45 protein-coding genes, 2 tRNA genes, 1 pseudogene and 2 other annotated features are annotated in these 48,279 nt (G+C 44.2%); of the genes and pseudogenes, 42 read left to right on the top strand and 6 right to left on the bottom strand.

Annotated features, from left to right (window positions below; genetic code table 11):
- Positions 1 to 36: 36 nt before the first annotated feature.
- Both DSBG_RS05190 and DSBG_RS05185 read right to left on the bottom strand, forming a co-directional pair.
- Positions 37 to 591: a Fe-S-containing hydro-lyase gene (locus DSBG_RS05190; protein ID WP_068963129.1), complete on the bottom strand. Its 555-nt coding sequence runs from the start codon at positions 589 to 591 to the stop codon at positions 37 to 39.
- Positions 591 to 1,448: a fumarate hydratase gene (locus DSBG_RS05185; RefSeq protein WP_068963128.1), complete on the bottom strand. Its 858-nt coding sequence runs from the start codon at positions 1,446 to 1,448 to the stop codon at positions 591 to 593. The genes DSBG_RS05190 and DSBG_RS05185 overlap by 1 nt, the downstream gene beginning before the upstream one ends.
- A 505-nt stretch (positions 1,449 to 1,953) precedes the next feature.
- Here DSBG_RS05185 and ystJ point away from each other — a divergent pair.
- Entirely contained in the window at positions 1,954 to 3,183 is a 1,230-nt protein-coding gene (gene ystJ, locus DSBG_RS05180) for an NADP-dependent malic enzyme (protein ID WP_068963127.1), read from the top strand.
- A gap of 260 nt (positions 3,184 to 3,443) precedes the next feature.
- Positions 3,444 to 4,652 carry a nickel pincer cofactor biosynthesis protein LarC gene (larC, locus tag DSBG_RS05175; RefSeq protein ID WP_068963126.1) on the top strand — a complete coding sequence of 403 codons (1,209 nt, stop codon included), beginning with the start codon at positions 3,444 to 3,446 and terminating at the stop codon, positions 4,650 to 4,652.
- Between the two features lie 68 nt (positions 4,653 to 4,720).
- On the opposite strand, the gene DSBG_RS05170 is transcribed toward larC, so the two are convergent.
- Positions 4,721 to 4,840, bottom strand: a complete 120-nt coding sequence (locus tag DSBG_RS05170; protein ID WP_009619887.1) for a DUF4023 domain-containing protein — start codon at positions 4,838 to 4,840, stop codon at positions 4,721 to 4,723.
- 325 nt (positions 4,841 to 5,165) lie between these two features.
- On the opposite strand from DSBG_RS05170, the gene DSBG_RS05165 reads away from it, so the two are divergent.
- From DSBG_RS05165 to DSBG_RS05130, 8 genes are all read left to right on the top strand, one after another.
- The gene (locus DSBG_RS05165; protein WP_207647217.1) at positions 5,166 to 5,516 is read left to right on the top strand and encodes a cupin domain-containing protein; all 351 of its coding nucleotides are present in this window, start codon (positions 5,166 to 5,168) and stop codon (positions 5,514 to 5,516) included.
- 276 nt (positions 5,517 to 5,792) lie between these two features.
- A complete protein-coding gene (locus tag DSBG_RS05160) occupies positions 5,793 to 7,112 on the top strand; it encodes a metallophosphoesterase family protein (protein WP_083236731.1) in 1,320 nt (439 codons plus the stop codon).
- Complete coding sequence (locus tag DSBG_RS05155) at positions 7,109 to 10,723, top strand: AAA family ATPase (protein ID WP_068963125.1); 3,615 nt, start codon at positions 7,109 to 7,111, stop codon at positions 10,721 to 10,723. Before DSBG_RS05160 ends, DSBG_RS05155 begins: the two co-directional genes overlap by 4 nt.
- 31 nt (positions 10,724 to 10,754) lie before the next feature.
- Positions 10,755 to 11,390: a tRNA-uridine aminocarboxypropyltransferase gene (locus DSBG_RS05150; RefSeq protein WP_068963124.1), complete on the top strand. Its 636-nt coding sequence runs from the start codon at positions 10,755 to 10,757 to the stop codon at positions 11,388 to 11,390.
- Positions 11,391 to 11,592: 202 nt separating this feature from the next.
- Complete coding sequence (locus DSBG_RS23950; protein WP_068963123.1) at positions 11,593 to 12,414, top strand: methyl-accepting chemotaxis protein; 822 nt, start codon at positions 11,593 to 11,595, stop codon at positions 12,412 to 12,414.
- 30 nt (positions 12,415 to 12,444) lie between these two features.
- Positions 12,445 to 13,356 (top strand): RluA family pseudouridine synthase, encoded by a 912-nt coding sequence (locus DSBG_RS05140; RefSeq protein WP_068963122.1) that lies wholly within the window; start codon positions 12,445 to 12,447, stop codon positions 13,354 to 13,356.
- A gap of 408 nt (positions 13,357 to 13,764) precedes the next feature.
- The gene (locus DSBG_RS05135; RefSeq protein ID WP_040412237.1) at positions 13,765 to 14,079 is read left to right on the top strand and encodes a nitrous oxide-stimulated promoter family protein; all 315 of its coding nucleotides are present in this window, start codon (positions 13,765 to 13,767) and stop codon (positions 14,077 to 14,079) included.
- Between the two features lie 62 nt (positions 14,080 to 14,141).
- Entirely contained in the window at positions 14,142 to 14,405 is a 264-nt protein-coding gene (locus DSBG_RS05130) for a MoaD-like domain-containing protein (protein ID WP_068963121.1), read from the top strand.
- A 23-nt stretch (positions 14,406 to 14,428) separates the two neighbouring features.
- On the opposite strand, the gene DSBG_RS05125 is transcribed toward DSBG_RS05130, so the two are convergent.
- A complete protein-coding gene (locus DSBG_RS05125) occupies positions 14,429 to 15,001 on the bottom strand; it encodes an NUDIX hydrolase (RefSeq protein WP_068963120.1) in 573 nt (190 codons plus the stop codon).
- 66 nt (positions 15,002 to 15,067) lie between these two features.
- Positions 15,068 to 16,285, bottom strand: a complete 1,218-nt coding sequence (locus DSBG_RS05120) for an MFS transporter (RefSeq protein ID WP_068963119.1) — start codon at positions 16,283 to 16,285, stop codon at positions 15,068 to 15,070.
- 184 nt (positions 16,286 to 16,469) lie between these two features.
- Here DSBG_RS05120 and rbr point away from each other — a divergent pair, with 184 nt between their 5' ends.
- The 9 genes from rbr (at position 16,470) to radA (ending at position 25,761) form a co-directional block, all read left to right on the top strand.
- Positions 16,470 to 17,057, top strand: coding sequence for a rubrerythrin (gene rbr / locus DSBG_RS05115; protein ID WP_068963118.1), 588 nt, complete (start codon positions 16,470 to 16,472; stop codon positions 17,055 to 17,057).
- Positions 17,058 to 17,263: 206 nt separating this feature from the next.
- Positions 17,264 to 18,451 carry a M24 family metallopeptidase gene (locus tag DSBG_RS05110; RefSeq protein ID WP_068963117.1) on the top strand — a complete coding sequence of 396 codons (1,188 nt, stop codon included), beginning with the start codon at positions 17,264 to 17,266 and terminating at the stop codon, positions 18,449 to 18,451.
- A gap of 97 nt (positions 18,452 to 18,548) precedes the next feature.
- Positions 18,549 to 18,977, top strand: coding sequence for a universal stress protein (locus tag DSBG_RS05105; protein WP_068963116.1), 429 nt, complete (start codon positions 18,549 to 18,551; stop codon positions 18,975 to 18,977).
- 223 nt (positions 18,978 to 19,200) lie between these two features.
- Positions 19,201 to 19,503: a hypothetical protein gene (locus tag DSBG_RS05100; RefSeq protein ID WP_068963115.1), complete on the top strand. Its 303-nt coding sequence runs from the start codon at positions 19,201 to 19,203 to the stop codon at positions 19,501 to 19,503.
- A gap of 197 nt (positions 19,504 to 19,700) precedes the next feature.
- Complete coding sequence (locus DSBG_RS05095) at positions 19,701 to 20,171, top strand: CtsR family transcriptional regulator (protein ID WP_068963114.1); 471 nt, start codon at positions 19,701 to 19,703, stop codon at positions 20,169 to 20,171.
- Positions 20,172 to 20,184: 13 nt separating this feature from the next.
- Entirely contained in the window at positions 20,185 to 20,700 is a 516-nt protein-coding gene (locus DSBG_RS05090) for a UvrB/UvrC motif-containing protein (RefSeq protein WP_068963113.1), read from the top strand.
- Positions 20,690 to 21,757 (top strand): protein arginine kinase, encoded by a 1,068-nt coding sequence (locus DSBG_RS05085; protein WP_068963112.1) that lies wholly within the window; start codon positions 20,690 to 20,692, stop codon positions 21,755 to 21,757. Before DSBG_RS05090 ends, DSBG_RS05085 begins: the two co-directional genes overlap by 11 nt.
- A gap of 61 nt (positions 21,758 to 21,818) precedes the next feature.
- Complete coding sequence (locus DSBG_RS05080; protein ID WP_068963111.1) at positions 21,819 to 24,260, top strand: ATP-dependent Clp protease ATP-binding subunit; 2,442 nt, start codon at positions 21,819 to 21,821, stop codon at positions 24,258 to 24,260.
- Between the two features lie 118 nt (positions 24,261 to 24,378).
- The gene (gene radA / locus DSBG_RS05075) at positions 24,379 to 25,761 is read left to right on the top strand and encodes a DNA repair protein RadA (protein WP_176716173.1); all 1,383 of its coding nucleotides are present in this window, start codon (positions 24,379 to 24,381) and stop codon (positions 25,759 to 25,761) included.
- 131 nt (positions 25,762 to 25,892) lie between these two features.
- Here the strand turns inward: radA and DSBG_RS05070 are convergent, their stop codons facing one another.
- Entirely contained in the window at positions 25,893 to 26,285 is a 393-nt protein-coding gene (locus tag DSBG_RS05070) for a nucleoside triphosphate pyrophosphohydrolase family protein (RefSeq protein ID WP_009617657.1), read from the bottom strand.
- Between the two features lie 183 nt (positions 26,286 to 26,468).
- Here DSBG_RS05070 and DSBG_RS05065 point away from each other — a divergent pair, with 183 nt between their 5' ends.
- From DSBG_RS05065 to DSBG_RS04955, 23 genes and pseudogenes are all read left to right on the top strand, one after another.
- The gene (locus DSBG_RS05065; RefSeq protein WP_009617655.1) at positions 26,469 to 26,951 is read left to right on the top strand and encodes a CarD family transcriptional regulator; all 483 of its coding nucleotides are present in this window, start codon (positions 26,469 to 26,471) and stop codon (positions 26,949 to 26,951) included.
- 203 nt (positions 26,952 to 27,154) lie between these two features.
- Positions 27,155 to 28,323, top strand: a pseudogene (locus tag DSBG_RS05060) (PIN/TRAM domain-containing protein).
- Positions 28,316 to 29,026, top strand: a complete 711-nt coding sequence (gene ispD / locus DSBG_RS05055; protein WP_068963109.1) for a 2-C-methyl-D-erythritol 4-phosphate cytidylyltransferase — start codon at positions 28,316 to 28,318, stop codon at positions 29,024 to 29,026. The pseudogene DSBG_RS05060 and the gene ispD overlap by 8 nt, the downstream one beginning before the upstream one ends.
- 230 nt (positions 29,027 to 29,256) lie before the next feature.
- Complete coding sequence (gene ispF / locus DSBG_RS05050; RefSeq protein WP_068963132.1) at positions 29,257 to 29,742, top strand: 2-C-methyl-D-erythritol 2,4-cyclodiphosphate synthase; 486 nt, start codon at positions 29,257 to 29,259, stop codon at positions 29,740 to 29,742.
- Between the two features lie 4 nt (positions 29,743 to 29,746).
- Entirely contained in the window at positions 29,747 to 31,210 is a 1,464-nt protein-coding gene (gene gltX, locus DSBG_RS05045; protein ID WP_068963108.1) for a glutamate--tRNA ligase, read from the top strand.
- Positions 31,211 to 31,321: 111 nt separating this feature from the next.
- Positions 31,322 to 31,539 (top strand) — a binding site (T-box leader).
- 76 nt (positions 31,540 to 31,615) lie between these two features.
- Positions 31,616 to 32,362 carry a serine O-acetyltransferase gene (gene cysE, locus DSBG_RS05040; protein WP_068963131.1) on the top strand — a complete coding sequence of 249 codons (747 nt, stop codon included), beginning with the start codon at positions 31,616 to 31,618 and terminating at the stop codon, positions 32,360 to 32,362.
- Positions 32,259 to 33,695 (top strand): cysteine--tRNA ligase, encoded by a 1,437-nt coding sequence (cysS, locus tag DSBG_RS05035; protein WP_068963107.1) that lies wholly within the window; start codon positions 32,259 to 32,261, stop codon positions 33,693 to 33,695. Before cysE ends, cysS begins: the two co-directional genes overlap by 104 nt.
- A 20-nt stretch (positions 33,696 to 33,715) precedes the next feature.
- Positions 33,716 to 34,120: a Mini-ribonuclease 3 gene (locus DSBG_RS05030; RefSeq protein WP_068963106.1), complete on the top strand. Its 405-nt coding sequence runs from the start codon at positions 33,716 to 33,718 to the stop codon at positions 34,118 to 34,120.
- 30 nt (positions 34,121 to 34,150) lie between these two features.
- The gene (thyX, locus tag DSBG_RS05025) at positions 34,151 to 34,828 is read left to right on the top strand and encodes an FAD-dependent thymidylate synthase (RefSeq protein ID WP_068963105.1); all 678 of its coding nucleotides are present in this window, start codon (positions 34,151 to 34,153) and stop codon (positions 34,826 to 34,828) included.
- Positions 34,825 to 35,586 carry a 23S rRNA (guanosine(2251)-2'-O)-methyltransferase RlmB gene (gene rlmB / locus DSBG_RS05020; RefSeq protein ID WP_176716172.1) on the top strand — a complete coding sequence of 254 codons (762 nt, stop codon included), beginning with the start codon at positions 34,825 to 34,827 and terminating at the stop codon, positions 35,584 to 35,586. Before thyX ends, rlmB begins: the two co-directional genes overlap by 4 nt.
- Positions 35,587 to 35,966: 380 nt before the next feature.
- Complete coding sequence (gene sigH / locus DSBG_RS05015; protein ID WP_040411757.1) at positions 35,967 to 36,617, top strand: RNA polymerase sporulation sigma factor SigH; 651 nt, start codon at positions 35,967 to 35,969, stop codon at positions 36,615 to 36,617.
- Positions 36,618 to 36,724: 107 nt separating this feature from the next.
- Positions 36,725 to 36,800: transfer RNA gene (locus DSBG_RS05010), tRNA-Thr, on the top strand.
- Positions 36,801 to 36,905: 105 nt separating this feature from the next.
- A tRNA-Met gene (locus DSBG_RS05005) sits at positions 36,906 to 36,980 on the top strand.
- A 135-nt stretch (positions 36,981 to 37,115) separates the two neighbouring features.
- The gene (rpmG, locus tag DSBG_RS05000) at positions 37,116 to 37,265 is read left to right on the top strand and encodes a 50S ribosomal protein L33 (RefSeq protein ID WP_009617633.1); all 150 of its coding nucleotides are present in this window, start codon (positions 37,116 to 37,118) and stop codon (positions 37,263 to 37,265) included.
- 69 nt (positions 37,266 to 37,334) lie between these two features.
- A complete protein-coding gene (gene secE, locus DSBG_RS04995; protein ID WP_068963103.1) occupies positions 37,335 to 37,556 on the top strand; it encodes a preprotein translocase subunit SecE in 222 nt (73 codons plus the stop codon).
- 43 nt (positions 37,557 to 37,599) lie between these two features.
- Entirely contained in the window at positions 37,600 to 38,127 is a 528-nt protein-coding gene (nusG, locus tag DSBG_RS04990; RefSeq protein ID WP_009617630.1) for a transcription termination/antitermination protein NusG, read from the top strand.
- A gap of 35 nt (positions 38,128 to 38,162) precedes the next feature.
- Positions 38,163 to 38,591: a 50S ribosomal protein L11 gene (gene rplK / locus DSBG_RS04985; protein ID WP_009617628.1), complete on the top strand. Its 429-nt coding sequence runs from the start codon at positions 38,163 to 38,165 to the stop codon at positions 38,589 to 38,591.
- Positions 38,592 to 38,641: 50 nt separating this feature from the next.
- Positions 38,642 to 39,334 (top strand): 50S ribosomal protein L1, encoded by a 693-nt coding sequence (rplA, locus tag DSBG_RS04980; protein WP_009617625.1) that lies wholly within the window; start codon positions 38,642 to 38,644, stop codon positions 39,332 to 39,334.
- Positions 39,335 to 39,381: 47 nt separating this feature from the next.
- Positions 39,382 to 39,514: a sequence feature (ribosomal protein L10 leader region), on the top strand.
- A gap of 249 nt (positions 39,515 to 39,763) precedes the next feature.
- Positions 39,764 to 40,291 carry a 50S ribosomal protein L10 gene (gene rplJ, locus DSBG_RS04975; RefSeq protein WP_068963102.1) on the top strand — a complete coding sequence of 176 codons (528 nt, stop codon included), beginning with the start codon at positions 39,764 to 39,766 and terminating at the stop codon, positions 40,289 to 40,291.
- Between the two features lie 48 nt (positions 40,292 to 40,339).
- Entirely contained in the window at positions 40,340 to 40,720 is a 381-nt protein-coding gene (gene rplL / locus DSBG_RS04970; protein ID WP_009617621.1) for a 50S ribosomal protein L7/L12, read from the top strand.
- 381 nt (positions 40,721 to 41,101) lie between these two features.
- The gene (gene rpoB / locus DSBG_RS04965; protein WP_068963101.1) at positions 41,102 to 44,494 is read left to right on the top strand and encodes a DNA-directed RNA polymerase subunit beta; all 3,393 of its coding nucleotides are present in this window, start codon (positions 41,102 to 41,104) and stop codon (positions 44,492 to 44,494) included.
- Positions 44,495 to 44,521: 27 nt separating this feature from the next.
- Entirely contained in the window at positions 44,522 to 47,956 is a 3,435-nt protein-coding gene (rpoC, locus tag DSBG_RS04960) for a DNA-directed RNA polymerase subunit beta' (protein ID WP_068963100.1), read from the top strand.
- Positions 47,957 to 48,021: 65 nt separating this feature from the next.
- Positions 48,022 to 48,273 (top strand): L7Ae/L30e/S12e/Gadd45 family ribosomal protein, encoded by a 252-nt coding sequence (locus tag DSBG_RS04955; protein ID WP_009617615.1) that lies wholly within the window; start codon positions 48,022 to 48,024, stop codon positions 48,271 to 48,273.
- Positions 48,274 to 48,279 lie beyond the last annotated feature (6 nt).

Below are 48,279 nucleotides of genomic sequence, written 5' to 3'. Positions count from 1 at the left end.
GAGAAGGACAAGGTGGATTAACGATGATGGATCTATCTACGCCCGATACTGTGCTTTCCCAATTTCGTAGAGATTGTTTCCACAGTGATCAATGATCACTATGGCCGGGAAATCCTTGACGACCAAACGTCGTACCGCTTCTGGTCCCAGTTCAGGATAGGCAATCACTTCAGCTAAAACAATGCGTTTAGCAATCAGGGCACCCGCTCCACCTATTGCACCAAAATAGACGGCACCGTGTTTTTTCATCGCTTCGATCACTTCTTGAGAACGAAGCCCTTTGCCAATCATTCCGGTCAGTCCTTCGGCAATCAAATCTGGTGAATAAGCATCCATCCGTCCGCTTGTCGTTGGCCCAGCCGAGCCAATTACTTGACCCTCTTTGGCAGGTGTCGGGCCAACAAAATAGATCATCTGATCCTTCATCATAAAAGGAAGGCCTTCACCTTGCCTCAGGGCCTCGACCATTTTTTTATGAGCTGCATCGCGCCCAGTATAAATCACGCCGCTTATCAAGACATTATCCCCCGCTTTAAGGACCGAAAGTTTCTCTTGGGTTAGGGGAGTTTCAATGCGTCTCACTTCGTTCATTAGATGGCCCTCCCTTGCAAGGTGATTTCCTTATGTCGAGTTGAATGACAGCCAATGTTTACGGCAACTGGCATTCCAGCAATATGTGTCGGATACACCTCTAAGTTAACAGCTAACGCAGTTGTCACACCGCCAAACCCTTGGGGGCCAATACCTAAACGATTAATGCGTTCCAATAACACTTTCTCGATCTCCGCCAGACGCACCTTTGGATTATGTTTTCCCACTTCGCGTAGTAAACTCTTTTTGGCTAGAAAAGTCGCCTTCTCCATTGTACCGCCAACTCCCACGCCAACAATAATCGGAGGACATGGGTTTCCACCTGCGCGATCGACTGTGTCTACGACAAACTGCATTGCACCCTCCAAGCCTTCAGACGGCTTACACATTTTTAAGCCTCCCATGTTTTCGCTGCCAAATCCTTTTGGAGCCACTACTAGATGCAGTGAATCGCCAGGGACAATATCATAGTGAATCACAGCGGGCGTGTTATCGCCCGTGTTGACACGTTCAAACGGATCGGCTACCACTGATTTGCGTAGATATCCTTGGTAATACCCTCGACGTACTCCTTCGTTAATAGCCTCGGTGAGGCCCCCGCCGACCACGTGCAAATCCTGACCTATTTCGACAAAAATAACCGCCATCCCAGTGTCCTGACACATTGGGACTCTTTCCTCGTGGGCTATTTGGGCATTCTCAATAAGTCGTTCTAACACTTCTTGACCTAACGGAGAACGCTCATCTTTTAATGCCCGATGAAACCCGGCCATGATGTCCGAACCCAGGTTATAATTTGCCTCCATACAAAGCCATTCAACCGCTGAAACGATTTCTTCAACAAGTAGTTTCTTCATCTTTGTACCCCCAATATATCTAATGGTAAAACATATAATCTCCAAGAAATCTAGGATGCACTGAGTGCGCCGGATTCCTTTAATATTAATCTTCGCCTCTTACTTTACATCGGGGCAATTCTTAAAGCAAGAGTATAATAGTTCATGTAATGAACTGATATTTCCGAAATATGAATCTTACCTTCTAGATTAAAGAAATGAGATTAAAGCTCAAAGAAATTCAAAGGATATTCATAGTAATTTCTAAAAAACTAATAGAATAAGTAGGGAATTTGAGGAATACTAGCGAATGCTCAATAACTAAACTATAATTTCAAAGTGATTCCAGAAAGGGGTAGGCGTAAAATACGCCGCCAATGGGGAGTTTTGCCCTAGATCGTTGGCTCCGAGAATTGCACAATAGCATAATGTCAAAGGGCTTGGTATAATACTAAGCCCTAGACTGTTCGTGAATTTGGACGGAAGCAAGTAAAAGAATAAGATGTTAAAAGGAGATTTAGATTATATGGGAACACTAAGAGACGATGCTTTAGCTCTTCACCGGGATAATATAGGCAAACTGGCAGTCAGTTGCAAAGTTCCGGTGCGTAATAGCCGGGATTTATCCTTGGCTTACTCTCCTGGAGTGGCTGAACCTTGCTTGGATATTCATAAGGATAAAGAATTAGCCTATGTGTATACGAATAAAGGTAACTTTGTGGCCATAGTTTCAAATGGTACAGCTGTTCTTGGTCTTGGAAACATCGGCGCGCTTGCCTCTATGCCTGTCATGGAAGGAAAATCTGTGCTTTTCAAGACATTTGCCGGAGTTGATGCGTTCCCAATTTGCTTAGACACCGAAGATATAGAAAAGGTAATTGAGACAGTAAAGCTTTTGGAACCTACTTTTGGCGGAATTAACTTAGAAGACATAAGTGCACCGGCATGCTTCGAGATTGAAGAACGCCTGAAGAGGGAAATGAGCATTCCAGTTTTCCATGATGACCAACACGGAACAGCCATCGTCGTTATGGCCGGAATGATCAACGCTCTCAAAGTTGTTGAAAAATCCATAGATAGTATTCGTGTTGTTACCAACGGCGCAGGCGCGGCTGGAGTGGCGATTATCAAATTGCTTATGAGCATGGGCGTTAAAGACGTGATTATGTGTGATACCAAGGGCGCGATCTATACCGGACGACCTGAAGGCATGAACAAATCGAAAAATGAAATCGCTAATATTACTAATCCTCAGGGGCTGGTTGGTTCTCTCGCAGACGCCTTAGTTGGTGCAGATGTCTTTATCGGTGTTTCTGCAGCCAATATGGTGACTCCTGAGATGGTCAAAGTTATGGCCAAAGACCCGATTATCTTTGCTATGGCGAACCCTGTGCCAGAAATTATGCCTGATCTAGCTAAAGAAGCTGGAGCGAAAGTTGTAGGCACTGGACGTTCAGATTTCCCAAATCAAGTCAATAACGTGTCAGCCTTTCCGGGTATTTTCCGTGGTGCTCTCGATGTGCGTGCCTCTCAAATCAATGAAGAAATGAAAATCGCTGCAGCTTATGCGATTGCGAGCTTGATTAGTGACGAGGAGCGTAATGCGAATTATGTCATTCCCAAGGCATTTGATCCTCGTGTTGCTCCGACTGTCGCCGCTGCGGTCGCTCAAGCTGCCATGGACAGTGGGGTAGCCCGGATAACCGTTGACCCTGAAGAAATCTCCAAGAAAGTATGGTCGATTCGTCCAGAGTAGTACTAAAATAAATAGGCACCAAAGTGATTGGCCAATTTTGCTAATCCCTTTGGGTTGTTAATACACATTCAGTGAATTTAAGAAGCAAATATAGAGAGAAATGCTCAATAATTATTCATTCTTATTGACTTAGAGTGAACTGGAAGTGGTAGTATTGGTCTAAATGGAGAGATTATCATATCTTATTGAAGGGAAATCCATTTTAAAATGATTAATTTTAAAGGATATTACCGAATTAAAGAAGCATGGAGAGAGATAAAATGAAAATCTTATATTATGATTGTTTTAGCGGAATTAGCGGAGATATGAATTTAGGGGCACTGGTAGATCTGGGTGTCGATGGAGAATATTTAATTAAAGAGCTTTCCGGGCTCCAATTGGATTCAGAGTATGAAATAAAAATTAAGAAAGATACCAAAAAGGGTATCACTGGAACGAAAGTGGATGTTATCCTTGGGCATCAAGAGCATAGTCACGATGAACATGATCATCATGTTCACGTCCATAGGACTCTGAAGGATATTGAAAATATAATCACTGGAAGTAGCCTGAATGATGTAGTGAAAGAGTCGAGCTTGAAAATGTTCCTGCGAATAGCGATAGCTGAGGCTAAAGTTCATGGGAAGTCAATTGATGAAGTGCATTTTCATGAGGTTGGTGCTATAGACTCGATTGTCGATATTGTAGGGGCAGCCATCGCTCTAGATTATCTAAAAGTGGATAAAATTATAGCTTCTCCTGTTCAGGTGGGGGGCGGTTTTGTAAAGTGTGCGCACGGCATAATACCGGTTCCAGCTCCAGCAACAGTTGAAGTTTTAAAAGGCATTCCCATTAAATCAGGGCTTGTATCCTTTGAGACCACCACGCCTACTGGCGCAGTTATTTTAGCGGCAAACGTGGAAGAATTTACGGATAAGATAGAGTTTTCGATAGAAAAGATCGGATATGGATTGGGAAGTAGGGAGCTAGAAATCCCGAACGTTTTAAGAGTATATTTAGGGAAGACAGAAAATCATGCAGGAATTGATGAGCAATACATTCTTGAAACAAATATAGACGACATGAATCCGGAATTTTATAGTTATTTAGAAGAACGTCTTTTTGAAATAGGGGCCTTAGACGTATATAAGACACCTATAATTATGAAAAAAGGAAGACCCGCCATAAAGCTAAGCATTTTGGTTAATAAAACGAAGGAAAAAGAAGTTATGGAAGTCATTTTTAGAGAAACAACTTCCATTGGTATCAGAAAATTTAAAGTTGAAAAAATTATGCTGAATAGAAAATTCTCAACGATAAAAACCAAATATGGTGATATAACAATAAAGAGTTCTTATTATGAAGGAGATCTATTCAAATATAAAGCAGAGTATGAAGACTGCAAAAAGATAGCGAGAGAAAAAAATATTCCTATTGCCAAAGTTTATAGAGAAGTTGATATTGTAATGGAGAAGAATGCTAATCCATAAAAGCTCGCTGTTAGGTAACCACACTTTAAATAAAAAAACCATGATCGAGGATCATGGTTCAGTGAAGGCTATTTATTAGTACTGTGTTGTTTATTAGGTAACTTTTTGCTAGTATTCCCTTTGCCTTGGTGCTTCTTGTTTTGTTCGGCTTTTTCCTGGGTATCGTGTATTTTATCTAATTTGTCCATCGATAACCCTCCCTTGATTATGGAACCTGTTATTAATTTAACCGAACAACTTTAAAAACATGCTTACGCTGATACAAATTATTGTTGGATATTTTATACAGCCGAGTAGTTTATGAGGAAGGAGAAATCTAAAGTGTAGATACTATTCAACCGTTGGCCTCGGAGTTTGTTTGGTGATATTCTCGGGACTTGATGTCTGTCATGCTGAGTGGAATAACCTTCCTGGCCCAAAGATGGCCTTGCCATTGGATTAGTGGTATTGTAGATATACTTCTGTTGTTATAATTTCAACTGAAAGAACAACTAAGATGGAATAGAATTTCAAATGAAAGGAAATGTTTTAATGCAGAACTGCCAAATAGGAAAAGCTTGTAAAAGTGGATATAATGAAATGTTAGATGGAATTGAAAGAAAAACCTTAGTCTACGGAAAGAATACCCTATTATGTGAATTTAAGTTGGCAAAAGGGAAAATATTACCGATGCATAAACATCCACAAGAACAAACGGGGTATTTGGTGGCGGGTCATATTATTCTGATTATTAATGGAGAGAGACATGAGATGAAGCAAGGTGATAGTTGGACTATTCAGGGAAACATAGAACATGGTGCTGAAATAAAGGAGGACTCCATAGCGGTAGAAGTGTTTTCACCTGTGAGAGAAGATTACAAATAGTAGTGGGATACGGTAAATCAAAGGGGCTGTCTCTTTATAGAAATCACATTTCTATAAAGAGACAGCCCCTTATGCTCATTTCTAATACATACTGAGGAGTCCAACATAGTGGTTCTTTGTTTATGACCAACAGCCTTTTCCATTTGCCTTGAATTGTCTGAGAAATGGGTCATCACTCGTTAGTAAATATTTCTAGTGATACCTACAGCTATTTGTCTAAGACATGCTCTATAATGAGAGATTAGAAGAGAGTGCGTGAAAGGGGCTGAGTTATCTTTGCGGATTATACATACATCAGATTGGCACCTTGGGCGGATGCTTGAGGGGCGTAGTCGAATTGAAGAGCAAGTAAAGTTTATTGATGAACTTTGTACGATCGTGGAAGATGAAGCGGTGGATCTTGTCTTGATTGCCGGGGATGTCTTTGATACCGTAAATCCTCCTGCCATCGCCGAAGAGCTTTTTTATGAGGCTTTGAACCGGTTGTCCGATGGAGGAAGGCGGGCTGTAGTGGCAATTGCAGGCAATCACGATAACCCAGAACGACTTTGTGCGGCAAGTCCACTTGCAGTCAGGAATGGGATCACGTTATACGGCCTCCCGAAAGAAGTAATGAGGCCAAGCCTCTGGGCTCAGCCGAATCAGGGAAAAGTCGTCAGGGTTGCAGCAGGCCAAGGGTGGGCAGAGTTACATATTCCCGGTTGCCCAGACCCTGCAATTATTGCAATGCTTCCCTATCCTTCCGAGTCGCGTCTTAATGAGGTACTAAGCGAGAGTTTAGATGAGGAAATTCTCCGCCAGGAATACTCAAAGCGGGTACAGCAGTTATTTGCTACATTCAGCCAAAACTTTCGGCCGGATGCGGTTAACCTAGGGTTGAGTCATCTCTTTGTGCGGGGAGGAATGGAATCTGAATCTGAGCGGCCGATTCAATTGGGAAGCGCACCAACTGTTGAGTTTGAGGCAATGCCCTTCGGTGCTCAGTATGTTGCTCTAGGTCATTTACACCGTGCTCAAGCCGTCAAAGGGGCATCGGTCCCTACCCGATATTCGGGTTCTCCACTCGCCTACAGCTTTTCAGAAACAGGGTATGCCAAATCTGTGATCTTTATCGAGGCTTTTCCTGGTCAACCAGTGATTACCCGGGAGATCTTCCTAAGTGCTGGCTTCCCACTAGTCAGGTGGCAGGCCAAAGAGGGGTTAGCTCAAGTACAGCGCTGGATAGATGAGGGGAAGGATCTCAACGCTTGGATTGATTTAGAGGTCTTTGTGAAGGGTGCTCTTAATTCCCAAGACATCCATACCCTACGTCGACAACGAGAACATCTCATTAATATTCGTCCCGTTTTTCCGGAAATGGAACAGATTGTCGCGGAGGCTCGCTCAAAGTTGCCGATTGATGAGCTCTTTTGCAAGTTTTACCAAGAAAGAACCGGCGGGGCTGAACCAGATCAGGAATTAGTGGCTTTGTTTTTAGCTCTAATTGACCCGGACAACAACGGTGGGAACTATGAAGAAAGCGGCTCTGCTAAACTTGGGGATACTAACACTGAACCTCAACAAGCGGTTGGGCGTAAGGAGGCTGAGACGGCATGAGGCCGATTCGCTTAAGAGTAGCTGGCTTAAACAGCTTTAGAGATGTTCAGGAGATTGATTTTGCGAAACTGTGCGAAACGGGTGTGTTCGGGATTTTTGGTTCCACTGGAAGCGGAAAGTCCACGATTCTTGACGCTATTACGCTCGCGTTATACGGTACAGTCGAACGGGCGACCAACAATACGCACGGGATTCTTAACCATGCGGAAGATCAGCTCACTGTGGAATACATTTTTTCCTTAGCTTCAGGAAGCCAACGGAAAATCTATCGGGCAGAACGAGCTTATCGGCGCTCCGGGGAGCGGACAGTAAAAGCTTCAACCTGTCGTTTTGTAGAAATAGCCGCGAGCGTGGAAACTGTTTTGGCCTCCAAGGCCGAAGAGATGACGAAGAAAATGGAGGAATTGTTAGGACTTTCGGTGGATGATTTTACCCGGGCGGTTGTCCTTCCGCAAGGGAAATTTGCGGAGTTTCTAACCATAAAGCCTAAGGAGCGGCGACAGATGTTGGAGCGCTTGTTTTCACTCGAAGCTTATGGTAAAGAACTCTCGGCTCGACTGTCAGAACAACTTGGAAGTGCGGAATTCAACCTGAACGGTGTAGAGCAACGGCAACAGGGTTTGGGGGACGCTTCGGCAGAGCGGCTTAAAGAAGCTGAAGCGAACCTGCAAGAGGCGATTGCCAACTCATCCAGCATTGCTCAAGGATTATCAAATTTGAAACAACAGTACGATGAAGCTAAGGAAATATGGGGCCTTCAAGAACAGTTACAGCAGATAAGGGAAAAAGAGGTTCAGCGGACAGCCGAACAGCCCATGATAGATAAGATCGCAGAACGCTTAAGCCTTGCTGAGCGTGCGGAATCGATTCGTCCGATCCTAGAAGAAATCAGGCTCTCCGAAGAACGATTCAAAAGAGCTAAAGGTCAGGTCGAAGACGAGGAGGCTAAACTTAAGGAGGCTAGGCTCGCTAAGGAAGTCGCGGAAGGGAAATGGTTTGAGGGTAACCTTAAACGATTAGAGGTCGAGCCGCGCTGTCTGAGGAGGTTGGAACAACTTCAGCAGGCCAAAGGCTTAGAAGACGATATCCAGGCGCGCCATGAACGGTTAACTGAGACCCGTCTCCAATATGGTAAGCTTGATCGAACTCGAAAGGACCTGGATCATAAGATCCAAGTCCAGATAGCTAAAAAGGCTGAAACCCAAAAACAACAGCAAGATGTGAAGGACCAGCTAGCTCAAATCTCAGTAGACCCTGTGCAGCGAAATCGGGTTAATGCCTCGGCCCAAGCTTTAGAAGCGTACGAGATTGTTTCTAAACAAGTGGACAGCTTGCAAAGGGACTTGGAGAAGAACACATCTGAAATGGAAGATCGGCAATTAAAATTACAGAGCTCCGTGGCTGAGGTCCAAATCGCGCAAAAGTCTGTGGAGCAGCTGAAAAAGGCACTTACTAGTGGGCAACAAGGTCCACCACTTAGAGAGGAAATACTTAGTGATCGGGCTCAAAAACTGGAGCGTTACCGGCATATAATCGCCAATATTGAGCGGGGTGAGCGGGAAGGGATTGAGGAGCAAGAACGCTGGCAAATGATCTTAGTGGATTGTCAGAAATCACAAGAGAGCGTGGAAAACAGTGAAAAGGAACAGCACGATATTTCGGCTGCAGTTCAGGAAGGCGTAACTATTGTCGAGAAAAAAACTGCTGAGCTGAAGGGGTTAGAACAAGAAAATCTGGCTGGGCTACTCGTCGGAAATTTAGTTCAGGGAGAACCTTGTCCGGTCTGTGGTTCTGCTCATCACCCCAAGCCTGCTCAAAGTTTGGATGACGAGATGTTATCTAAAGTGCGAACCGAGTTAGAGTTGGCCTCTAGAGAACTGCAGAGCTTGGAGGGCAAACGGGTAGCTGGGGCGACCGCTCTGGCCGTGGCTAAGGCTCAACTATCTTCTAAGCAAGAACTTGAACGAACCCAATTAGAGATCATTGAAACAAAGAAACGAGCAATTGTTAACTATCGCCAGGAATTACCGGAATCTGACCGCAACATAAATATTCAAGCCTTAAATGCCCAACGAGTTGAACAAGAGTCTGCGTTGACTAACGATAGGTTCGCCTTGAATCAATGGAAAACAATGCAAGAGCAGTTGAGCCGTCAGTTGGAGGATGCTCAGCAGAAGTTAGTTGAAGTAGAAAAGAAGCAACATACCGTTCAAGCCCAAATTGCTTCCACAGAGGGCGTCGGGAAAGAAATCTATCATCGATTAAAGTCATTGCTTGAGGAACAGGCTCAGCGGAAAAATCGTTTAGACGCTTTGCGTGGGAGTATTGATCAAGCGGATATATTGTTGTTACAAAGAAAATACGCCACCTGGGATCAGGCTATGAGGACCTTAAATCAGGAATTAGTTGAGCTAGAACAGGGATTAAAGAAATCGGATGAGGAGCAGCAACAGCTAATTTTAGCGAAAACAGATTTAGAGCTTGAGCTTCAGAATTTGAAGACGGTCGGAAGTGAAGCGGCTCGTGAGATGGCAGAGCTGAAGAGCAAATGTGATTCTTTAACTGAAGGGAAGCCAGCTTTAGAAATGATTCAGCAGGTCAAACATGAATTGGCTCTTGTAACTGGGGCTGAAGAAAAACTGAAGAAGGCCTATGAACTAGCTAAAGAGGTATGGAATCAGGCGGAGCAGACTCAAGCAGTCAGCTATAAAACTTTAGAACTATCCAGAGAAGGGTATGAGGAGGCCCAGGACAAACTGGAACAGGGACTAAAAACGGCACAATTCATAACTGTGACAGCAGCTCAAAGTGCTTTATGTGACGATGCTGAACGGCTAAAAATGGATCAGACAATCTTGGTTTATCGGCAAGACGTTTTGATGCTTAAGCAGAGACGGAAAGACATTGAAGAGCAACTTAAGGGACGAAGCCTCCGTCCAGAGGAATGGCTTGCTTGGCCAATTCGGCTTAGGGAAGTGGAAAAGGCGTATACTGAAGCGATTGAGAGACGTGGTGCGACTCATCAGAGATTAGAAAAGTTGAAAGTGGAGCATGAAGAATGGATGCGTCTGGAAAGTGAAAGACAAGCATTAAGCCACCGTCGGAGTTTACTAAAAGACTTGCAATCCGTTTTTAAAGGGAATGTCTTTGTCGAGTTTATCGCTCAAGAACAGTTAACCAACGTATCCCTAGATGCCTCAGAACGTTTAAAACAATTAACAAACCAACGATATGCCTTGGAGGTTGATGCAGAGGGCGGGTTCATCATGCGTGATGATGCCAACGGTGGAGTACGTCGACCGGTGAGTAGTTTATCAGGCGGAGAAACCTTCCTCACTGCTTTAGCACTTGCGCTAGCCTTGTCTACTCAAATCCAACTTCGCGGAGAATCACCGCTCGAGTTTTTCTTCCTAGACGAAGGGTTCGGAACACTTGATGCCAATCTTCTCGAAACAGTGATGAACACGCTCGAAAAACTTCACCTGCAGAATCTAACGATCGGAATTATAAGCCACGTTCCGGAACTCAAAAATCGTCTTGCACGTCGTTTGCTGGTCACCCCCGCTGAGGCGGGCGGAGCTGGAAGTACGGTTAGATTGGAAATGGCTTAGTGTCGTTTAGTAGTTATCTAAGGGGATAAGAATGGATAAACGTTATAAGGTAAAACAGATTACTAGTTTATATGAAAGTTGCAATCAATGTGGATTACCGATAATCAATTGTCTTTGTAATAAATTGTCAGAAGTAAGGACTCAGGCAAAGTTCTGGATTCTATCGAGTGAAAGAGAGTTTTATAGGCCTTCCAATACAGCAAGGCTATTAAAGTTAATCAATCCGGAGTCAACTGAAATCTTTCTCTGGGAACGGACAAAGAGTCCTGAGCAATTAATTAGAAACATTAGTAGAGAAAACTATAGCGTTTTTGTATTATTTCCAGCGGAAGATGAGGAATTAGCAAATAGAAAAGTGGCTTTTCAACCAACTGGTAATATTCCGGCCTTCATAATTTTAGATGGGACATGGAAGGAAGCTAGAAAGATATTTCGCAAGAGTGACTTTCTAATGGGCTTACCCATTGTCTCCATAGAGCCCAACTACGCATCAAGCTATGATTTGAGAAGAGGAGCTGCAGAAGGAAATCTGTGTACAATAGAAACTGCGATTGAGATCTTAAAGATGAATGAAGAGATTGAAACTTCACAGATCATAGAAGAGTATTACAAGTTATTTATTAAAAGTTATAAAGCTGGAATGAGCGGACATGAATTAAAAGGTTAGTTCAGGATGAGAAGTTTATTGACCTGCTTCATGGTTACTGGTAATATTGGGATTAATTTGAGATATTCAGGTGGATTAGTATGTATTCTTCTTAATCCGCATAGGCTGGGGAAAAGAAAGTAGAATCAACTAACGAATTAAACTTTTCAGTACAAAGCACGTAGAGGTTTTACAACCGTGCTATATGAGGAGGGGGTAAGCAATGAATCTAGAACAAGCAGTAGAAATTGCGCCATTTATGAAGGATTTCTACGATGAGGATATTACTGTGCTTGTCTTTAGTCTTGATAAAGTAATCGTTGCTATTAACCATGAGAATCTGAATCTGAAAATAACGAATGATGAGTCTACTTCCAAGTACGAGAAGTTAGTCACTATGCAGTGTGTGAGAGAAAAGAGGAGATTGGTGATCCGTGTGCCGATTGACAAATCACAGTTTGGCATTTCGTATATAGCCATTGCTAATCCACTTTGGATGGATGGTGTGTTGCAGGGCGCTATGACGGTGGTGATATCTGATCGACGGTATGACGAATTGAAGAAGGTTGGTATAGATTTATCAGAACTCGTAAAAAGTAGTCATACTGCATCTGAGGAGCTGTCTGCTTCAAGTGAAGAATTAGCTGCCACGGCTAGAACAATGGAGAGTGGCACCTCTGTTGCTAAGGTAGGACTCGAAAAAATAAATGGAATATCTCAGGATATTCGTAGAATATCTGCTCAAACCAGTATTCTGGGCTTGAATGCGTCGATTGAAGCGGCTAGAGCCGGTGATAAGGGGAGAGGGTTTGCCGTGGTTGCCGATGAAGTTCGAAAGCTATCTGAGGGCGCAAAACAGTCTGCGTTAGCCATATCTGAGGATATAACAGAGGTCAATGATACGGTTAGTAGTTTGATAGAGCATATTAAGCAGTTGGCGATGGTGAGTGAGAATCAAGCCCTGGATGTTGTTAGTCTGACAAAGTCGCTTGGTGAAATATCTAAGATGGCAGAGGAGCTAGTATCTCATGGAGATCACAGCTGAAACATAGGTAAGGATAAGGGGTAAGTAGTTATGAATATACCAAGTAGCAAACCAGGAAGCAAGCCGGGAAAGGAGAAACGAACCTGCCTCAAAGTAACGGAACCAGCTGAGTTGATGAAGTTTTTACTTGTCGAGATTCCCAGTAAAAGCCGTAACGAGGTTAAGTCCCTTCTGGCCCATCGTCAGATTTCGGTAGATAGTGAAGTCATTACTCAATATAATCATCCTCTAGAGATAGGCCAAGAAGTTGTTGTGAATTGGACAAAAGTGTTAGTGGAAAAGCAACCTCAAGGGCTAAATATAGTATTTGAGGATTCCTATATTATAATCATTGAAAAACAGGCTGGGCTGCTTTCGATCGCTACTGCTACTGAAAAAGAACAAACAGCCTATAGTATTTTAAGTGAGCACGTAAAAAAGAGGGATCCGAAAAACAGGATTTTTGTTTTGCATCGTTTGGATAGAGAAACTTCTGGAGTTATGATGTTTGCCAAAAGCGAGAAAATACAGCAATTACTGCAAAATTCTTGGAAGGAAACTGTTTTAGAGAGAAATTACGTAGTGGTTGTAGAAGGTTTCGTAACTCGGGAGCAAGGAACAATCACCTCATGGCTGACCGAAAGCAAATCCTTTAAAATGTACTCCAGTCGGACCCCTAACGACGGTCAAAAAGCTGTGACGCACTACAAGGTACTTAAGAAAAATAAACATTATTCGCTATTGGAAGTGAAACTTGAAACTGGGCGCAAGAATCAAATCCGTGTTCACATGCAAGATATAGGGCACAGTGTCATTGGAGATAAAAAGTATGGGTCGACCAAGCAACCGATTGGTCGTTTAGGGCTTCACGCTCGGGTGCTGGCCTTCAGGCATCCGATAACGGGTGAAGAAGTACGCTATGAGACGGATATTCCCAAAGAATTTCTCAATTTATTCATCTAAAAGCCGGAACATAGGGAGGTAATGAAATGCGACATCAATACCCTCTGGGGATATTTTCGTGGTTTGGTTTTGTACTTCTCTAAAATTCAATCGAACGGACAATGATGGGCTAGCAGACCGACATTGGCTTCCTGGTCATGGTATTATTGATTGATGTACATAATGATTTTAAAAAGAAAAGAACCGGGTTTATACCCGGTCTTTTCCTACGTCTTTCCCAATTTTATCGGCGTCATAAGGAAGGGGAATTTTCTCTGTGTTATCTGGCTTACGCGACTTGTTGTTCGTTTTCTTCGCCATTTAATTTACCCCCTTTAAAAGTGTCACCGCTAGAATGCCCTGATTAATAAATAACAATGCGTTAGGCCAAAATATATTGGGACTGGGTGGAATGGAGTTGAGCCAAAAATGTCAAATAGGTTAGAGCGCGAAAAAGCGACCGTGCAAATGATGCTTAGGCTATATTGCAAAAATCATCACCACTGGAAAAGTGGATTGTGTCCAGAGTGCCAAGAACTATCGGATTATGCCATGACCCGCCTTACCCATTGTAAGTTTGGAGAAAGTAAACCGACCTGCGGCAAATGCACAGTGCATTGTTATAAACCGGAAAAGCGCCAAAGAATCATCGAGGTAATGCGATATTCAGGTCCGAAAATGCTTTTTGCCCACCCGATTGCAGCGATAAGGCATTTAGTGGACGAACGCAAAAAAGCTAATTAATCAGCTAAAGGTGATGACAACATAGGACAAGTTAAAAATTCGTTGGAAGAGGCAAGACGATTATGGCAATAGCAGAGCATTCCCTTGAAATGAGAGGAATGCCCCACAGAGACTTAGAAGAGTATTTTCTGGCGATTGGTGGAAAGTACGTTGGACAGGGAACTTATTTGGGGCCGAACTGGGAAGTAAAACTGAGCGACGAGTGGACCTGTCGTTTACGGTTAATACAAATCCCGGCAACATTAGTGACTTTTCGAGTGAATGAGGAGGACTGGCAGCAAATATACAATGCTTTTCGCCTTCGTTTCCTTTCAGCTGGAGGATAAAAGAAACTTGAATCTCCTGCTAACTAGCGAATTTGATAGAGCGTTGAAAACGTATCCGAAAGTTTAACATCGGAATTGATTATGAGCCCTTGAGATACGGAGTGAGAGGCTTCGAGTGCACTCAAAGTTAGTGAGGGTATGGGAAGAGCACGACATTCTTCAAAAGTAAAAAAGCCCAGGTCACTGACTTCCTCTGGTTGGGCTTGTAAGCTTCCACCTAAAAATTGCATAAGAAAAATAATATAAGTGTCATGTCTTTCGGCAGGTCGATCGCGCAAGCCGATGATAGAGAGTGGTTTAGCCATAATTCCGGTTTCTTCCTGGATTTCACGGATGACAGCTTCCCAGATCGATTCTTCTTGGTCCACATAGCCGCCTGGAATCGTCCACATTCCTTTTCCGGGATTATGTCCGCGTTGGACAAGAAGAACTTTGCTGTTGTGCCACAGAACCCCCCCCACACCGAGAGAAAAATTTCCCCAGTTAACATAGGAGCATTCTGAACATCTGCTTCGAAGTTGGTCAGCAATGATCGATTTTTGGAGTGGTTTGCCACATAGTGGGCAAAAAAGATACGGAGCAGTAGGATGAGACATATTTTTTGAATTCCTTTCCATTGTTTGAATTTGTTATATCGCTTAGTTTGGGTTACTTTTATCTTTTTAAGTCATATCTGGTTGTTCGGCTTGTTGAAGCACAGGAAAGCCTTGAACGATTTTTCCATAGATAAAGAACATCACTAATGATGCTCCCATAAAAACGATTGCAAGTCCCCACACGCCTGATCCTCCACCAAAATCATACATCATACCACCTAATAAAGGTCCAACCATTCGGCCACCGGATGAAGCACCTCCGATAATGCCTTGATAAGCGCCCTTTTTTCCTGAGGGGGCGAGTTGAGCGGCGGCTGCAGGAACCGCTGGCAAAATAAGCATTTCGCCAAGGGTTAGGATGAGCATAGCAATAATATAGGATATATACGGAAATTTCCCAAGCAAAATGACAAATCCAATGGTTAAGAGAACAGTGGCCAGGTAAAATTGCCGTTTGAACGATTGTGTCCAAGTGTGGATCACCCAATTGAGAAGGGGCTGCAAGGCTACGATAAAGACGCCATTTACTGTCCAAAGGACACTGTATGAAAAGAGGGAGAAACCAAGTTGGTTCATTACAACGGGCAAAATCGTAACGAGCTGAATATAAGCACCCCAGGTGCAGAATATTCCGCCGCCTAAAGCCAGAAGTACCTTGAATCCTTTGTCTTTGGTCAGTCGCTCGGTTTGCTCTTTGGGTGGAATCAAATGGATGGGCGCTGTTCTTTCGGAAACCCCTATAAACACAATCAGCAAATAGATTAAAAAGGCTGCGGCATTGAGAGAAAAGATGAGGCGGAATGAAACTTGGGCGATCAATCCTCCTACAGCCGTGCCGACGGCTACTCCTGCGTTATTGAAAACATAAAGAAGATTAAAGCCTCGTCGCCCGCCCTCCGGCCAAACTGCATGAATTAGCGCGTAAAGTGGAACGAAGATAAAGGCTTGAGCTAAGCCAAAGAGGATAAAGCTAGGGACATAGACGCTCCATACAGGAAAGATGCCTATAGCCCCAACAGAAAGAGTTGCACTAACCAGGCCGAAGATCATAACTCGCTTGGGTCCAAAACGATCGGCTAAAAAGCCGCTCATAAATTGGCCAAGGAGGGATACTGCGGACTGAAGAGCCAGAAGAGTGCCCGCTTCTGTCAGAGTGCGGCCCAAGACTGTATGCATAAAGAGGCTGTTTAAAGGCCACATCAAAGAATTACCGACCGACTGGATGAAACCACCAACGATTAAGACAATCACTGCACGAGGGACATCGAGACGTTTTAACAACAAAAGAAAAACCACCTTTGGCTTATTGACCTACAATACTTCGACATCCGTATTAAAAAACCTTTATATGAGGAACTCTTGGAAATTAATCAGGTATTGAGAGCCGAAAAGCAGGATTATTGAGAATGAGCTCGAAAGCATAAATAATTAGCGTATAGAGAAACTAGGAGAAAAGGAGAGTGAATTTATGAAATTCCACGAAACAGAAACATTTAGAAATCTCAGCAAAGCCTTCGCTGGAGAGTCCCAAGCGCGCAATCGGTATTCCTTTTTTGCTGGTGTTGCTAAGAATGAAGGATATCAACATATACAATCTGTTTTTGAGGCAACGGCAGCAAACGAACGAGAACACGCCCAAGTGTTCTACAAACTCTTGGTTGCTCATAATCAGGAGGAGACCCAGGTCATTCATGTCGATGCAGACTATCCACTAGTTTATAAAGACACTCTCACCAATCTAAGGGCAGCTGCAGCAGGAGAAAGAGAAGAGTGGGCTGAGATTTATACAACATTTGGTGCAATAGCAGAAAAAGAAGGCTTTGCTGACATTGCGAAAGCCTTTCAAAAGATTGCCGAAGTTGAAAAACACCATATGACTCGGTTTGAGCACTATGCCGATGGGATTCAAAATGGAACACTCTTTAAAAAGGATAATCCGACCGTATGGAAATGTTCAAATTGTGGTTACATTCATGAAGGTCTCGAAGCACCTGGAAGTTGTCCAGCTTGTGCACATCCGCAGGGATATTTTGAGGAATTGCCAGAAAAATATTAAGAAGGAGAGCCGAGGAGGATTATATTTCTACTCGGCTCTTTTTAGATTGTTTAACATTAACCATAACGTGATTGTTATTCTAAGGCGCTTACAGCGTTAAGAAAACCCCCTAACCAAAATAAACTTGCAAAGTTAAGGAAATCTGAACATAATATTAATAAAATAAAATTCTGAATATTAAATAATATATGGAGGGAGGTAAGAGAATGAAAGTACCCATAACAGAATTGCAAGAGCGTGTAAGCAATTTACAAGATAGTTTGCAGAAAAAAGGAATTGACGGGGCACTGTTGGTCCAGCGGGCGGATACCTTGTATTATACAGGAACAGCCCAAAATATTCATATTTATGTTCCACGGGAAGGGAAGCCAATTATCCTTGCCTATCGGGATTTTGGTAGAGCCCAGCAAGAAAGCTCTTGGGAGGTTATTCAGTTAAAGGGGATATCAAAGATTCCGAACCATATCCAGGAAGCAGGGCTTCCCTTACCAGAAAAATTGGGTTTAGAACTAGATGTTCTCCCTGTTAATCAATTTGAGCGCTATCGCAAAACATTTCCAGACGCTTTGTTGGTGGATATTTCCTCTGAGGTTCGTTTGCTGCGTGCAGTAAAGTCCGAATGGGAATTAGCTCGTCTGGAAAAAAGTGCTCAAATCCATGCCCAGGTTTTGGAGTATGCTAAGGAAGTTCTTCATCCGGGAATGACTGAGGTTGAATTAGAGGGCTTAGTTGAAGGGAAGGCGCGGTCCCTAGGGCACGGTGGTTATGTTCGAATGCGTGGCTTTGACTCTGAATTTCATTTCTGCGTCATCACTTCGGGAGCTCGGGCTGCAGTGCCCAGCTGTTTCGATGGGCCGGTTACCGGTCAAGGAATTTCTATAGCTCACCCAAATGGCGCAACAATGGCTCAAATTCAAACGTGTGAACCAATTATTGTAGATATGGTAACAGTTGTGGATGGCTATCAGATTGACCAAACCCGAATCTTAAGTCTCGGTCCATTATCCGAGGATTTAACAAAAGCCTACAAGGCGGCAAGGCAGGTCGAAGAGAAAATTCGCTGTGCCTTAGTTCCGGGGAGGGTGGCTGGTGAAATTTATGAGGAAATTCTAACCTGGGTTCGCCAGAATACCCTTTATGAGGACAACTTTATGGGTTATCGTACAGGACAGGTTCATTTTGTCGGACATGGGGTAGGACTAGAATTGGACGAGTTGCCGACGATCAGTAAGGGTTCTAAAGAAGTGCTGAAACCTGGAATGGTGGTAGCGATCGAACCTAAATTTGTTTTTCCAGGTGTTGGAGTTGTAGGAATCGAAGATACGGTCGTTATCGAAGCCGAAATGGGCGCAAGGTATTTATCGGTAAGCCCCCGAGAATTGGCCGTGCTTTAAGAGCGACTCAAAATGGTAAGATTGTTGAGGTCATTGTTCAAATAGGATAATATAGAAGTGGTCGATCTAACATAAAAAGTAATAGGGAGTGATAAGATTGTTTAAAAAGATACTCGTCCCTACAGACGCTTCGGAATACTCGCGTCGCGCTTTGAAAGCAGCAGTTGAACTAGCCCAATCTATTCAAGCCGAAGTGGTACTTCTCCATGTTAGTTATACGCCACAGGCCTATTGGGGGTATACAATCTCTTATGGTATTACCGTGACGCAAGAACAACTTGATCAAAATGGAGAATTGGCTTTAGAAGCAACTCTGACAGGAATTGACTGCAAGCAGGTTGTTATCAACAAAAGGGTAGAATCTGGGCATCCTGTAACTGTTATTATTGAACAAATTAAGAAGGAGGATATTGATTTAATTGTTATGGGAAGTCATGGTTACGGAGCAATTACCGGTTCGGTCCTGGGAAGTGTAAGTCAGCGGGTATTGCAGCGAGCGAGTTGCCCTGTACTTATCATCAAGTAATAAATCTTTTTGTCTTGAATTACAAGATAAAAAGTCGCAACAACGGACGAATTATTGTCTGAGCGAGATTCATCGTAACTTTAGAAGGATTTTAATAGACATTTGGATAAACGTCCCTGCCCCAGCGGCAGGGATTTTTTCTGTAGGTCGCGAATAAACATTAACGATATTATTTTGACTTGTAGAACCAAGGATTGATAGATACGTGGAGGCGTCTGAACTTATGAAACAAACCAATGTTTGGCTAAGTCCTGAAGAACTTAAACAAATGCTGAAAGGCTCATTGCAATGGATCGATGTAGCCTCTCGTGCTACTTCCTTTAGAAAAGGGTTCCAAAAGTCAGATGAAGAATCTCCTGAAAAACACTCGGTTCCGTTACGACCTGAACAAATGGAGCATTATCTACCAAAGAAAGAAAAGTATAGCTCAAAGCGGTTCGAAGGACAGCCTGTAATTTGGTTGTTAGGGAGTGTTGCTCTTCTAACTCTATCCTCGTGGTTTTACTTTGTCTTATTTTCAAAATAGGTTTTAAATAGGATTTTTTGGTATAACCTAAGAAGGGGCAAGTCAAGAAGACTTGCCCCTTCTTAAAATTTATTTTTTTTAAAAATCCTTTGCAAAATCTTAGGAATTTGGATATCATAGAGATAGAAGGTCAGGAAAGGTCAATGATTATTGGGAGGTCATTTTAGAAAGATTATGTAAACAAGGAGTACACAACAATGGGAAACCTAGCGGATCGCATTGAAGAATACCTGAAACGTATTTTGGAACAAACTTCGGAAGGGTATATTATCCTACAACGCAGTGAGCTGGCAGGTGAGTTTTCCTGTGTTCCGTCTCAGATCAACTACGTACTAGATACCCGTTTTACAATTGAACGGGGCTATTTAGTGGAAAGTCGCCGGGGGGGCGGTGGGTATCTGCGTATTATTAGACTAGGGTTGGGCCTCGAAGGCGAGTATCAACAGGTTATGCGGCAATTAATTGGAGAGCAGCTTTCCCGTGACCGATCATATGGCCTTGTCGAGAGGCTAGTGGATGAAGACTTGGTAACGGCACGGGAAGCGGCGTTGATCAAAAGCGTACTTTCTAATGACGCTTTGGGGGGAGAATTTAGAGACTGGAACGTTCTTCGAGCACGTCTTATGAAGACCATTTTAACAACGTTGAGTCGAGATGACTTGTTATAAAGGAGGATTTAGCATGCTGTGTCAACGTTGCCAACAGCGGGAGGCAAAAGTACAGTTATCTAAAATAGAGAACGGACAGACCCATGAGCTTTATCTTTGCGAAATCTGTGCTAAACAAACACATGAAGTAAGTTTCATTGTTCATCCCGCTATTGTGCCAGAGTTTTTACAAGCCCTTTTTGGGTTCAATCCATCTTCGATAGAACAGCCATCTGAGATGGCTTGTCCGAAATGTGGAATAACCTTTTCCCGAATAACGCAAGCTGGCAAGCTGGGATGTAGTGCATGTTACGAAACCTTCGAAGCTCAGCTGGAACCGTTACTTCGCCGAGTTCATGGTGGAGGTCAAAATGTAGGCAAAGTTCCGGTGAGACGTGGTATTGCTATTAAATGTCGTATGGAAGAGAAAAAGCTAAAAGAAAAGCTTCAAGTTTTGATTCAGCAAGAAGCGTTTGAGGAGGCTGCTGTAGTAAGGGATCAGATTCGCCAAATTGAACAATCAAAAGGAGGAGAAAAACATGATACGTAAGGAGCTCCTCTTACGGCACAGCGCTTGGATGACAGAAACGAATTCTCCAGTCATCATTAGTAGTCGAGTGCGCTTAGCGCGTAACCTTGAAGACTTCCCCTTTCCACATGTTCTAGATCCCGAAGGTGCTGGTCAGGTTGAACAAATCGTTTCGCAAGTTCTAAAAGATATAGAGGTCAATCAAGAGCGAGTGTTCTATATATCCTTAACGGAGCTAAACAATGTTGAACATCAAGTGCTTGTTGAAAAGCATTTGATCAGCCCAAGTTTAGGCGGGTCAACAGGAGCTCGAGGTGTAGCATTGGCCCCTGACCACCGATATGCTGTGATGGTTAATGAAGAGGATCATTTAAGAGTTCAAGTACTTTTGCCTGGAAATCAGCTTTTGGAGACACACCGTTTAGCGTCAGCCCTGGATGATGCTTTGGAAGCAAAACTTGATTTTGCCTACCGAGAAAGTCATGGGTATCTCACGGCTTGCCCAACAAATGTGGGTACGGGGCTTCGAGCATCAGTCATGGTCCATCTGCCAGGTTTAGTGATAACAAATCAAGTGCAACAGGTTCTTGGAGCTTTGACACGTTTGGGGTTAGCTGTGCGTGGATTGTATGGTGAAGGCTCTCAAGCCTTTGGGCACATGTTTCAAGTCTCCAATCAGATCACGCTCGGCAAAAGTGAAGAAGATATCTTAACTCATTTGGATGCAGTGACCGGACAGATTGTTGAGCATGAACTTAAGGCCCGAGAACTTCTCCAAAAGCAAATGCCGATGCTCCTAGAAGATAAGGTCTGGCGGGCGCGGGGAACTTTGCAAAATGCTCGGCTACTCTCTTCGGAAGATGCTATTCATTTATTGTCCCTTGACCGACTAGGGACTGATATTGGTATATTACCCAAGATCAAAGATGGTTTTGCAACATTGATCGTGGATACTCGATCGGGATGTTTGCAATATATTCTTGATCGGGAACTTGACCCCAACCAGCGGGATGAGGAGCGGGCTCGACTTATACGAGGCGCGATGCAGGAAGCACGAAGTACGATACAGGAGGCATGAGTCGAGCATCGAACCTCGTGCCTCGAATAGGTGCCTCGATAAAAGAAAGGATGAAGAAATGATGAAGGGACGTTATACAGAACGTGCAGAGAAAGTCTTAACTATAGCCCATAGTGAAGCTAAACGGATGGGACATCAAGTTGTGGGGACGGAACACATCCTACTTGGGCTTATTCAAGAGGGAGAAGGAATCGCGGCTCAGGCTTTAACCGGAATGGGTTTAGACCTGGATAAAATTCGTGGTCAGGTTGAACAAATTGCCGGGGTGGGTCAACCCTTTAACGGCGAGGTGGGGCTTACTCCGCGAGTAAAAAGGGTTTTAGAGTTGGCAAATGAGGAAACTCACCGCCAAGATGTTAATTATATTGGGACTGAACATTTGCTCTTGGGATTAATTATGGAGGGCGAGGGGATTGCAGCCCGAATCTTGGCGAATCTCAATGTGAGCCCTGAAAAAGTATGGAAACAAGTGGTTAAACTTTTAGGTGGGGAATTAGATGAATCGGCAATACCAGCGCCTAATCCTATATCTTCTACCAAGAACGCCGGTCCTGCGAATACGCCAGCTCTCAATGAGTTTGGACGTGACCTTACAGTGCAAGCGCGCGAAGCTCGTCTCGACCCTGTGATCGGGAGAGAAAAGGAAATCGAACGAGTTATCCAGGTCTTAAGTCGACGGACTAAAAACAATCCAGCGCTGATCGGGGAACCAGGTGTCGGTAAAACAGCTATAGCCGAAGGCTTGGCACAAAGCATTATTAGCAACAAAGTGCCGGAGATTCTTTTAAACAAACGTGTTATTACGTTAGACCTTTCAGCGATGGTTGCTGGAAGCAAATACCGGGGCGAATTTGAAGAGCGCTTAAAGAAAGTAATGGAAGAGATCCGGGCGGACGGGAACATCATCCTTTTTATTGATGAATTGCATACCTTAATTGGAGCGGGAGCGGCTGAAGGGGCTATTGATGCAGCAAATATTTTAAAACCAGCGTTAGCCAGAGGTGAACTTCAATGCATCGGGGCCACTACATTAGAAGAATATCGAAAATATATCGAGAAGGATTCAGCCTTAGAACGTCGTTTTCAGCCCATTACGGTCGATGAACCGACTGTAGAGGAGGCAATCCGGATTCTTCATGGTTTGCGCGATCGGTATGAAGCTCATCACCGGGTCAAAATTACAGATGAAGCGATTGAGGCGGCTGCACGCCTGTCCGATCGATACATTTCAGACCGCTTCTTACCGGACAAGGCCATCGATTTAATGGATGAGGCAGCTTCGCGTGTTCGTCTAGCTAGTTTTACTGCCCCGCCAGATTTGAAATTACTTGAAGAAGAAGTGGAGCGTTTGAAGAAGGAGAAAGAAGCAGCGGTTTCCAGCCAGGAGTTTGAAAAAGCAGCGCAAATCCGCGATCAGGAACACAAATTACGGGTAGAGCTTGCGGGGCAACGAGAGGCCTGGGAAAATCTGCGTTACAAAGAGAGTGCCCAAGTCACGGCGGATGACATCGCCCAAATTGTAGCTAGTTGGACAGGAATACCCGTTAAGAAGCTTGCTCAAGAAGAAAGTGAACGTCTCCTGCATTTAGAGGAGATTTTGCATCAGCGGCTCATTGGACAAGAAGACGCAGTCACAGCCGTAGCCCGAGCGGTCCGTCGTGCGCGAGCGGGATTGAGAGATCCCAAACGCCCGATTGGTTCCTTCATCTTTCTTGGGCCAACAGGAGTTGGAAAAACTGAACTTGGTCGCGCTTTAGCCGAGGCGATGTTTGGGGATGAAAAGGCTTTGATCCGCATTGATATGTCTGAATATATGGAGAAACATGCAGTTTCAAGGCTTGTAGGAGCACCTCCAGGATATATCGGACATGATGAAGGCGGTCAGTTAACTGAATCGGTAAGGCGTAAACCCTATAGTGTTGTTTTGCTGGATGAAATCGAAAAGGCGCATCCTGAAGTATTTAATATTTTATTGCAAGTGCTTGAAGATGGTCGGTTAACGGATACTAAAGGCAGGACCGTTGATTTCCGAAATACAGTCATTATTATGACGTCAAATGTGGGATCCTCCTTCTTGAAAAAGGAAGCAATGGGATTTGCCCCTAAAAAAGACGAGAAAGCAGACTACAAGAATATGCACGGACAGGTTATGGCTGAGTTAAAACGAACCTTCCGCCCAGAGTTCCTAAATCGTATCGACGAGCTAGTAGTCTTCCATGCTCTCCAAGAGGAACATTTGGAGAAAATCACAGAAATATTAATGAGCCAAATGAACAAACGATTGGGTGAGCATGGCTTAAAGCTCGAAATCGAGAAGAGCGCAACTCTGCTAATAGCTAAAGAGGGAAACGATCCGGTTTTTGGTGCGCGTCCGTTACGGCGAGCAATTCAACGTTTAATAGAAGATGCTCTGTCGGAAAAAATACTTGAAGGTGAATTTAAAGACGGTGACACAATTGGAGTGGAAGCCGAGGATGGGAAAATGAGATTCTCCAAGAAATGATAACTAGCTGTTGTCTCATGTAAGGCAATTCATGAATTGCCTTACATGAGAACAGCCGTACATAGATGAAATTGATTGAAATTATCCCGAGATGTTTGATGGGAATGGGGCATTGTCATTGAAGAATAAGGTTATTTATAGATGTTCCAATTGTGGCTACGAAAGCCCAAAGTGGATGGGAAAGTGTCAGAGTTGTGAGGAATGGAACACGTATGAAGAAATGATTAGTCAAGCCAAATCAACTGCAGTATCCAATAGTCGAAAGACTTCGCCCAAAAGGCTATCTGAGGTGATATCGGGTAATAGTGATCGAATTGTTACGAGCCTAAGTGAATTTAACCGAGTGCTCGGCGGCGGAATTGTTAGGGATTCAATAATTATTTTGACAGCAAGGCCAGGTGCTGGAAAGTCAACGCTGCTTTTACAAGTGGCAGACGATGTTGCCTCTAAAGGGTATCGGGTTCTCTATGCTTCGGCAGAAGAAAGCGACAGTCAAATAAAAAGCAGAGCTGATCGAATTCTAAACAGCAACAAGAGTAACATTTGGATATACTCTGATACCAGTATGAACAATGTTCTGGCCTCTGTTGCCGAACTTGATCCGGATTTAATTATCATCGACAGTATTCAAACCTTTAATCTTGAAGAACACAATTCTCGCCCGGGCTCGCCCATTCAGACAATGGAATGTGCCAACGAACTGTTAAAAGTCGCCAAGAACAATAGCAGGCCCAGAGCGGTTATCATGGTCGGACAAATGACCAAAGATGATGAAATTGCGGGACTTCGGGCTTTGGAGCATCTAGTTGACGCGGTCTTGATATTAAATGGAGAAAATGGAGAAGAATTAAGGGGAGCATGGTGTTCCAAGAACAGATTCGGAAGTACAGGGGAAATAGGTTTTTTTTCAATGACTGAACAAGGGATGTTATCGATCGATAATCCTTCCGAGTTTTTTATGACGCAAAGGGGAGCTGGGCAAAAGGTTTCTGGAAGTGCATTAACAGTAATAAAAGAGGGATCTCGCCCAATCATTGTTGAAATCGAAAGCCTGGTATCCAGATCGTTTACTCCCTATCCATCAAGAATTGCGGAGTGTTTAAGAAGAGACCAATTAAACACCATGATTTCGATACTTGAACAAAGAGGTAGAATCAACTTATACGATAAGAATGTGGTCATAAAAACAACCGGAGGTCTCCAACTTAAAGAACAATCAGTAAGCTTAGCAATTATTATGTGTATTGTTTCATCTGTGAAGGACAAAGCAATTCCGAATGATACAGTATTTGTGGCAGATGTGGGACTTACCGGAGAACTCAAAAAAGTTCCATCGATTGAGGCGCGAATAAGAGAAATAGACAGGATGGGATTTAAGCGAGTTTATGTAGCAAAAAATACTGTCAGGGATTCTTCGAGATTCAAAAATGTTGAAATTATAGAGTTAAACACTTTGTACGATGTTATTATGCATTTAAATATGAATACGTTAGAACAATAAAGAAGACTTGGCTGGTGCCCACCACCACACGAAGACACTGTCTTCGCACGTATTAGCCTTCTTGTTAAGAGCAACCGTCGGAGTTGCGCTGACCATAAAAAAAGCTCCTGCCGATGCAGGAACTTAATAGTTTATGTCAAGTTGAAAATGGTTAGAGTCTGAAGCTTTTTGTATTCTTGATAGAGAACTTCACTTAGGGAAATGTCTAAAGCGTTAGATAGAGCGGCTATATAAAACAGCTGTTTACCTAATTCTGCTTCTATGATGTCTCGGCAGTTATCGCAGATTAATCCTTCGAGTTGACTGTTCAAGAGCTCTTTTAAATCGGCAAGGCTTGCATCTGGGGGTAGGGATTTCTTACGCGCATTCACTGCATGGCACCCGCAACTTGTAACCGACTTGACAACGGCTCGGTTAACACGCGCTGAAGTTTCTTGCCCTTTGGACAAGATATCTAAAATGCTTTGATGCCGGATTAACAGGGATTTTACCATGCTTTGGAATTGGTCAGTGAGTTGTTCCATGTGTGCGATCCTCACTCCTTTCTGCCTCCTCTATTATACCGAGACGGCTGGGTTGTTGTCAATTTTCAATACAATTTAGGATGGATTTGGGAAATTGACAGGCTAAAGAGTTGTATGATATAATCTTAAAATTTTGACCCGGGCTATGTAACTTGATATAATGATAGATAAGGGGGTGGCCGAATGTTTAAGGTTGGTGACAAAGTTGTATATCCAATGCATGGTGCCGGCATTATTGAGTCGATTGAAGAGCGGGAAGTTCTCGGGGAAATACGTCAATATTATGTCATGCATTTACCGGTAGGGAACATGAAATTGTTTATTCCCTTGAATAACGTGGAGAACTTGGGTTTGCGGCAAGTGATTTCTCCGACCATGGTTAAAGACGTGTTAGAAGTACTGAGAACCAAAGATACGGCAGCTACCCTAGCTTGGAATCGGCGCTATCGTGCGAACTTAGAAAAGATCAAGAGCGGGAATATTTTTGAGGTTGCCAATGTAGTTCGTAGCCTTGCTCAAAGGGATAATGAGAAAGGTCTTTCGACTGGAGAAAAAAAGATGTACGAAAATGCCTGCCAAATTTTGATCAGTGAACTCGTCTTGACAGAAGGCTCTGAAGAGGCAGCAGTTAGACAATGGCTCTCCAAGGCTTTAATCCTGGCTTAGCCTTCTAAATTAGCTTTGTATTTTATTCATAAAAAAATAGCAGTCTTGTTGCACTTAGGCACTCAAAGACGTATACTTGCTGTTATGTTAAACGAATAAAGCATAAGGAATTGAGTTAATTTTCCTAAGCTTGAGATTTAATGGCAATTCGCAGTATAATTGGAAAGACTTTTAGTCACACTATGATAAAAGGAGGTGAAATGATGATTCGCAATTTAATACGCGGGATCATCACTCTGTTAGCGGGAGCGTTGGGATTTTATCTTGATTATTTGTTTCTGAAACTTAATCTTTTGCAATCCTTGGGATTGAACTTGTCGCCTGTTTGGACATATGCAACTATGATTGTCTTGTTTGCCATTATTGGGTTTTTAGTTGCTCCGGTCAGTATCCGTTCCTTTCTCTCATTGATGCGCTGGATGGATTCGCGGTTAACTAGGGTCCCAACGCATGATCTTATGAGTGGAGCCGTTGGGGGGATTATCGGACTTATTATTTCAAGTTTATTTAGTAATTCATTTGTCAGCGTGCCTTTTTTTGGGCCAATTTTAGCGGTCTTACTGAGTTTGTTCTTGGGTTATCTGGGTTTAACGATTGGAATGAAACGGAAAGAGGATGTTCTGAGCTTTCTTAATTTCATTCCGAGATTCCGCGACCGAGGAGACAAAACTGATAAAGCGGACAAACAGAAGGAAGGTAAGACAGATACCCGCTCGGAGCCAGTAAATTATAAAATTCTTGACACCAGTGTTATTATTGATGGACGGATTGCAGACATTGTCAAAACTGGATTCCTGGAAGGAATATTGCTCATCCCGAGTTTCGTCTTGGAGGAACTTCGACACATAGCGGATTCCTCAGACTTGCTTAAACGAAATCGTGGGCGAAGGGGACTTGATATTCTTAATCAAATTTCTAAGGAAACAGCGATTACGGTTCATATTCATGAACAGGACTTTGATGATATAAATGAAGTCGACAGTAAACTGGTACGCTTGGGGCAAGTGTTAAACTCTCCTCTTTTGACTAATGACTATAATCTCAACAAAGTGGCTGAACTTCAGGGAGTTAAGGTTTTAAATATTAACGAATTGGCTAACGCCCTTAAACCAATCGTATTGCCCGGCGAAGAGATGCTCGTCCAAGTGATGAAAGAAGGAAAGGAGCCCGGTCAGGGTGTTGCCTATCTGGACGATGGTACGATGATTGTTGTGGATTCAGGACGACGCTATATGGGGCAAAATGTCTCAGTTTTGGTAACAAGTGTTCTCCAAACGGCAGCCGGTCGCATGATTTTTGCTAAGCCGAAAAGTTCTCTGGAAAAAAACCGATGGGCCTTCGTTCGATCGATGAGGTGAACGCGATTGGCTGAGATAGGGATCGTTATTCCTGCAGCTGGTCAAGGCAAACGGATGGGGGTCGGATATAACAAACAATTCCTGCCACTGATGGGACAACCAATTTTAGCGCATACGGTAGGACTCTTCCAAGATTCTTGTCATGTCTCTGAAATTGTTATTGTTGGGGCAGAAAGCGATGTTGCGGTAATTGAAGAACTTGTTCATCGCTATAGGTTTAATAAAGTTGTTGCCATATGTAAAGGTGGAGCGCAGCGCCAAGATTCTGTTTATGCAGGGGTTCAAGCTCTGAGTCCCACTATTCAACGAGTAGTGGTTCACGATGGGGCGAGGCCCCTTTTGGCGTTACAGGTGTTTCACCAATTCCTTAGAGAGACGGATAATTTCTCTGCGGCAATTATGGGAATCGAACTCAAGGACACTATAAAGCGAGTTGATACCTCCGGTAAAGTGTTAGAAACTCTGCCGCGTGAACGTCTGCGTGCCGTCCAGACGCCCCAAATCTTTGATCGTGGGATACTGGAAGAAGCTCATCGTCAAGCAGCGGCTGTCGACTACTATGGCACGGATGATGCATCGTTGCTAGAATGGATGGGGTATTCCGTCCAGTTGGTACCGGGTTCCCTGGAAAATATTAAGGTGACCACGCCCGAGGACTTGTGGTTAGCTGAACGAATACTTGCGATGCGCGAGGTACGAGGCACGATGTCCGAATAAGAGACAGACACAAAATACGAAACATGAACATGCAGGCAGGTCAGGTAGAAAAGATCAAAAGAATCGTTCCCCTGTCTGCCCTGAAGTGTGATACTGAGAAATGCGATGCACTTGGTACAAACACAAAGTATGAAATACATGCACTGTTCGCGAAGCACAATATGTTATGCGATTCGGCCTTGTATCTCGAACTTCGAACCTCGCGCTTCGCGCCTCGCGAAAGGGGTGTGTTGGTTATAAAAGTTGGAATCGGATATGATGTACATGCTTTGGTTGAGGGGAGACCTTTAATTCTTGGAGGGGTTAAGATTCCCTATGAATGTGGTTTGCTTGGACATTCGGATGCGGATGTTCTAATTCACGCAATCATGGATTCTCTTTTAGGAGCTTTGGCATTAGGAGATATAGGGGCACATTTTCCGGATCATGACCCTCGCTACCGCGGTATTTCAAGTTTGGCCTTATTGGAGCAAGTCATGGGACTTATTGAAGAGCAGGGGTATCGCGTAGGAAATATTGATAGTATCATTGTGGCAGAGCGTCCTAAACTTGCTCCTTTTATCTCCCAGATGCGCTCTAATCTTACGCGCGCTATGAAGATGGACGAATCATGTGTGTCAGTGAAAGCGACAACAACCGAACGCTTGGGATTTGAAGGCCGGGGAGAAGGAATCGGTGCCCAGGCGATTGTAAACTTGGAAAAAGTTGGAGGATAAATTTATGGAAATTCGCGTTCGGTTTGCACCCAGCCCGACAGGCCCACTCCATATTGGTGGGGCCAGATCCGCTTTGTTTAATTATTTATGGGCTCGTAAAAACAAGGGAACCTTTATTGTTCGAAGTGAGGATACTGATTTAGAGCGTTCCAGTCGAGAATCAGAACATAATATTTTGGAATCGCTGCGTTGGCTTAATATACAGTGGAATGAAGGAATTGAGGTTGGCGGAGAGCATGGTCCTTATCGCCAAACAGATCGCTTAGAGCTATACCGAGAATATACTAATAAACTTTTGAACAGTGGTCACGCTTACTATTGCTATTGTACGGAAGAAGAGTTAGAGCAAGAGCGTCAAGACTTGATTGCCAAGGGGGGGACCCCTCGTTACCAGGGTAAATGTCGTCAATTAACATCGGAGCAACGGGCAGCTTATGAAGCTGGAGGCCGCAAGCCTGTTGTGCGTTTCCGTGTGCCTGAAGGGCAAGCGATCCATATTAAGGATCAGGTCCGTGGTGATGTGGTGTTTGAGAGTGATGGAATTGGGGATTATGTTATTGTCAAATCAGACGGAATACCCACTTATAATTTTGCAGTCGTGGTTGACGATGCTACCATGAACATCACGCACGTTATTCGTGGGGAAGAGCATCTCTCTAATACGCCGCGTCAAGTTCTGATTTATCAAGCATTGGGGTTGCCCGTACCTGAATTCGCGCATATTTCTTTAATCCTAAATACAGAAGGCGGGAAAATGAGCAAGCGGGATGGCGATACCGCGGTTATGGACTATCAGAAAAAGGGGTATCTCCCGGAAGCCATCGTAAACTTTATTGCCCTCCTGGGATGGGCTCCGTCTGGAGAAGAAGAGTTTTATACCCTGGACGAATTGGCAGAGGCTTTTTCGCTTGATCGTGTTTCCAAAAGCCCGGCAGTTTTTGATATCCAGAAGTTGAACTACATTAATGCTCACTACCTTAGAGAAGCACCTCCTGAACGCATAGCTGAACTTGCTTTACCGTATGTACAGGAATTGGGCATTCTCCCTCAAGGAGAGCAGTCTGTGGAACAGCAGCAATGGTGTTTGGGTTTTATTAAAGCGATTTCCGAGAAAATATCCTATGTGGCAGAGCTGAAAGATTTTATTCACTATTTTCACGGTGCGATACCGCTGGAAGCAGAGAGTGAGGCCGTGGAGGTCTTGAAGGGGGAACAGGTACCCGTTGTTTTGGGGTTATTCAGAGAGAAAGTGCGTGAAGCAGACCTGCTTTCTGAAGCTACGGTTAAAGTCCTCTTAAAGCAAATAACGAAAGAGTTGAAACTTGGAGGCAAATTAGTGTACATGCCTGTTCGAGTCGCTTTGACAGGACAGATGCATGGACCGGAATTATACGATGTCATCCCCTTGTTGGGGCGCGAGAATGTTTTAAAACGACTTGAAGTCACCGAAAAACGTTATTTAACGTAAAATATAGGGTAAGCTAGGAAGGATCGGAAGACCTGTTTGTTGACAGGGATTGGTTACTATCCTATAATAAATAAATATCAAAACTTTGCTCCATACCATAATTCAATATTAGTTTGGACGATGATGGGAAAGAGTACAAAGAGAAATTGCAACAAGCGAAAATGGGGCAGTGGAAGCCATTTGCAAGGAACCTTTGGAAGTGCGTCCCTGAGTTGATCGGCAGAAACCTGAAGTATGCCTATCCGTAATGACTGCGTTAAAGTTGTAAGCTGGAACGAACGGCATGTTCGTTCAAACAGAGTGGGACCGCGGAATCTTTCGTCTCTGGACGAAGGGTTCTGCTTTTTGTATTTATTTAAAGGTTTTCACGGATAATATCAGGGAGAGGAAAGGGTGAGGCTAAAGATGTTCCGACAGGTTCGTCGTGATATTCGAGTAATCTTTGAAAGAGATCCTGCAGCGAAAAGTATTTGGGAAGTCATATTTTGTTATCCGGGGTTTCATGCAGTGCTTTTTCACAGAGCGGCACATTGGCTGTATCGACATAAGTTAGTACTCTTGCCGCGCATGATTTCTCAGCTCTCTAGGTTCCTTTCCGGGATCGAAATTCACCCGGGTGCTAAAATTGGTCAAGGTTTCTTTATTGATCACGGCACTGGTGTGGTCATTGGTGAAACAGCGGAAGTCGGAGATAATGTTACCTTATATCAAGGGGTCACACTGGGAGGGACTGGAAAAGAGAAAGGTAAGAGGCACCCGACGATTGGAAATAACGTGGTGATTGGAGCCGGGGCAAAAGTTCTAGGTTCTTTTAAAGTTGGAGATAACGTAAAAATTGGCGCAGGGTCGGTTGTCAATAAACCCGTTCCCAGTGATACAACCGTGGTAGGAGTTCCGGGTCGGATTGTCCTTCACCATGGGGTCCCGATTAAGGACCCTGATTTAAGACATGATGAATTACCTGATCCGGTAAATGAGATGTTAAAATGCCTAATGCAGAGAGTAGAGTATTTAGAACAACGTCTAAAAGAAGAGGAGAGTCGATGTAATGTCTTTGAAATTATTCAACACCATGACCCGTCAAAAGGAAGAGTTCCAACCCCGGGAGAGCGGGAAGGTGGCGATGTACGTTTGCGGACCGACGACCTATAACTATTTCCATGCGGGGAATGGACGGATGTTTGTCGTATTTGATATGATTCGTCGTTATTTCATGTATAAAGGGTATGATGTCCGTTACATCCAAAATTTTACGGATGTGGATGACAAGATTATTCAGCGTGGTAAAGTTGAAGAGATGGATCCTTTGGCTTTAGGCCAAAAATACATTGAAGAATATTTTAAAGATGCCAAAGAATTAAACCTCCTCCCCGCTACCATACACCCCAAGGCTACCGAACATATTCCGGAAATGATCGAGATTATTCAGGAACTTGTGAGTAATGGGTTAGCGTATGAAACGGATGGGGATGTTTACTTTGCAGTCGACCATTTCCCTAATTATGGGAAGTTGTCCGGTAGAACGCTTGAAGATATGAAGGCTGGGGCCAGGGTTGAGGTGGATGAACGAAAACATCATCCCATGGATTTTGCACTTTGGAAAAAAGCCAAGCCGGAAGAGCCTTTCTGGGAAAGTCCGTGGGGAAATGGACGTCCTGGTTGGCATATTGAATGCACAGCGATGTCTTTAAAATATCTTGGGTCTGGATTTGATGTTCACGGAGGCGGGGAAGATCTTGTTTTCCCACATCATGAAAATGAGATTGCCCAAACGGAAGGGTACCTTAAAGGGCAGACGTTTGCCCATTATTGGATGCACAATGCGTTTTTGACGATCAATCAAGAGAAGATGTCTAAGTCTTTAGGCAATTTTTTTACAATCAGGGAGTTACTTGCTAAATTTTCAGGTGAAGTCATTCGATTTTATTTACTAGGGACTCATTACCGCAGCCCATTGGATTTCAATGATCAGAACCTGGTGATGGCCCAAAAAGGGTTGGAGCGGCTGCATACCAGCATTCGTTTGGCCCAAGAAGCGCTGGATCGAGAGGGCTCTTCGTCAAACGAACAGATTGAGGCAGAATTATTTAAAGCTGCCAAAGAAGCGCGCGAAGCATTTGAAAAAGCGATGGATGATGATTTTAATTCAGCATTAGCCTATGCTGCGCTCTTCGAATTAGCTAAAACGATGAATGGGTGTGTCCAGGAAAACCCAGCTCCTTCAGAAGCGTTGGCGACAGCTCAAAAGACCCTCGTAGAACTTGGCGGCGTGCTTGGCATCGACCTACTTCATTCGGTCCAAGTTCCTGCCGCAAACGATGAAACGCTTAAGCAGGTTATGGAGGTTGTGTTACAGATCCGGTCACTTTCCCGCCAGAAGAAAGATTGGGAAATGGCAGATTTTATTCGTGATGCGCTCAAAGATAAAGGTATTGTCATTGAGGATACCCCGCAAGGTGCGAGGTGGCAAATAAGAGGAAACTAAGTAGTTGAAAAGGAGAATCCATGCGAAATTGGCAGGAAATGAATGCCTTAACATTGGCCTACTTGGGAGATGCGGTCTACGAACTTTGGGTTCGTACACATCTGCTGGAGCTGGGGTATGAAAAAGTCAAGGAACTTCACAAACAAGCAATCAGCTATGTTCGTGCCAGTACCCAAGCTCAACTTTTGCGCGTCCTTTTGCCAGATCTCGATGAAGTTGAACAGCGAGTTGTTTTACGTGGACGAAATGCCAAGGGAGGGCATCCCAAAAATGTAGATGTGGTGACCTATCGGCATGCGACAGCGTTTGAATGCTTAGTAGGTTATTGGCATATGAACGGACAAATCGAGCGTATGCAATGGGCATTTAACAAGGTCGACAACATGCTTCAGGAGGAATTGCTGAAAGAGGCAGAAAATGTCTGAAAAGTAAAGAGAAGAGAGGGAACTGTTACGATGCGTGTGGATCTCATTCAATACACACCTGATCCAGAAAAAGTAGTTGCCGCCGCTGCCCGCTTGTGCTATTCAGCGGACCCGGTACCTGATCTTTTACAACATTTAGAGGATGAGGCGGTGGCAAGCTTCGTCCGTAAATTACGAGAGATGGGCCATCTTTCCACTTTTGAGCATGTAAGTTTTCAGTTTTCTATAGATGGTGTCTCGCGTGCACTTTCCCACCAGCTTGTACGCCATCGGATTGCGAGTTATTCTCAGCGTTCCCAGCGGTATGTCGAAGAAAAAGGCTTTGAGTTTGTCATTCCGCCAAGTGTAAAGCAAAACGCTGAATCGTTAGGACGCTTTGAAAAGGTTATGGCCCGTCTCCAAGAAGACTATCAGGAACTCTTAAGTTGTGTGCCGCCAGAAGATGCCCGTTATGTCTTGCCTAATGCCTGCACAACTTCACTAATGGCTACGTTTAATGCTCGATCATTATTGAACTTTTTTGAACATCGAACTTGCATGAGGGCACAGTGGGAGATTCGTTCCTTGGCGGAAAAGATGCTGCAATTGGTACGCGCCGTAGCTCCCAATCTCTTTAGCGAAGCGGGTCCGACTTGTGTAACTCAAGGGGTCTGTCATCAAGGCAAGTATAGCTGTGGAAGATTGAAATCCCTGAAAGGAAAGAAGTGAACTACTTGAACGATGAAATAGTTTACGGGAAAAATCCTGTTTTAGAGCTTCTGAAAAGCGGAAAGCCCGTTAACAAAGTTCTTATTCTGTCGGAAGGTCCAAATGGACGTAATCAAGAAATTATCGCGCTATTGCATGAAAAGAGTATTCCTTACCAGTTTGTGGATCGTCAAACGCTTGACCGAATAACGGATCGAGAGCGACACCAAGGAATGCTTGCTTACATCGCTGCAAGAGAATATTCCAGTATCGACGACATTCTAGCCTTAGCGGAAGAGCGGCAAGAAGATCCCTTTATCTTGATGCTTGATGAGATCGAAGATCCACATAATTTAGGTGCACTTCTGAGGACGGTAGATGCTGTTGGAGCCCATGGAGTAATCATTCCCAAACGGAGAAGTGTCACTTTGACGGGCACGGTTGCCAAAACATCTGCTGGGGCAGTAGAGTATGTGCGTGTCGCACGAGTGAGTAATTTGGTTCAGGCGTTGCAGGAATTGAAAAAGAGAGGGTGTTGGGTGTCTGGGGCTGAAGCGGGAGGGAGAGGAGCCTTCGAAGCGGATCTCACAGGTGCTCGAGTTATTGTAATCGGTAGCGAAGGGAAAGGCATAAGTCGTTTGCTTCGCGAGAAGTGCGACGAGATCGTTAGTTTACCTATGAAGGGGCAGGTTACTTCGCTAAATGCTAGCGTTGCAGGGTCAGTTATGCTTTACGAAGTTCTCAGACAGAGAATTAGTTCTACTAATCAGAAAGTGTAACTTTTTGTTGCATACTTTCTGGAAGGTCCCTTCTCGCCATCCTGCAAGAAGGTTAATACGTGCGAAGACAGTGTCTTCGTGGTGCCAGCCAAGTTTTCTTTAGAGGGATAAAGCACGAGTTATAATCTGCGAAACTCTAAGCCCGATCCCAATTTTGGATCGGGGGTTTAGGCTTGCTATTTTTTCAATTTCTAAAAAGTTTGTATGCAAACAATTTCGTGCTACGGACTTCAGGCATCTAAACTTCGCTAATAGCGACAGAACAACCAAAACTTCGCCTTGACGCTTTTCTTTAGGGTCGAGTATAATGAGAATGTTCTCGTGGACAAGGGCGAGGCGGATTTCGTCTTCTTCATGACGACATTGTAGGGGGGATCAACTTGACTCTTCAAGCCCAATCAGAACTACCGGAATGCGAAATCATCGACGTTATCGTGGATGAAGAGGTGGTTGAGCTTGCAAAGGAAGGCGACACTACTGCACTGGAGCACCTAATCAACAAATATAAAAACTTTGTTAGGGCCAAAGCGCGTTCTTACTTTCTCATTGGAGCTGATCGTGAAGATATTATCCAAGAGGGTATGATCGGACTCTATAAGGCCATTAGGGACTTTCGTGGCGACAAACTTTCTTCCTTTCGGGCTTTTGCCGAATTATGTATCACCCGTCAGATTATTACTGCGATTAAAACAGCAACCCGGCAGAAACACATTCCCCTAAACTCATATGTTTCTCTAAATAAACCCATTTATGACGAAGATTCTGATCGAACACTTTTAGATGTAATTTCGGGAACTCGAATTACCGATCCGGAAGAACTTATTATCAGTCGGGAAGAATTTGACGACATCGAGGAAAAAATGGGTGAAATCCTCAGTTCCTTGGAGTGGAAAGTACTGATGTCTTATTTAGAAGGGAAATCTTATCAGGAAATCGCCGTAGATTTGAGGAGACATGTAAAATCTATTGATAATGCGTTGCAAAGGGTTAAAAGGAAGCTCGAGCGCTATTTAGAACGAAGAGATGGATGATTTTACATATACCCTCAGAAATAAAAAAGCTTGCATTGCCAAAAGAAAGATGGTATACTGCATAAGTGCCTAGCGATAATGTGTCGAATAAAGCACGAATAATTAGTGCCGATGTAGCTCAATTGGTAGAGCAGCTGATTTGTAATCAGCAGGTTACAGGTTCGAGTCCTGCCATCGGCTCCATTAAGGTAGTCATTAAATTTGAATAGGGTTTCCCAGGTGGGCACACTAATTCACGGAACAGATGGCAAAGTGCTAGGCATCTTGTACAGCTGGGTTATGCAACTTCGCGGGGTGGAGCAGTGGTAGCTCGTCGGGCTCATAACCCGAAGGCCGTCGGTTCAAATCCGGCCCCCGCAACCAAGTTCAATCAGACAGCAAAGCTGTCTTTTTTGTTATAAGATATTTTTTCTTGACAGAGAAATTGTCTTGTGATAAAGTATTTTGAGTAATGTATTAAAATACAGCGTCCTACCGTTGTCCGGGAGGTGTTCGTGAATGCGTGTTGGCATTATTTTAGCGTGTACGGATTGCAAGCACCGTAACTATGCTACAATAAAAAATAAGAAAAATAATCCAGATCGTTTGGAGGCTCAGAAGTTTTGCAAGTTTTGCAAGACTCACACTCTTCATAAAGAAACGAAGTAATTTTTTTTGCAATGGTTTAGACTGTACGCCAGGAAGCGTTGTCACAGTGTCGTGTAAGGAAGTGAAGTGATGGGCGCGTTGAAAAAACCGGCCAATACTCAGCGACAGACGGATAAGGTAGCGGAGTATTTCCGTGGGGTTTTGAGCGAGTTAAAGAAAGTTCATTGGCCTAGCCGTAGACAGTTGCTCACCTACACAGCGGTTGTGTTTGTTGCGGTGGCGATTGTTTCAGTTCTGATGTGGTTTGTCGATAGTGGCTTAAGTTGGGTCTTGACCAAGTTACTGCCCTAACCCCGTGAGTCTCTAAGGCAGTGTCTGAGGAGGTCCCTGAGAAATGGCAAAAGACTGGTTTGTTATTCACACATATTCCGGGTATGAAAACAAAGTAAAGATGAATCTCGAAAAACGAGTCGAGTCCATGAACATGGAAGAAAAGATTTTTCGTGTACTTGTTCCGATGGAAGATGAAATCGAGTTCAAGAACGGAAAAGAAAAGGTCACTAAGCGCAAGGTCTATCCAGGCTATGTACTCGTCGAAATGGAAATGACAGACGATTCATGGTATGTTGTACGTAATACACCTGGAGTAACTGGGTTTGTTGGAACTGGAACAAAGCCAATTCCTTTACTCGATCAAGAAGTTGTAAAGATTTTGCAACAAATGGGGATGGATGAAGTCCACACGCGGATTGATTTTGAGATTAATCAAAGTGTCCAAGTTATTGCTGGTCCCTTTAAGGACTTCGTGGGAGTGGTTCGTGAAATCCTTGCAGACAAAGGCAAACTGCGGGTCGAAGTGTCCATGTTTGGACGAGAGACTCCGGTTGAGTTGGAGTTCGCACAGGTTCAAAAACTCGACTAAGGGAAGAGATACTTTAACAAGGAGGTGTAATGACAATGGCAAAAAAAGTAATTGGATTGGTAAAATTGGCGATTACGGCAGGGAAAGCTACACCAGCACCTCCGGTTGGTCCAGCTCTGGGTCAACATGGGGTCAACATTATGGCCTTCTGCAAAGAATACAATGAACGCACCAAGGATCAAGCGGGACTTATTATTCCGGTTGAGATTACTGTCTATGAGGATCGTTCTTTTACCTTTATCACCAAAACTCCGCCGGCAGCAGTATTGCTTAAAAAAGCGGCGAATATTACTTCCGGTTCTGCTGAGCCGAACCGCAAAAAGGTTGCAAGCGTCCCCAAATCTAAGGTGCGCGAGATCGCGGACATAAAGATGAAGGATCTGAATGCAGCAACAGTCGAAGCAGCAATGCGCATGATTGAAGGTACAGCGCGGAGCATGGGCATCGATGTTGTAGAGGGCTAAAATTACTGTGGGAGGGTTTAGACCCGCATAACCACAAGGAGGTTAAAAGAATGGCTAAAGTAGGTAAAAAGTATCAAGAGGCAGTAAAATCTTTTGATCGCAATATGCTTCATGAACCGGCAGAGGCATTTGCAGTTGTAAAAGCTAATGCTAAAGCAAAGTTTGATGAAACAGTTGAAGTCGCTTTTAAATTAGGCATTGACACTCGTCATGCAGACCAACAAATTCGTGGCGCAATTGTGCTACCTAATGGAACGGGTAAAACTCGGTCAGTGTTGGTATTTGCTAAAGGGGATAAGGCCAAAGAGGCAGAAGCAGCTGGTGCAGACTTTGTCGGCGCAGAAGACATGATTGCGAAAATCGAGCAAGGCTGGTTTGACTTTGAAGTTGTTGTTGCAACGCCAGACATGATGGGAATGGTTGGTAAATTGGGCCGTGTTCTCGGACCTAAAGGACTTATGCCAAACCCGAAAACTGGAACGGTCACACCTGATGTAACTCGTGCGATCAAAGAAATTAAAGCTGGGAAGATTGAATACCGTGCAGAGAAGGCTGGTATTATACATGCGCCAATTGGCAAAGCCTCGTTCAGCGCGGATCAACTGTTAGAGAACTATCGTGTGTTAGCGGAGACTATCGTTAAAGCTAAACCTGCAGCTGCAAAAGGTCAATATATGCGCAGTGTTACGGTTTGCTCAACAATGGGTCCTGGTGTACGCATTAACCCTGCAAAAGCTCTATAATAAGAGCATGTTCTTGACAGTATCTTGTAAATGGGATAGACTTACCAAGAATTGAATAATGTCCGCTGTAGAAAGCAGGCGCCGAAAGGCTTAATGTCCTGCCGAGGTTGGAAGACAAGCCGATAGATACTTATTTGGCGTTCTTAACCTCTGCAGGCGCGGAGGTTTTTTGCTGCACTAGTCAGAAAGTATAAACTTCGTTTGCATACTTTCTGGAAGGTCACTTCTCGCCATCATGGCACCTTGCCAACCTGCAAGAAAGCTAATATGTGCGAAGACAGTGTCTTCGGGCGGTGCTCTAATCTCGAACGTCCTGTTCGAGTCTTGGCTACAGGGACACTCGGCCATCCATGGCCAGCGCATAAGTGCAACTAGGCAGTCGCCTGCCAAGTTTTCTTTAAGTTTATCTGAAGGAAGGAGGTATACAGAATGCTTAATATAGAAGAAAAAGGCCAAGTCGTTTCGGAAATTAAGGAGAAGTTCCAACAAGCTTCAAGTGTTGTATTGGCTGACTATCGTGGTTTGACAGTAGCCCAAGTGACCCAATTGCGTACTCAATTGCGTCAAGCTGGAGTGGAGTATCGAGTTTTGAAAAACACACTCGTACGTCGTGCAGCCGATGAAATTGGAGTAGAGGGTCTAGAATCTTATCTAAAAGGACCGACAGCGCTTGCTTTTAGTGCAGATCCTGTTGCTCCCGCTAAAATTTTAATGGAATTTGTGAAGGTAAATAAACTCAAAACATTTAAAATTAAGGCTGGGGTTTTAGAAGGAAAGGTAATTGGTGCAGAGGGTGTTAAAGCTCTGGCTGAACTTCCTTCACGCGAAGTTCTCCTTGCTATGGTCTTACGTGGAATGCAGGCGCCTCTTGCTGGTATGGTCAACGTTCTCCAAGGACCGATCCGCAAAATGGGATATGCCTTGGAAGAAGTGCGTAAGCTCAAGGCAGCACAATAGTCTAATGATCTTCGTCAAAAAGTATTCATATTTTAAGGAGGAAATAAAATGTCTAAAGTAAATGAAATCCTAGAATCCGTTAAAGGTTTAACAGTTCTCGAGCTATCTGAATTGGTTAAGGCGTTTGAAGAAGAGTTTGGTGTTAGCGCGGCAGCTCCTGTAGCAGTTGCAGGCGTAGCTGGAGGCGCAGCTCCTGCAGCTGAAGAAGCAGAAGAAAAGACAGAATTTGATGTTATGCTCATGAATTGCGGAGCTTCTAAAATTGGCGTTATCAAAGTTGTTCGTGAAGCAACAGGCTTAGGTCTCAAAGAAGCTAAAGATCTCGTAGACAATGCTCCAAAAGCAGTCAAAGAGAAAGTTACTAAGGACGAAGCTGAGGCTCTGAAGGCTAAATTAACCGAAGCTGGCGCAACCGTCGAAGTTAAATAAGATTTAGAGAAATAGAGAAGGTACTCTCTCGAGGAGGGTACCTTCTTTAATTATGATAAAGAATGCTTAATGTAGAACAGTACTTGAAAGAATAAAATAATACTTGACAGGGTGTTATGGTTTTGTTATAATCTATGAATGTTACCATGCCTAATTGGAATTATTGCTTAATATGTCCATGCTATGGTAATAACTTGTAAACATTGGTAATATTTTGCATTGATTTGGGTAATAAGGAGATATTATCTTGAAATTATCGCAATAATTCGGAACACCATAAACAGTTAAAGCGAGGTTTTATATAAAGGCCTTGCTTTTGGCTGTATATGTCAATATATTATACCTCATTGAGAGGAAACCGCACTGAGGGGTGAAACGCAAATGTTCTATCCTGTTAAGGTTGGGACACGGGAGCGCTGGAGTTACTCCAGAATCCGGGAAGTCCTCGACATGCCGAATTTGATTGAAATTCAGCAGAACTCCTATCGTTGGTTTCTTGATGAAGGGTTGCGCGATATGTTTCGCGATATTTCACCGATTCAAGATTTCACAGGCAATCTCGTTTTGGAATTTATTGACTATAGCTTGGGAGAGGCTAAATATCAGGTAGAGGAGTGTAAGGAACGTGATGTCACATTCGCAGCGCCTCTACGCGTAAAGGTACGCCTCATTAACAAGGAAACTGGAGAAGTAAAGGAACAGGAAGTCTTTATGGGGGATTTCCCGCTAATGACGGACAAAGGCACGTTTATTATCAATGGCGCTGAACGTGTTATTGTCAGCCAGCTTGTACGTTCGCCAGGGGTCTATTATGCAGAACAAATTGATGCGAGTGGTAAGAAACTCTATGGGGCTACAGTTATTCCGAATCGTGGGGCTTGGTTGGAATTCGAATCGGATGTGAACGATAATATCTTTGTAAGGGTTGACCGAACAAGGAAATTACCGGGCACAGTTCTTATTCGAGCTTTAGGATACGCAAGCAACGGCCAGATTTTGGAGTTGTTTAACGATAATGAATATATCCGCGCTACATTGGAAAGAGACAACTCGGAATCAACAGAAGAAGCTTTGGTTGAAATCTATAAACGTTTAAGACCAGGGGAACCCCCGACAGTCGACAGTGCGCGTTCATTGTTGGAAGCACTGTTCTTTGATGCCAAGCGCTATGATTTAGCCAAGGTTGGTAGGTATAAACTCAATAACAAACTGGGCTTGGATATTCCAATGGATGTTCGACATTTAACTCGTGGGGATATCGTGGCCGCAGTTCGGCGACTGCTGGCCTTAATGGATGGGGAAGGTCATAAGGATGACATCGACCATCTAGGAAATCGTCGGTTGCGCTCGGTTGGGGAACTTCTCCAGAATCAGTTCCGAATCGGTTTATCTCGTATGGAACGCGTGGTCCGCGAACGGATGACGATTCAGGACGTCGAAGTGATTACCCCTCAGGTATTAATTAATATTCGACCTGTGGTTGCTGCAATCAAGGAGTTTTTTGGTAGTAGCCAGTTGTCGCAGTTCATGGACCAAACCAATCCATTGGCTGAGTTAACACATAAGCGTCGTTTAAGTGCTTTGGGCCCTGGGGGTTTAAGCAGAGAACGCGCAGGATTTGAAGTGCGTGACGTTCATCATTCCCACTATGGCAGGATGTGTCCAGTAGAGACGCCGGAAGGTCCAAACATTGGGTTGATTGGCTCTTTAAGCACGTATGGCCGTATTAATCCTTATGGATTTATCGAAGCCCCTTACCGTAGAGCTGATAAAGAGAGCGGTAGGGTTACCGATGAGATACATTATTTAACTGCTGACCAGGAAGAGAAATATGTTGTGGCTCAGGCGAATGCGCCACTTGATGAAAATGGCAAGTTCCTTGGAGAGAAAATTGATGGTCGTCATGGTCCGGACTTTGTTTATGTGTCGCCGAGCTTGGTCGACTACATGGACGTTTCTCCAAAACAGATGGTATCCATTGCAACAGCACTTATCCCATTTCTCGAGCATGATGATGCGAATCGAGCGTTGATGGGATCGAATATGCAACGTCAGGCTGTACCACTCTTGCGCACGGATTCACCTTACGTAGGGACTGGAATGGAATACAAGACAGCTAAGGACTCTGGTGTTTGTGCAGTTACTAAACAAGCTGGAGTTGTAGAGCGGGCGACTGCCGACGAAATTATTGTGCTTCATGATGATGGAACAACCGAAAAACACAAGTTACTCAAATATTCACGTTCCAACCAGGGGACCTGCATTAACCAGAGACCCATTGTTATGAAAGGGGAACGGGTTGAAGCAAGTCAGATTGTAGCGGATGGTCCGTCGACTGACCATGGAGAGCTTGCCTTAGGACGTAACGTGCTCGTGGCCTTCATGACTTGGGAAGGGTATAACTATGAGGATGCGATCCTCATTAGCGAAAAACTTCTGCGAGAGGATTACTATACATCCATTCATATAGAAGAGTATGAATCGGATGCTCGTGATACGAAGCTCGGTCCTGAAGAAATTACTCGCGATATTCCCAACGTCGGGGAAGATGTATTGAAGGATCTTGATGAACGTGGAATTATCCGAATTGGGGCAGAAGTTCGTCCGGGAGATATCTTGGTTGGAAAAGTAACCCCGAAGGGTGAGACGGAGCTCACGGCCGAAGAGCGTCTGTTGCGTGCGATTTTCGGAGAAAAAGCACGTGAGGTGCGTGATACCTCCTTGCGTGTACCTCACGGAGAAGCTGGGAAAATCGTTGACGTTAAAGTATTTACCCGTGAAAATGGGGATGAATTATCTCCTGGCGTTAATCAACTCGTTCGTGTTTACATTGCCCAAAAGCGGAAGATTTCTGTCGGTGATAAAGTGGCAGGTCGCCACGGCAACAAAGGGGTTATTTCGCGGATAATGCGTCAAGAGGATATGCCGTTTATGCCGGATGGCACACCAATTGAGATTGTTCTCAATCCGTTGGGTGTTCCTTCTCGGATGAATATTGGTCAGGTTCTGGAAACGCACTTAGGTAGGGCAGCTAAAGCCTTAGGGATCCGCATCGCGACGCCAGTCTTTGACGGTGCTACTGAAAATGACATTTTCGAGACTTTGGAAAAAGCGGGCCTTCCAGCTGATGGGAAGACCATCTTATATGACGGACGCACGGGAGATCCGTTCGATAGTAAGATAACCGTTGGCTACATGTATGTACTCAAGCTTCACCATTTGGTTGACGATAAAATTCATGCTCGCTCGACGGGTCCATACTCCCTTGTGACGCAGCAGCCGTTGGGTGGTAAAGCTCAATTTGGAGGCCAACGTTTCGGAGAAATGGAAGTTTGGGCCTTGGAGGCCTATGGTGCGGCTTATACTTTGCAGGAAATTTTGACTGTGAAATCAGACGATGTCGTTGGTCGAGTAAAGACTTACGAAGCAATTGTCAAAGGTGAGAACATCCCTGAGCCGGGAATTCCAGAATCCTTTAAGGTATTAATTAAAGAAATGCAGAGTTTGGGACTTGATGTAAGAGTCTTATCTGCAGATGATCAAGAAATCGAGATTCATGATACGGATGAGGATATTACGGAAACCGCAAAAGAACTCGGCATAGATCTGCACGAGGAACTCGCACCTCCGGCGACACGCATTGTTGCCACAAAGGATGAAGACGAACTCTTGACCGATGAGGATGAACTCATAACCGACGAGGAAGACCCGCTCGATGAATTAAATGAGGAAGTCCTTGAGGAAGAAGATATAGATCTAGGCGATCTCAAATAGTCCCCCGGACGAAAGGAGCGATAAGGATTGCTAGACGTCAATAACTTCGACCGCATGCGTATTGGCTTAGCTTCACCGGATATGATCCGTGAGTGGTCATTTGGAGAGGTAAAGAAGCCTGAAACCATAAACTATCGGACCTTAAAGCCGGAACGGGAAGGCCTGTTTTGTGAGAAAATATTTGGTCCGACGAGGGACTGGGAATGTCACTGCGGAAAATATAAACGTGTTCGATATAAGGGGATCGTTTGTGACCGTTGTGGAGTCGAAGTGACCCGTTCAAAAGTTCGGCGTGAACGAATGGGACATATTGTACTCGCTGCTCCGGTATCACATATCTGGTATTTTAAAGGGATTCCGAGCCGTATGGGGTTATTGCTGGATATGTCCCCTCGTGCTTTGGAGAAAGTGCTGTACTTTGTCTCGTATATTGTGACAGATTCCGGTGATACATCTTTGATAAAGAAACAACTCCTGACCGAAACGGAGTATCGAGAATACCGTGATAAGTACGGAGATCGTTTCCAAGCAAGCATGGGAGCGGAAGCTGTTAAGCAGTTGCTGGAAGAGATGGATTTAGACAAACTTAATGACGAACTACGGATAGAGTTAAAAGAGGTATCTGGACAACGCAAGATTCGAGCCATTCGTCGCCTCGAAGTTGTTGAGGCCTTTAAATCCTCAGGAAATCGTCCGGATTGGATGATTATGGATGTCGTCCCGGTGATTCCACCTGAATTGCGACCGATGGTGCAGTTAGATGGTGGGCGGTTTGCCACATCTGACCTTAATGATCTTTATCGTCGAGTTATTAATCGGAACAACCGTTTAAAGCGTCTTTTGGATCTGGGTGCACCAGACATTATTGTACGTAATGAAAAAAGGATGCTCCAAGAAGCAGTCGATGCTTTGATTGATAATGGTCGTCGTGGACGTCCAGTGACAGGCCCGGGAAACCGCCCGCTTAAATCTCTGAGTGATATGTTAAAGGGAAAACAAGGGCGATTTAGACAAAACCTTTTGGGAAAACGGGTGGATTATTCCGGACGATCGGTTATTGTTGTTGGGCCAAATCTCAAACTTCATCAGTGTGGTCTTCCCAAGGAAATGGCCTTGGAGCTTTTCAAACCGTTTGTGATGAAGAAGCTTGTCAATGAGGGGCATGCCCATAATATTAAAAGCGCTAAACGTATGGTTGAACGGGTTCGTCCAGAAGTTTGGGATGTCCTCGAAGAAGTAATCTCCGATCACCCAGTACTCCTGAATCGGGCACCAACGCTACACCGTTTAGGGATTCAAGCTTTTGAGCCAATTCTTGTTGAAGGGCGCGCTTTGCAGATTCATCCGTTAGTTTGTACAGCATATAATGCGGACTTTGATGGAGACCAAATGGCGGTCCACGTTCCTTTATCGGCAGAGGCTCAGTCTGAGGCGAGATTGCTCATGCTAGCTTCTCATAATATCCTGAACCCCAAAGATGGACGGCCAGTACAAACACCGACCCAGGATATGGTTTTGGGATCCTATTACTTGACTATGGATCGCCCGGGTGCTTTTGGTGAAGGGAAAATATTTAAAGATTATGATGAAGCCGTATTGGCTTACGATACAAAAGAAGTACACTTGCAGGCTAGTATAAAAGTTCGCCGCAACGGAGAGCTTTTAGAGACAACTGTAGGTCGATTGATATTCAATTCGGTCATTCCGCCCGAAGTTGAGTATGTCAACCATGTTGTAGGTAAAAAAGGCCTTGGAGATATTGTGGCTAATACCTATCGCAAAGCGGGTTACGAAGCGACGTCACGCTTGCTGGACGGGCTAAAAAGCCAAGGATTTAAATTCTCAACACGGGCAGGAATGACCGTCGGTTTGACGGACATTACGGTTCCCGAGGAGAAGACTCAGATTCTCGCTGACGCGGACGCAGCGGTTGCCAAAACGGAGCAACAATATCGCCGCGGTTTGATTACAGATGAAGAGCGTTATAACTTGGTCATTGATACATGGGCTAAAGCAACTAAAACTGTGACGCAGGCTTTGATGGATACACTTGATCAGTTTAACCCTGTGTATATGATGGCGACTTCAGGGGCCCGGGGTAATATTCAACAGCTCAGACAATTAGCAGGGATGCGGGGACTGATGGCTGACCCATCAGGACGGACAATTGAGTTGCCAATCAAGGCGAATTTCCGGGAAGGGTTAACCGTTTTGGAATACTTTATTTCCTCTCACGGTGCTCGGAAAGGTCTGGCGGATACTGCTTTGCGGACAGCTGACTCTGGTTATCTGACTCGTCGTTTAGTTGATGTATCTCAAGATGTGATTGTTCGTGAAGAAGACTGCGGAACTTTAGCAGGTATTATGGTTGAAGATATCAAAGATGGTCCTGAAATCATTGAACCTTTAGTAGAACGTCTTGTCGGCCGCTTTGTTCTGGAAGAGATTCGCCATCCAGAGACAGGAGAGGTGTTTGCTACACCTGAGTCTGAAATAACAGAGGAGCAGGCAGCCGAGATTGTCAGGGTATTTGATTCAGCTATAATCCGTTCGGTTCTCACATGCAAGTCACGTTATGGTGTTTGCAAAAAGTGCTACGGTCGAAACCTTGCAACCGGACGTCCGGTTGAGATGGGTGAAGCTGTTGGTATTATTGCAGCTCAATCCATTGGTGAACCTGGAACCCAATTAACCATGCGTACATTCCATACAGGTGGTGTTGCGGGGGATGACATAACCCAGGGTCTTCCACGGGTAGAAGAGCTGTTCGAAGCCCGTAAACCTAAAGGGCAAGCGATCATCGCAGAAACAATTGGTAAGGTGTCGATCAGTGAAGTTAAGGGACGACGTGAAGTAGATCTACTCACTGACGCCGACGAGCATATAACCTATTCCATACCTTATGGATCACGCCTTTGTGTAAAAGAAGGGCAGATGGTCGAAGCGGGTGATGAGCTGACAGAAGGAAGCATTAATCCCCATGACATGTTGAAAGTCAAAGGTCAACGTGGGGTGCAAGTCTATCTGGTTGGCGAAGTTCAACGAGTCTATCGACTTCAAGGGGTGGATATTAACGACAAGCATATTGAAGTTATGGTTCGGCAGATGCTGCGGAAGGTGAAAATTGACGATGCTGGAGATACAAGCTTGCTTCCAGGTGGTCTAATTGACGTCTTTGACTTCCAAGACGAGAATGCGCAGGCTATTATTGAAGGTGGGGAACCGGCCGTAGCTCACCCAGTACTTTTAGGTATCACTAAGGCTTCTCTGGCGACAGATTCCTTCCTCTCCGCGGCTTCTTTCCAAGAAACGACCCGAGTTCTTACAGAAGCAGCTATTAAAGGAAAAGTTGATCCGTTACTAGGCTTAAAAGAAAATGTAATTATCGGGAAATTAATTCCTGCAGGCACAGGCATGACGAGGTATCGGACAATTAAAACTTTGGATCCGAAATTGATTTGAATTATTGACACCTCTGAATGCAAATGATAGACTACAATAGTGTGATTAAGGGGGAAAGCATTTTGATGCTTGATGAAACCTTGAAACGCGCCAAACAGAAAACAGTTGGGTTGAAACAAACCCAACGAGCCCTAGAAAAAGGGCTCGTTCGGCGTGTGTATGTTGCCAAGGATGCTGAAACACATGTTCTTCGTCCAATTTTAGAATGGTGCAGTAACCATCATGTAGAACACATTGAGGTTCCGACTATGAAGGAATTGGGAAAAGCGTGTGGGATCGAAGTAGGTACAGCAGTAGCAGCTGTGTTGGAAGATTAGTGGTTT

The organism is Desulfosporosinus cupriresistens (assembly GCF_001707885.1).
Classification (GTDB): domain Bacteria; phylum Bacillota; class Desulfitobacteriia; order Desulfitobacteriales; family Desulfitobacteriaceae; genus Desulfosporosinus.
Note: the sequence above shows the minus strand (reverse complement) of the source record. Positions and strands in the feature narration are given on the sequence as shown.

Excerpts from the sequence above, each read along its gene's own strand:
- DSBG_RS05190 (WP_068963129.1), bottom strand. The coding sequence starts at position 591 with ATGAACGAAGTGAGACGCATTGAAACTCCCCTAACCCAAGAGAAACTT.
- DSBG_RS05185 (WP_068963128.1), bottom strand. The coding sequence starts at position 1,448 with ATGAAGAAACTACTTGTTGAAGAAATCGTTTCAGCGGTTGAATGGCTT.
- ystJ (WP_068963127.1), top strand. The coding sequence starts at position 1,954 with ATGGGAACACTAAGAGACGATGCTTTAGCTCTTCACCGGGATAATATA.
- larC (WP_068963126.1), top strand. The coding sequence starts at position 3,444 with ATGAAAATCTTATATTATGATTGTTTTAGCGGAATTAGCGGAGATATG.
- DSBG_RS05170 (WP_009619887.1), bottom strand. The coding sequence starts at position 4,840 with ATGGACAAATTAGATAAAATACACGATACCCAGGAAAAAGCCGAACAA.
- DSBG_RS05165 (WP_207647217.1), top strand. The coding sequence starts at position 5,166 with ATGAAAGGAAATGTTTTAATGCAGAACTGCCAAATAGGAAAAGCTTGT.
- DSBG_RS05155 (WP_068963125.1), top strand. The coding sequence starts at position 7,109 with ATGAGGCCGATTCGCTTAAGAGTAGCTGGCTTAAACAGCTTTAGAGAT.
- DSBG_RS05150 (WP_068963124.1), top strand. The coding sequence starts at position 10,755 with ATGGATAAACGTTATAAGGTAAAACAGATTACTAGTTTATATGAAAGT.
- DSBG_RS23950 (WP_068963123.1), top strand. The coding sequence starts at position 11,593 with ATGAATCTAGAACAAGCAGTAGAAATTGCGCCATTTATGAAGGATTTC.
- DSBG_RS05140 (WP_068963122.1), top strand. The coding sequence starts at position 12,445 with ATGAATATACCAAGTAGCAAACCAGGAAGCAAGCCGGGAAAGGAGAAA.
- DSBG_RS05135 (WP_040412237.1), top strand. The coding sequence starts at position 13,765 with ATGTCAAATAGGTTAGAGCGCGAAAAAGCGACCGTGCAAATGATGCTT.
- DSBG_RS05130 (WP_068963121.1), top strand. The coding sequence starts at position 14,142 with ATGGCAATAGCAGAGCATTCCCTTGAAATGAGAGGAATGCCCCACAGA.
- DSBG_RS05125 (WP_068963120.1), bottom strand. The coding sequence starts at position 15,001 with ATGTCTCATCCTACTGCTCCGTATCTTTTTTGCCCACTATGTGGCAAA.
- rbr (WP_068963118.1), top strand. The coding sequence starts at position 16,470 with ATGAAATTCCACGAAACAGAAACATTTAGAAATCTCAGCAAAGCCTTC.
- DSBG_RS05110 (WP_068963117.1), top strand. The coding sequence starts at position 17,264 with ATGAAAGTACCCATAACAGAATTGCAAGAGCGTGTAAGCAATTTACAA.
- DSBG_RS05100 (WP_068963115.1), top strand. The coding sequence starts at position 19,201 with ATGAAACAAACCAATGTTTGGCTAAGTCCTGAAGAACTTAAACAAATG.
- DSBG_RS05095 (WP_068963114.1), top strand. The coding sequence starts at position 19,701 with ATGGGAAACCTAGCGGATCGCATTGAAGAATACCTGAAACGTATTTTG.
- DSBG_RS05090 (WP_068963113.1), top strand. The coding sequence starts at position 20,185 with ATGCTGTGTCAACGTTGCCAACAGCGGGAGGCAAAAGTACAGTTATCT.
- DSBG_RS05085 (WP_068963112.1), top strand. The coding sequence starts at position 20,690 with ATGATACGTAAGGAGCTCCTCTTACGGCACAGCGCTTGGATGACAGAA.
- DSBG_RS05080 (WP_068963111.1), top strand. The coding sequence starts at position 21,819 with ATGAAGGGACGTTATACAGAACGTGCAGAGAAAGTCTTAACTATAGCC.
- DSBG_RS05070 (WP_009617657.1), bottom strand. The coding sequence starts at position 26,285 with ATGGAACAACTCACTGACCAATTCCAAAGCATGGTAAAATCCCTGTTA.
- DSBG_RS05065 (WP_009617655.1), top strand. The coding sequence starts at position 26,469 with ATGTTTAAGGTTGGTGACAAAGTTGTATATCCAATGCATGGTGCCGGC.
- gltX (WP_068963108.1), top strand. The coding sequence starts at position 29,747 with ATGGAAATTCGCGTTCGGTTTGCACCCAGCCCGACAGGCCCACTCCAT.
- cysE (WP_068963131.1), top strand. The coding sequence starts at position 31,616 with ATGTTCCGACAGGTTCGTCGTGATATTCGAGTAATCTTTGAAAGAGAT.
- cysS (WP_068963107.1), top strand. The coding sequence starts at position 32,259 with ATGTCTTTGAAATTATTCAACACCATGACCCGTCAAAAGGAAGAGTTC.
- DSBG_RS05030 (WP_068963106.1), top strand. The coding sequence starts at position 33,716 with ATGCGAAATTGGCAGGAAATGAATGCCTTAACATTGGCCTACTTGGGA.
- thyX (WP_068963105.1), top strand. The coding sequence starts at position 34,151 with ATGCGTGTGGATCTCATTCAATACACACCTGATCCAGAAAAAGTAGTT.
- rpmG (WP_009617633.1), top strand. The coding sequence starts at position 37,116 with ATGCGTGTTGGCATTATTTTAGCGTGTACGGATTGCAAGCACCGTAAC.
- secE (WP_068963103.1), top strand. The coding sequence starts at position 37,335 with ATGGGCGCGTTGAAAAAACCGGCCAATACTCAGCGACAGACGGATAAG.
- nusG (WP_009617630.1), top strand. The coding sequence starts at position 37,600 with ATGGCAAAAGACTGGTTTGTTATTCACACATATTCCGGGTATGAAAAC.
- rplK (WP_009617628.1), top strand. The coding sequence starts at position 38,163 with ATGGCAAAAAAAGTAATTGGATTGGTAAAATTGGCGATTACGGCAGGG.
- rplA (WP_009617625.1), top strand. The coding sequence starts at position 38,642 with ATGGCTAAAGTAGGTAAAAAGTATCAAGAGGCAGTAAAATCTTTTGAT.
- rplJ (WP_068963102.1), top strand. The coding sequence starts at position 39,764 with ATGCTTAATATAGAAGAAAAAGGCCAAGTCGTTTCGGAAATTAAGGAG.
- rplL (WP_009617621.1), top strand. The coding sequence starts at position 40,340 with ATGTCTAAAGTAAATGAAATCCTAGAATCCGTTAAAGGTTTAACAGTT.
- rpoB (WP_068963101.1), top strand. The coding sequence starts at position 41,102 with ATGTTCTATCCTGTTAAGGTTGGGACACGGGAGCGCTGGAGTTACTCC.
- DSBG_RS04955 (WP_009617615.1), top strand. The coding sequence starts at position 48,022 with ATGCTTGATGAAACCTTGAAACGCGCCAAACAGAAAACAGTTGGGTTG.